Source organism: Cellulophaga sp. F20128 (genome assembly GCF_023015805.1).
Lineage (GTDB): Bacteria > Bacteroidota > Bacteroidia > Flavobacteriales > Flavobacteriaceae > Cellulophaga.
This window is the reverse complement of sequence record NZ_JALKBA010000006.1, coordinates 115343-173013: the sequence shown is the minus strand read 5'-3', so window position 1 is coordinate 173013 and position 57671 is coordinate 115343. Positions and strand designations below refer to the sequence as shown.

Below are 57671 nucleotides of genomic sequence, written 5' to 3'. Positions count from 1 at the left end.
CGCTAATGTTAAAGTGATTTTAACAGATAGCGCCAGCTCTTTTGTTTCCCCTCTTACTTTAGCTACCTTGTCTAAAAACCCGGTGGTTTCATCCTTTGTGGCTAATGATGAGGCAGGCACTTCTTGGAACAACCACGTTGAAATGGGGTTGTGGGCAGATCTTATGATTATTGCACCGGCTACAGCCAATACCTTGTCTAAAATGGCGTATGGAAGCTGTGACAACTTATTAATGGCTACCTACCTTTCTGCGAAATGTCCTGTATTTTTTGCGCCAGCAATGGATTTGGATATGTACAAGCATCCATCAACACAAACCTCCTTTGATAAATTATTGTCCTTTGGTAATTTAATGATACCTGTAGGTAGTGGAGAATTAGCAAGTGGATTACATGGTGAAGGTAGAATGGCTGAGCCAGAAGATATTGTTGCTTTTATAAAACAGTTTTTACACAATGGCTTGCCGCTGGAGGGTAAAAAAGTGCTAATTACAGCCGGACCCACCTACGAGGCCATTGATCCTGTTCGGTTTATTGGGAATCACTCTTCGGGGAAAATGGGCTTTGAGTTAGCCAAAGCAGCTGCTAATTCTGGAGCAACTGTAATTTTGATTTCTGGACCTACACATCTGCATCTGGAACATGACCATATAAAGCTTGTAAAAGTTACTTCAGCCGAAGAGATGTATACCGCTGTTCATCACTATTATGGGGCTGTGGATATAGCTATAGGTGCAGCCGCTGTTGCAGATTATAAACCCAAAACAGTAGCAGTTCAGAAAATAAAGAAAAATGATGCAGAATTTCAGATAGAATTGGTGAAAACCAAAGATATTTTGTACTCCTTAGGACAAGAAAAAAAGCATCAGTTTTTAGTGGGTTTTGCCTTAGAAACGGAAAATGAGGTTGAAAACGCTTCTAAAAAGTTGAAAAAGAAGAATTTAGACCTTATTGTATTAAATTCTTTGAATGATACAGGAGCTGGTTTTGGTAAATCGACCAATAAAATTACCATCATAGATAAGAATTTGGATATAAAAACGTTTGAACTAAAGACCAAGGCAGATGTTGCTTTAGATATCATAAACGAAATTATCTTAAAAATCAATGTATAGACTCGTACTCGCACTTTTTTGTTTGGCTATTTTCACCCCAGCGAATGCTCAAGAACTGAACTGTACGGTAACCATAAACTCAGATCAAGTTGGTCAGACAAATCAGCAAGTTTTTAAGACTTTAGAACGTTCGCTTAATGATTTCATGAATAAGACCAAATGGTCTAATCGCATCTACAAAGATCAGGAGCGCGTTAATGCAAGGATGTTTATCACGGTCTCAGAATACGAGTCAAATAGATTTACAGCAGATATTCAAATACAATCGTCTAGGCCTGTTTTTAACACCTCCTACGAAACCCCAATCTTTAATTACAAGGACAATCAGTTTAATTTCTTTTACATAGAGTTTCAGCCGGTTGTATTTAGTGAAAATACATTCGATTCTAACCTGGTAGGAGTATTGTCTTATTATGCATATGTTATGCTTGGTTTAGACGCTGATACGTTTGCCTTAGAAGGAGGAACCGAGTATTTTAAAAAAGCACAAGCTATTGTTACGCAAGCGCAGGGGAATAATTCTGCAGGATGGAGTAAATCTGCAAGTGAGCGGACTCGTTTTGAATTGGTAGATAATATTTTATCAAATACCTATCGAGAGTTTAGAGTGGCAATGTATAATTACCATAGAAAAGGTATGGATGTGTTGGCAGATAACAATAGTTCGGGTAAGCAAGTGGTTTCTGGTTCAATCCGACTTTTAGGGACTATGGCAAAGCGGAGACCGAATGCCTTTTTGTTGCAGACTTTTTTTGATGCTAAATCCGAAGAAATTGTAAATGTTTTTTCAGACGGCCCTAAAATGGATGTTGTAAAATTAAAAGAAACTTTAAATAGTGCCGCTCCATTTTATTCCAGTACTTGGAATAAAATAAAATATTAACCTGCACTTCCTTTTATATTATATTTATATTTGATGTAATCTTTAATTACGCAAATTGTTAGTATCACTTTCTATAAAAAATTACGCTTTAATAGACCATTTACATGTGTCTTTTACCAATGGTTTTACTGTTATTACAGGGGAAACTGGCGCTGGTAAATCTATTTTATTAGGTGGATTGGCATTGGTGTTAGGGAAACGTGCAGATTTGTCATCGCTCAGAGATGAAGAACAAAAGTGTGTCATTGAGGCCGACTTTTCAATTGCCAAATATGATCTTATCTCTTTTTTTAAGGAAAATGACCTAGACTATGAGGAAAACACCATTATTAGGCGCGAGATATTACCGAGTGGTAAATCGAGAGCATTTATAAACGATTCTCCTGTAAATTTATCGGTATTGTCTGCCTTAGGTGACAGTTTAATTGATGTGCATTCGCAGAATCAAACGGCACAATTGGGGGATAATGCCTATCAATTTAAAGTTATAGACGGATTAGCTGCCAATGGAGATCTATTGCGAGAATATGCCAATGATTGGGTGCTTTTAAAAAAAGAAAGCAAAGCCTTGGAAAAATTAATTCAAGCAAAACAAGAAGGAATAAAAGAGCACGACTACAATACCTTTTTGTTGCAAGAATTAGAAAATGCCCCATTAAAGGAGGGTATACTAGAAGAATTGGAAGAGCAATATGAGCAGTTAAATAATGTAGAAAACATTATGGAACAGCTGTCTAAAGGGCATCAACTATTGTCTGATGAGCAAATTGGCATATTGCATCTGTTGGTAGAATTGAAACAAGTTTCAAGTAAATTGGCAGGATATGGAAGTCAATTTTCGGCCTTAAACGACCGTGTACAGTCGGTTTATATAGAGGTCGATGATATTTTTGAAGAATTAGGGAGGTTAGAGAATAAAATAGAGGCAAGCCCTAAAGTATTGGAAGAAGTAAATACAAAGTTGCAGTTGTTGTATGATTTACAAAAGAAGCACAGTGTATTGGAGATAGCAGAATTGATCCGAATTAAGGAAGAAATAGCAGTTAAAGTAGATGCTACTGAAAACATAGATGCGACTATTAAAGAAAAGGAGCTCGTAGTAAAAGCGAAAGAAAAATCGTTAAACAATTTGTGTGCAACGATATCAAAACGCAGAAAGGGAATTATACCCGAGTTAAAACAGCAGTTAGAGACAATTTTGGGAGCCTTGGGAATGCCGAGTGCGGTTTTTAAGATTGAAATCAATGAGACCTCAAATTTTGTGTACAATGGCAAGGATGAGCTGGTGTTTCAATTTTCTGCCAATAAGGGATCTGCTTTTGGTGAATTAAGAAAAGTGGCTTCTGGCGGCGAACTTTCGCGGATCATGTTGGCTATAAAAGCAGTTTTAGCAAAGTATGAACACCTACCTACCTTGATGTTTGATGAGATCGATACTGGGGTATCTGGAGAAATATCAAACAAAATGGGAAGTATTATGCAGGAAATGAGCGAAACGATGCAAATTTTCTCGATTACACACTTGCCTCAAGTAGCATCCAAAGGGAATCATCATTTTAAAGTGTATAAAGAGGATAAGGATAACGTAACCCATACCAAAATGAAACAACTTTCTGCAGCGGATAGGGTCGTAGAATTGGCAGAGATGTTAGGAGGTAAAGATTTATCAGATTCGGCCATTGCACATGCAAAACAGTTGCTAAACTAGGGGTGTAGTTTTCGTTTTTTTTTGAATATCTTTACGGTCTTATAATTACCAAAAGAAATAGCAAATGGCATACAATTTATTAAAAGGAAAAAGAGGTATTATTTTTGGAGCATTGGATGAAAATTCAATAGCTTGGAAAACAGCAGAAAGAGTACATGCAGAAGGTGGTACTTTTGTGTTGACAAATGCGCCTATCGCAATGCGTATGGGGCAAATTAATGAATTAGCAGCGAAGACAGGTTCAGAAATTATTCCTGCAGATGCAACAAGTGAAGAAGATTTAAATAATTTGGTGGCTAAGGCTACTGAGATTTTAGGAGGTAAATTGGATTTTGTACTGCATTCTATTGGAATGTCTGTCAACGTAAGAAAAGGGCGTGCCTATACCGATGAGAAATATGATTTCACAGCCAAAGGTTGGGATGTTTCAGCACTGTCTTTTCATAAGGTTATGCAAAGTTTATACAAAGCTGATGCTATGAACCAATGGGGGAGTATTGTTGCTTTAACCTATATGGCTGCACAGCGAACCTTTCCAGATTATAATGATATGGCAGATAATAAAGCTTATTTAGAGTCTGTTGCCCGTAGTTTTGGCTATTTCTTTGGAAAAGAAAAACAAGTACGCGTAAATACAATTTCTCAGTCTCCAACGCCTACAACAGCAGGGCAAGGGGTTAAGGGGTTTGGAGGTTTTATTGAATATGCAGACAAAATGTCTCCCTTAGGAAACGCAACGGCTCAAGATTGTGCAGATTATACAGTGTCTTTGTTTTCAGATTTGACAAAAAAAGTAACGATGCAAAACTTATTCCATGACGGTGGTTTTTCTAATACTGGCGTAAGTCAAGAAGTTATTGAGCGATTTACAGAAGAATAAATGATTATAAATAGGTAAAAGCCATCCTTTTATGGGTGGCTTTTATGTTTACAGTAATAAGAAATGGATTTTTTATTTTCTTTTATAGTTCCGGTATATAATAGGCCTAATGAAATTAGGGAGTTGCTAGAAAGTCTGGAAAAACAAACCTATGCGAAGCCTTTTGAAATTGTAATAATCGAAGATGGTTCTACAATTAGTTCAGAAGAGGAGGTTGCGCGTTTTTCAGAATTGCCTATAACGTATTATAAAAAAGAAAACTCTGGTCCGGGCGATTCTAGAAATTATGGAATGGGTAAGGCCAAAGGGAATTACTTTATAGTACTAGACTCAGATTGTATTTTGCCTCCTCATTATTTGGAAACTGCAGAAAAATCCCTACAAACGGAGTATGTCGATTGTTACGGGGGCCCCGATGCAGCACATGCCTCTTTTTCTACGGTGCAAAAAGCCATTAACTACGCCATGACGTCTTTTTGGACCACCGGTGGTATTCGCGGCGGTAAAAAGTCAGTGAATAAGTTTCAGCCTCGTAGTTTTAATATGGGTATATCAAAAATAGCTTTTGAAAAAACAGGAGGTTATGGTAATATTCATCCCGGGGAAGACCCAGATCTTACGATACGGATCTGGGACAATGGGTTTGCTACCAAACTTATTCCGGAAGCTTACGTATATCACAAACGCAGAATAGATTGGAATAAGTTTTATACGCAGGTTCATAAATTTGGAATGGTGCGTCCTATCTTAAACAAATGGCATCCTGAAACTGCTAAGGTTACCTATTGGTTTCCAGCTTTATTTTGCTTTGGGTTTCTAGGGGCTTTAGTTGCTCTTTTAATAGGATTTCCTTGGTTTATGTATGCTTATGGGGTGTATTTTGGAGGTATTTTTATTGACTCTTTGTTGAAAAATAAAAAATTAGCCATAGCCTTGCTATCTGTAGTAGCGGTTGGCATACAATTTGTTGGCTATGGGTATGGATTTATTAAATCCACCCTTGTTTTAGCTGCAAGTAAAAGGACAGCCCAAGAATTATTTCCTAAGTTATTTTTTAAAGCGTGATTTTGATAAAAAAAATAAAAAATGGTCTAAATAGAAGAAAAGTAAAAATATTTTTACTCTTCGTTTTGTGCGCAACATTGGCTTGGTTTGTGAGTAATTTATCGGAGACGTATACTGCAAATACTACATTTAATCTAAACTATATTAATGTTCCTGATAGTCTTTTTTTTACAAATAATTCCTCAAAAAAAGAAGTACAGGTGATATTGCGTACCAGCGGTTTTAATTTTTTAGGTTTTAATTTTAATAGAAAAGATATCAATGTGGATTTGTCTGACATTGAAAACGAAAACAACAGTTACTTTTTACGGCAATCAGTTTTTAGAAAGCAAATAGAGAGTCAATTACCTAACTATGAGATGCTTGTGTCTGTTGATCTAAAAAAGGATTTGCTTGTGGATTTGTATAAATCCTACACTGTTGAAGTACCTATTGATGCAAACGTGACCCTAGATTTAGAACAAAACCACATGTTGGAAAACGAACTAAAAATCACACCCAATTCCATAACTATTTCAGGGCCTAAAAGTGAGATTGATACGATAAAAAGTATCCCTACTGAAACTTTAAACTTTTCTGATGTGGCTGATAGTTTTGAGGAAACGGTGGGTTTGGTGCTTCCTTCCAATTTAAAGAGTTCTAAGTTTTCTGCGAAGGCTGTAGTGGTTTCTGGAAATGTGTTTCGATTCTCAGAAAAAATGATTGAACTGGCGGTAGAAGTGGTGAACATCAAAGAAGGAATGGATATACGAACCTTTCCCAATAAAGTTGCAGTGTTGTGTAAGGCTAAGGTAGATGTGCTCAAAGGTATTGGGGCGGCAGATTTTAGTCTAGTGGCAGACTTTAATACGTATACTGAAGGAGATTTACCGGTTTTAAAACTAAAGGTGGTAAAACAGCCTAAAGGCCTATATAGCGTAAAGCTCACTGAATATGAAGTTGAATTTATATTGAATAGAAAATGATGATCGTTGGTTTAACCGGGGGAATAGGAAGCGGAAAAAGTACTGTAGCTAAAATGTTTACCGAATTGGGAATCCCTGTGTATGATTCTGATGGTGAAGCAAAGCGAGTTATGAATGCATCGAAGAAAGTAAAAAAAGCAATTATTGAGTTGCTTGGGGCAGGAGCATATACTGGTGATGAGTTAAATAGAAGGTATGTGGCCTCGAAAGTTTTTACAGATGAAACAGTCTTACAAAAATTGAATGACATCGTGCATCCAGCAGTACGAAAACATTTCCTACAATGGACAAAAAAGCAAGATGCTCCTTATGTTATCCAAGAAAGTGCTATCATTTTTGAAAATAAGAACCAAGATTTTTATGATACCATAGTTTTAATTACTGCACCCTTAGAAGACCGCATCCAAAGAATCATAAAAAGAGATCAAACTACAAGAGAAAATGTACTTTCTCGTATCGCAAATCAACTTTCTGACGATGAAAAAGAAAATTTATCAGATTTTATGTTAATAAATGAAGATATTGCAATTACAAGGTTAAAAACAAAAGAAATACACGATAAATTAATTCAAAACTCGAAATTAATTTGAAAAATTAACTTTTAATGTTAAGGTTAGGTTAAACAGGGTCATTGTTATATGTTAAAATCATAATTTTGCTGAAATGAACAGGAAGTTACTAGTCCTACTTATTGTATTGATGACCTTATCTTTAACAGGTGTAATATTTGTTCAAGCATATTGGATAAAAAAATCAATTGAGGATAAAGAGGAGCAATTTTATCAAACAGTTTCGCAAGTTTTAGATAATGTTGCCAGCAAAATAGAAAATAGGGAAGTAAATGATTATGTTGAAAAATTTATTGCACTAAAGGACAGTGTAGGTGATCCATCAGAATTCGAAATAAGCAGGTTGTTTTTTACACAAACAGATGATGATTCTAGGGAGCTAACGAAATATAGACATAGTATATTAAAAGAGGATTACAATGTTTCAAGATCGTTCTTTGACAATGATATCGTAGATGATAGTACTATAACAGTATCTAATTTTTCTAGTTTTACGAAGGAGGAAGTCTTAAAAGAAGAATTTGGTCTAGATGGTCAAAGATACAATTATACTCCAATAAAAATAATTGAGAAATTTGGAGATATGGGCCGAATTGAGAGGCTTACATTTGAAGCATCTTTTAGAGACATTGCCAATAGCAAGCCCATGCATAAAAGAGTTTCTAAAGAAGAAGTAGAAATCCTCTTAGGGCAAGAGTTTAAAGATAGAAAGATTGATATAGATTTTGAATACGGAATTTATAGTAAAGATTTACCAACGTCTGTTAGGTCTAGGAAATTTAAATACGATCCGGCTACAATTCACAGAACTCCAATTTTTAGGGATAGTGATGGCAATACAGATTTTGCATTGCTGGTTAATTTCCCAGATAAGAAAGAGTATTTGGTAGGTTCTATATTGGGAATGTCTTTGTTGACATTTTTATTTACCATAATTATATTACTGACGTATTCTGGTGCTATTTATCAATTGATTCGGCAAAAGAAAATATCTGAGATAAAAACAGATTTCATCAATAATATGACGCATGAATTTAAAACTCCTATTGCAACGATTAACCTAGCGGTGGAAGCTATTAAAAATCCCTCTGTAATAAATGACAATGAGAAGGTAGGGCGATATTTACAGATGATTAGGGATGAGAATAAAAGAATGCATGCACAAGTAGAGAATGTCTTGCGAATCTCTAAATTGGAAAAAAACCAATTGGATATTAGTAAGGAAAGGGTAGATGTGCACGACATAATAGAGGATGCAATTACTCATGTAGAGTTAATAGTGAAAGACAGAGGCGGATATATACATACACATTTAGAAGCGGCAAATACGGAGATTTTAGCCAATGAGATGCACTTTACCAATGTAGTTGTAAATGTTTTAGATAACGCAATTAAATACTCTCCAGAAGCACCAAAAATAGATGTTTATACGGAGAGTACTAAGAATAGTATTATTATAAAAATACAGGATCAAGGATTAGGAATGAGTAAAGCTGTGTTAAAAAAAGTTTTTGAAAAATTTTACAGAGAACACACAGGAGATATACATAATGTAAAAGGACATGGGTTAGGATTGGCCTATGTAAAAAAAATAATAGATGATCACCAAGGTGAGGTATATGCAGAAAGTGACAAAGGAAAAGGGAGTACTTTCTTTATAAAATTGCCTAAAATTTAAAAAAATATGGAAACAGTAAACAAAAAAATACTTTTGGTCGAGGATGATCCCAATTTTGGTATCGTACTTAAGGATTATTTAGGAATGAATAATTTTGATGTTGTATTGGCTAAAAATGGAATGGAAGGATTTGAAAAGTTCAAGAAGGACATTTATGATGTTTGTATTTTGGATGTGATGATGCCATATAAAGATGGATACACTTTAGCAAGGGAGATTAGAGAAAAAAATGAAAATGTTCCTATTGTTTTTCTAACCGCTAAGACAATGAAAGAGGATGTTCTTAAAGGATACAAGGCGGGTGCAGATGATTATTTGAACAAACCTTTTGATTCAGAAGTACTCCTGATGAAACTTAAGGCGATTCTTCAAAGAAAATCTTCAAATACAGCTGCAGATAGCAAAAAGTTTGAATTTGATATTAGTGATTTTAAACTCAACTCTAAACTACGGTTTTTAAAGTTTAAGGATGAGGAAGCAATAAAACTATCTCCAAAAGAGAATGATCTATTGCGATTATTGGCCTTGTATGAAAATGATTTAATGCCAAGAGAGTTAGCGCTGACAAAAATATGGAGGGATGATAATTATTTTACATCAAGAAGTATGGATGTATATATTGCTAAACTTAGAAAGTACCTAAAGAAGGATGAGAATGTTGAAATTCTTAATATTCACGGAGAAGGGTTTCGATTGGTGATTAAAACAGAAGAAGACAAATAGCTTAAAAATTATTTATAAAAAAAACCATCCTATTTTATAGGATGGTTTTTTTATGTCTTTTTATTTTGTTCTACGGTGTGAATGATATTCTTAATATCGTCATCAAAGGAAACCCAGAATGTTTTTTCATTCCTTTTAAACCAAGTCATTTGTCTTTTTGCAAACCTTCGGGTATTTTTCTTTATTTCGGCAATGGCAAAATCTAGGGTCCATTCCCCATTAAAATATTGAAATAACTCACGGTAACCCACCGTTTGCAATGCGTTAAGGGATTTGTAGGGGAGTAAGGCCTTGGCTTCTTCTAATAAGCCCGCTTGCATCATAAGATCTACTCTTTTATTAATTCGGTCATAAATCACTGTTCTTTCGGCAAGTATTCCTACAGTAATGACTTGAAATGGTCTTTCTGGTTTAGCTTTGTTTAAAAAAGAAGAGTAGGGTTTATTTGCGCCTATGCAAACTTCTAATGCCCTGATTAATCGGTGTGGATTATCTTTGTCTACTTTGTTGTAATATTCAGGGTCAAGGAATTCTAATTTCTCTTGCAACGCAATTATTCCATCACTTTCAAAAATAGCGTTTAATTCAATTCTAATAGTAGGGTCAATTTCCGGAAAACTATCCAAGCCTTTGGTGAGGGCATCTACATACAAACCACTACCACCAACTAAAATAACAGTGTCATTTGTAACAAAAAGAGTGTCTAACAAGGCAAGGGCGTCTTTTTCAAAATCACCAACAGAGTAGGGTTCTAATATGCTTTTGTGTTGTATAAAATGATGTGGTGCACTAGCTAGTTCGTCTGGATCTGGCGCCGCAGTTCCAATTGTCATTTCTTTATAAAACTGACGAGAGTCAGCAGAAATAATTTCAGTTTTAAAATGGTTCGCTAATGCAATTGCTGCTTTTGTTTTGCCAATTGCTGTAGGTCCAATAACAGAGATAATTGTTTTAATAGCCACTATTCTTCCTTCTGTTCTTCATTTAATTTATACCCGCATTTTCTGCAGAAATCAGCATCAGCACGTTTTATTTCTGCACTACAGTTAGGGCAAGACCTACCGTCATCCATCGTGGCATCTTTTTTAGAAGATGCGTATTCAGCCGATACAATACCTGTAGGAACGGCAATAATACCATAACCGATAATCATAATAAGGGTTGCTAAAAACTGCCCTAAAGCTGTCTGGGGTGAAATATCACCGTAGCCAACGGTTGTTAAGGTAACAATGGTCCAATACACACTATGTGGAATACTGTTAAACCCGTGTTTAGGGCCTTCAATTAAATACATAAGGGTACCTAAAAGCACAGAAATAATAAGAACAAAAAAGACAAATACAAAAATTTTAGTTCTACTCGCTTTTAATGCCTTAGAAAGCTTGTTGGATTCACCAACAAAACGGGCTAATTTTAAGATTCTAAAAACACGTAACAGGCGCAAGGCTCTAAAGGCCGATAAATATTGTGATCCGATAAAGAAAAAAGAGAGGTATTTTGGAATGGTTGAAAGAAAATCTATAATTCCAAAAAAGCTGAAAATATACTTTTTAGGACTTTTAATACAGATGATTCTCAATATATATTCTATAGAAAAAAGGATGGTGACAATCCATTCTGAGATATTTAAAAATTGATGGTGTTCCTTGTCAAAATCAGGAACACTTTCTAGCATAACTACAATGATACTATAAAGAATTACCACCAGAAGAATAATATCGAATAATTTACCGGCAGGTGTATGTGTACCGTAAATAATTTCGTGTAATTTTCCTTTCCAGCCAGTATTAGGGGTTTCGTTCTTCAATAGGATTAATCTAATTCAGTTATTTTTAACCCTTTTCGCTTTCTTAAATACGTTTCTATTAAGTGATTTGCGTTTTGAGAGCCCTTCATTTTTGTGATAATAGTTTCTAAGATATGAATATTATTTATTTGATGGTTTAAATTGTAGAATCCGTATCCTTTAAATTCCCCTTTTTGTATTAAAATAGCGGAATATTCACCAATTTCTCGGCCTTTATCTTTAATTAAGATCGATTTATGGTGAAGGCTGTATTTGTCTATTGCTGCTAAAACTCTTTCATTGTAGGTGCTTTGGTCTTCTTTTCGTAGGCAAGCTCCCAGACATTTACCATCCTCATAATTGCCACAATTGGTTTTTGCTTGGGATATTGCATTTACTTTACCACATAAATTAAATTCACTAGTGATGCTCGCCATAAAATTTTTGGCGGCAATTATACTACTAAAAGTGCTGATGGTGTTTTCAGCTGCTTTTGTTTTATCGATATAAAGCGATAAATACCCATCCTTGTTTTCCTTCTTAAATATTCCAAAGGAGAATAGTACTTTTTTAGGATGTCCATTGTATTTTGGTTTTGTCCGGACTAACTCTTCATTTTCTTTTAAAAGTGCCACCAATTCATTCCCCGTCTTTTCAAAAGTAATGCGTCGTGTTTGTTTTTGAAGTTTTCGGGCTACATTAGAAGTTCCTGTAAAATGTTTGTTCACCCTTTTTTTAATGTTAGAAGATTTGCCAATAAAAATAATTTCACCCTCTTTATCATGCATATAATAAACACCAGTTTCTGTGGGTAACTGCTCAACAAGGTCTATTTGTCTCGTAGAAAGTTCTCCCATAGTACCCTCTTTAATAACACTCTTTATTATGGTTTTATCAGAATCTTTGGCCAATAATAATTTAAAAAGTTGAAGTGTAGCAAGTGCATCGCCATTTGCTCTGTGTCTGTCGCTCACAGGGATACCTAAAGAACGAACTAATTTACCTAAACTATAAGATTCCATATCTGGAATAAGTTCTTTAGATAAATTTACGGTACATAGTGTTTTGCGTTCAAAATTATAGCCTAACCGTCTAAATTCAGTTCTCAGGATTCTATAATCAAATTGAGCGTTATGTGCTACTAATACCGCATCTTCCGTAATTTCAACAATACGCTTGGCCACCTCATGGAATTTTGGCGCTGTGCGTAACATTTTATCATTTATGCCCGTTAATTTTACAACAAAGGGTTGTATTTCTTTTTCTGGATTTATTAAACTAATGAATTTGTCAACTACTTTATGTCCGTCAAACCTATGAATAGCAATCTCTGTTATTCCTTCTTCATTGTATTTTCCTCCGGTGGTTTCTATATCTAAGATTACGTACATCAAATAAATTATCGACTGTTGTTTATGTATAATTTCTAGTGCCAAAGATACTACTTCCGATCCGGACCATAGTACTTCCTTTTTCAATTGCAACTTTATAATCACCACTCATCCCCATAGACAGTGTATTAATTTTTATATTCTTGGACGCTTTGTTTTTAAGCCTGTCAAAAATAGATTTTAATGCCGCGAACTCTTTTTTTATTTGGATTTCATCTGAGGTAAATGTAGCCATACCCATTAGGCCAACAATGGTAATATTTTCTAATGTGGCACATTCTTCAGAAGAAACAATTTCTAGCAACTCATTTTCACTTAAACCAAACTTGGTATCTTCTTCAGCGATATGTATTTGCAACAGACAGTCAATGGTACGGTTGTGTATTTTTGCTTGTTTATTTATTTCTTTCAATAGTTTAAAGCTATCAACACCATGAATCAATGAAACAAACTCAGCCATATATTTCACTTTGTTTCTTTGTACATGTCCAATCATATGCCATTGAATATCTTTGGGTAAAACCTCCCATTTCTGGGTCATTTCTTGCACTTTATTTTCTCCAAAAACACGTTGACCAGCTGTATAGGCTTCTTTAAGATCGGCGATAGGTTTTGTTTTAGAAACCGCTACAAGGGTAACTGTGTCTGGAATTTCACTTTTTATTTTCAATAAGGATTCTGTAATAGACATAATTTTAATTTGCAATTAAAATTCATAAATAGTTACTCCACTGCGCAGTTTTGGCTCTATGAAAGTGCTTTTGGGTGGCATTCTTAAACCCTCATCCGCAATGTTTTTTAATTCTTCAATATTTGCGGGAATCATATTAAAGCCAACTTGAAATGCTCCGCTATCTACCTTCGTTTTAATACTGATAATTTCTTTTTTACCACTGAGGTAATCGATACGGTTGTTGTTCCGTAAATCTGTAATATTTAAAATTGGTTTTAGCACGGTTTCATATAGTAATTGGGCGTCTAACCGATCCAATGAAGTTTTAAATTTATAACTAGATTTACGCAAATGTAAGGAATAAAACTCGCCATCCAAATACATGCTGAAATGATGTTTTTCTGTAGGTTTGTATGGAATTACACCTCTATTTTCAATGCGATATAAGGCATCTAGTTGAATTAAAAACTCCTCTTTTGATAAACCATTTAGATCCTTTACAAGTCGGTTGAACTCGTGAATTTTTAACTCAGATTCTGGGATGAGATAGGTCATAAAATAATTGTAATTCTCTGTTCCCTTATGGTTTTTATTACGCTCTTTTAGGTCAAGACTTAAGAGTTCTGATGAAGACGAACGATGGTGTCCGTCTGCAATATATAAAACAGCTATGTTTTTAAATGTTTCTATAATCGTCTCAATACTATTTTCCTCTGTTATAAGCCACAAATAGTGTGTGTCTCTATAGGTAGTGGTAAATTCATATTCGGCACGTTCTAGTTGCTTACGCTGTATAATGGCTGTAATCGTTTTGTTGTCGGGATAGGTAATAAGCACTGGCTCTGTATTAAAACCTACCGTTTTTAAATAGTCTTTAAAAATTAGTTCCCTTTTTGCAATGGTATTTTCGTGCTTTTTAATGAGGTTATTTTGATAATCCAGTACGCTAGCAGCGGCTACAATACCATTAAATACTTGCTTATTTCTATCGACTATTTTGTAGATGTAAAACAAGGGTTTTTCATCTTGTTCAAAGACACCGTCTTCCTTAAATTCTAAATATCTGTTCTTTACTAATTGATAACGTGAAATCCCTGAAATTTCTTTATCGTATTTATAACCAGGATTAACAATATGTAAAAATGAAAACGGATTGTGGTCTAATCGGGCTTCGCGTTCTGCTTGTGTATAGCTTTGATAGGAGCGTGAAGCCACCAAACTAACTTTGTCTCTGGTTGGCCGTACTGCTTTAAATGGTTTTATGTTTGCCACAATAAAATTTAGTTCAAAAATTGAGCTGCTACTTTTTCGGCTTTCCTAGATGCTGAATAATCATAAAACCCTTCGCCTGATTTTACACCCAATTTCTTGGCCATAACCATATTAACTAACAAGGGGCAGGGCGCATATTTAGGATTTTTAAATCCGTCATACATTACATTTAAGATGGATAAACAAACATCTAATCCAATAAAATCGGCTAATTGTAAGGGGCCCATAGGATGCGCCATTCCCAATTTCATAACCGTGTCGATTTCAGAAACTCCAGCTACGCCATTGTACAGTGTTTCTATGGCCTCATTTATCATAGGCATTAAGATTCTGTTGGCAACAAAACCTGGGTAATCGTTCACTTCTGTCGGTGTTTTTCCTAGATTAGTAGCGACCTTCATTATGGTTGCGGTAACCGCATCTGAGGTGTTGTAGCCCCTTATAATCTCTACCAATTGCATTATGGGTACGGGATTCATAAAGTGCATGCCTATAACCTTATCTGGTCTCTTGGTTTCTGCAGCTATTTTGGTAATAGAGATGGAGGAAGTGTTGGTAGCCAAAATGGTATCCGCGTCACACAAAGCATCTAGGTCTTTAAATATTTTCAATTTTAAATCCACATTTTCCGTGGCGGCCTCTACAACCAACTCCGTGTTTTTAACCCCTTCAGCCAAAGTGGTACATAGGGTAATGTTAGCTAAAGTATTTGTTTTGTCTGTTTCCGTAATTTTATCCTTAGCTACCATCCTATCTAAATTTTTAGTAATGGTTGCTATTCCTTTGTCTAAAGAAGCTTGTGTGATGTCTATTAAATTAACCTTATAATTGTTTTGAGCAAATACGTGAGCAATTCCATTGCCCATAGTTCCTGCCCCGATAATTGCTATATTTTTCATTCCGTTCGTTTTTTCGTCTTAAAATGATGCTATGATTTGCAAGGCAACGCGCAACGCTTGAGTTCCTTGCTCTAATGTTACAATTGGTGTTGTATTATTGGTAATGGCATCTGCAAAAGTTTCCAATTCATCTAAAATTGCATTATTGTTGTCAATTTCAGGGTTTTCAAAATAAATTTGCTTTTTTTCACCTTCCGCATTTTGCAATATCATGTCAAAATCTCCTGGCTGTTCAGGAGCATCCTTCATTCTTACTACTTCTACCTTTTTTTCTAAAAAGTCCACAGAGATATAAGCGTCTTGTTGAAAAAACCTTGACTTGCGCATATTTTTTAATGATATCCTACTAGCTGTAAGGTTTGCCACACAGCCGTTTTCAAATTCAATTCGAGCATTTGCAATGTCTGGAGATTTGCTAATAACAGATACGCCACTCGCGTTTATGCTTTTTACATTAGAGTGAACCACACTAAGGATGGCATCAATATCATGAATCATTAAATCTAACACTACAGGGACATCTGTGCCACGCGGATTAAACTCTGCCAACCTGTGGGTTTCAATGAACATAGGATTTATAATACTATCCTTGACCGCAGAAAAAGCAGGGTTAAAACGTTCTACATGACCTACTTGCCCTTTTACCTGATGTTTATTTTTGAGTGCTATTAAAGCTTCAGCCTCTTCCAATGTGTTGGTTATTGGTTTCTCAATGAAAATATGTTTTCCTTTTTCAATGGCTTTCTTGGCACAATCAAAATGTGAAAGCGTAGGTGTAACAATATCCAAAACATCCACGGCATCCATCAATTTATTGATATTGTCAAAATAGGTATAACCAAACTCCGCAGCTACTTTTTTACCGTTAATGGCATCAGGATCATAAAAACCAATTAAATTAAATTTATTTGATTCATTGAGCAAACGCAAATGGATTTTCCCCAAATGTCCTGCTCCTAAAACTCCAACGTTAAGCATAAAAATCAATTTTGAACAAAAATAGGGATAATGTTTGTTCTAAAGTTTATGTCTTTAAAAGTTTATAAGGTAATTGTTAGAAAAAGAGCAAGAACAACCTTTTTATACTAACATTTTTTGCGTAAAAGTTAGATTTTTGTTTAATAATTGTAAATTTAGCAATTGAAATTTAACTAAGAGAACTATGAAATTGAATAGTATTAAAACTGTTTTTATGGCGGTTTTGTTTTTGGCACCATTTACAACTATAAATGCCCAGGATAAACTAAAGAAAATGCCTGGTTATGAGCAATATAAAACAGTAGCTCCAAAAATAAGAAGTTCGGTGAAAATGGCACCAATGTATGTTAATTGGAATGAAGATGGTACTTCTTTTCAATATATAAAAGAGGGGCAAAACTATGTGTATACAGTTGGCAAGGGGGAAGCAAAGGATAATGAACCTATGCAGAATAGTGCTAGAAGAAGGTGGGGCAATAGACCTGCACGTGGAAGACAATACGCTTCAGCAGATTCTCCAGATGGTAAATTAAAGGCATTTACAAAGGATAGAAATATGCATGTGAGTGCTATTGATGGGAGCAATAGTATAGCCATTACAACAGATGGAAATGAGGAAAATCAAGTTAAATTCGGAATTGCTACTTGGGTATACGGGGAAGAATTAGGTCAGAATACGGCAATGTGGTGGTCACCGGATAGCAAAAAAATAGCATTTTATAGATTTGAAGAAAAAGAGGCGAAAAAATATTATGTCTTGTACCATCAAACAAAGATTCAAGATTCAGTAGAGATTGAAGCCTATCCTAAAGTAGGCGCAAAAAATTTACCAGTAGATTTATTGGTTTATGATTTAGAAACAAAAAAGACAACAATCTTGGATCTAAGAGACGGTAAACCTTATCATGATGGGGACCTAGGGACCTATATTTATGATATTAGTTGGACACCAGATGGGAAAGAATTGCTGTATCACAGTACCAATAGGAAGCAGAACATTATGGAGCTAAAAGCTGCTAATCCTAACACAGGAACTTCTAGGGTGGTTGTGCGTGAAGAGTGGTTGCCGAGTTTTACTGAGAATAGTCCAGAAATGCACATTTTGGAAAATGGTAACCAATTTATTTGGGCATCAGAAAGATCTGGTTTTACTAATTATTATTTGTATAATTTTGATGGAACATTAATAAACCCGGTCACTAGCCATGCCTATGAGGTGTCTAATCTTGTAAAGGTAGATGAGGCTAAAGGTATAGTGTATTATATGGCCAGAAGTGGGGATAATCACATGAAAATGCAATTGCATAGTGTAAAGTTAAACGGAAGTAGAAATACAAGACTTACAAACCCTGCGTATCATCATACTATTTCACTAGCACCAAACAACAACTATTTTGTCGATGTTTCAGAAACACATGCTATACCCCCTTTTACAAATTTAATGAGCATAAAAGGGAAAAAAATTGCTGAAATTGGAAAAAGTGATATGACCGAGTTTCACGCAATGGGTTTAAAAAAGGTAGAGGTATTTACCTTTACTTCGGCTGATGGAGAAACAGAATTGCACGGTATGTTACATTTTCCTTCAAACTTTGATCCTGCAAAAAAATACCCGCTTATTTTAAGTAACTATGGAGGTCCTGCAACCAATGCGTTTACCGAAAGATTTTCTCTGCCAAATGCGCTAACAGAATATGGTTTTCTCGTGGCTAATGTTGATGGAAGAAATGTACGAGGTAGAGGGAAAAGGTTGCTAGATAACCTATATGGTAATTTAGGAATTGTAGAAATGGATGATTTTGCAGCTGGGATTAAATCGCTCTACAATAGACCTTATTTTGACAAAGATAGGGTAGGTGTATATGGAACCTCCTATGGTGGAACAACAGCGGCTACTAGTTTGCTTCGTTACCCAGATGTATATCACGTTGCCGTTGCAAATTCAGCTGTTACGGATTGGCGTAATTACGATAATATTTATACGGAACGTTATATGGATTTACTAGAAGATAACCTAGAAGGGTACGAAGCGTCTAGTTTAATGAATATGGCCAAGGATTTACAAGGAGAATTAATGATCTTTTTCGGTACCAATGACAATAATGTGCACCCAGCCAATTCTTTACAACTTATTAAAGCCTTGCAGGCCGCAGGAAAAAGTTTTGAAGTTCAAATTGGTCCAGATCAAGGACATACCGCTGTGAATAGAGATAGAATGATGGAGTTTTTTATTCAACACCTTGTGTTAAAGAAGTGATATGACAAAACCTATAAAAAAAGGCTTCATTAACCCATGAAGCCTTTTTTTATAGGTCACTAAATTCCCCAATTAGTCTTTGTTGTTCTTTATGCCCTTTCTCCGTTAAATACGGTAGCATAACATCCCATATATGAAGTACCATTTCTCCTTTTTCATCAAATTTAGAACTGGTAAGGACTTCTTGTTTCGATAACCAAAAGGTAATTACTATGCGAATGGTGTGCTGCAAGCGCGTCAATTTATCACCTTTATGAAGTTGCATATACCCTTCTGTAATGAATTCATTAAAGAAAGATTGCATTTGGGTTTTTCTAATTTCTAATGTTTTTTTTAATAGTTTACTGATCTTAGGATACGAACGTGATATTTCCAAAACATCTAAATTGAAAAAGCGATATTTATTTTGGAACTCTTCGGTGTGAATAAGTAGTCTGTGAAAATGCTCCATTGGAGAGGCGTATTCATCACGTAATAAATAGGATTCAGACATTTCTTTTCGCATTCTTTTATAGATTGCCAAAATAAGGTCTTCCTTTGTTTTATAATGATAATCTAAATTTCCATGACTAATGCCTAATTCTGCTGCAATATGTCTACTGGTAATGCTTTGTACACCGTTTTCATTGAATAGTTGAATGGCACATAATACTATTTTGTCTTTCGTTTTTACTTTTTTTGTTTCCTTCATTTATGCTTTGGATTGCATGGTTTGCTACGTGATATAAATATACTGAATTTTATAGCTTTAATAAATCACTACTCATTCCTGGTTCTAGCGGAGTTTGGTATTTTCCATTTATGATCTGCACAGGGAATTTAAAATGGTCCTTAAGATGCGGAATATGCTCCAAAAGTAGGGCTGGATGACCAATAGAAATGTGATTAAATAGTACTAAATGTTGATGAATTTGTCCCATATCGCCAACATGCGGTACAACAGGGATATTGTGTTTTCTAGACAAAAGACTTATAAGAATAAACTCAGAAACGCCTCCAACTCTAACGGCATCAACTTGATTGAAGGACATACAACCGGATTGAATGAAATTTTTAAAGAGTATTTTATTGGGGACATGTTCTCCTAAAGCTAATTTTACAGAAACTGTATTGGCTAAGGTTACATGAGCTTGTACATCATCTGGATGTGTTGGTTCTTCAACCCAAAATGGATTTAAGTCTTGTAGCTTTTTGCAAATGGAAATGGCTTCATTAAGATTCCATTGTTGATTGGCATCAAACATAATGGTGGCCTTATCGCCCGCAATTTTACGCACCATTTCTGCCCTCCGAATGTCTCGCTCTGGATTTTTAGAACCAACCTTCAGTTTCATAGCAGTAAAACCATTATCCATCGCTTTCAAAATATTTTGAGCTACTTTTTCATCGCTATAATTAAACCAACCAATAGAGGTATCATACCCAGGATATCCTGCTGTTATAATTTTCTCTCGCGCTGTTCTTCCGTTTTGCTGAGATTTTAATAGTGCAATGGCATCTTCTTTTGTGAGAACATCTTCATAATATGAAAAATCCAAGGTATTGACCAGTGCTTCGGGCGATAGGTCTATCAATAGTTTCCATAAGGGGACTCCTTTAGATTTTGCCCATAAATCATAACAAGCGTTGACGATGGCTGCTAGTGCTAAATGAACAACTCCCTTATGCGGACCCAACCATCTAAAATTGGGATCGTCGGCCATAATTTTATAGGTAGTTCCAAAATCGGCCATTAATTCATTAATTTCTCTTCCTTCTATATGTTTCACCAAATAATCTATAGCCTGACAAACAATTCCGTTGCCAGTCCCTAAAGTAAATGCTAAGCCTACGCCTTCTATTTTTCGGTCTGTTTGTAAACTACAAACAGCGTAGGCGTATATTGGAGTTGTGTGCACAGCATCAGATCCAGCGCCGTCCTTTAGTTTAAACCTAGTATCTCGGGAAGTTGCTTTTTTTATAATAATGGGTGTATTCATTGGTTATACTATTTGTTGGAAATTGATATTTGAACATTAAAACTACTACCATCCGTTTTAGGATTTACATTTTCCAAAGCAGATGCGGCATACATAACTAGGGGGACTCCTTTTTTGTCGATTAATAATTGTGGCCTTTCAAGGCGATCTACGGTTACTTTAGTGCCGTTCGTTAAATGGAGCGTTCTATTTATAAATAAGGGTGTTTGTGCTACCTCCCATTGGAGTCCGTCTTGAGATAAGAGAAATGCTAAAGTTTTCTTTTCTCCTGTTAGTCGCCCTGAAAAATCTTTTACAACCGCAAAGAATTTTTTCTGGTTTTTGGCGTACCAAACATAGGGGTCTTCTGTGCTTGCTATAGAACCGTCTGGCATTCGTATGTCAAAAACAAACTCTTCTTTAGCCTTAAAGGGCCCCAAGGGTGTTTTTCCTATGGCAACACCATGCGCTCCTTTCCAACCAGGTTCATATAAATTGCCTTTAAAAAAAAGCATGTAATCTTTGGTTTTTGGATTGAAAACTACCGCCGGATTTACTACGATAATATTATCGGGTTTCGCAATAGTTCCCTTGGGAGAACCATGGAGAATATTGTTCGGTTTAACTCGTGTTCTTGCTGTTAATAGCGGTTCTTTTGGTCTTTGAAAATTTCCATTTATGAGGTCCTCAAAATTGGTAAAGGCAATGGCTCCAATACAAAGTGATTGCTGTACTCTTGACCTTTTGTCTAAATTTTCACCGGTAGAACCATTGGGCTGTTCTCCGTAGTCCTTGCCACCAATATAGTAGAGGTAGTAGGTGTCTTTAAATTTCTTTATATGCGGATTGTGTACCATTTGCGCATCCCATGCGGTCGTATCTCCACTATACCTGCTACCCTTTAAAATTATTTTTTGAAACTTAAAATCACGATCGGGAAAATCAGAAACTGCATAGCCTATTTTAGATTCTAAAACCCAGCTTTGAGCAAAGCTGCCATTAGTGGAACCACTTTCCCATAGTGAAAAGAACATGTGATATTTGCCGTCATCGCCCTGAATAACACTTCCTCCCCAAACAAAATAACCGTCAATATTAAGGGTTGAAGGCCCTTGGAGAATTTTACTTTCGCCCTTCTCTTTTACAATTGCATTTAAGGGTTGTGGTTGTATGGCAAAGGGTGTTTTACAAGCACTTCCAACAATTAAGAAAAGTATACAATACAAGTGTTTCATGGGTTTTTATACGCTTATAAGTGATGTTTAATTATTCTGTACGGCAGAAATTTCTTGTTCCATAGCGGAGGTGTTTAACTCTAATGTGATGACTGATACACTATCATCAGGTAAAACATCCGGTAGGGTGATGGCTGCACTATTTTTTCCATTTTTAAATGTTACGGGTGTATTACCATCTAAAAAATAGGCTTTTGTGATTCTAGTTTTTTTTGGAAGTGTCACTTCTATTTCTTTTTCAGGATGCTGTAATAAAAACACATAAATCTTGTTTTCCTTTCTTGTACTCACCATATAATCGGTAGGTAAATAGGGGCCTCCTCGTGTCCCATATATGGCGTCTTGGTTTATTTTAACCCAATCTCCAACTTCTTTCAATCGGTCTATTTGCCGTTGTTCAATCCTTCCATCGGCCATAGGGCCAACGTTTAATAGCAGGTTTCCGTCACCACCAATGGTACGTACTAACGTCTGAATACATTCTTTTTTTGATTTAAGTTTATCATTGGCCTTCCATGCCCATTGGGTGGCAATGGTCATGCAAGATTCCCATGCATTCTTATTGTCAAATTTTCCAATTTGTTGTTCAGGAGTGGCATAATCTCCTGCATATTTAATGCTTTTGGTTATCCCTGCCATACCTTCACGACCTTTGTCAACTCGGTTGTTTATTAGGATATCATCTTTTAATTCCCTCAAGTATTTATACATATCCATACCCATTTCGTGTGTCCATGCCCATTCCCATTCCCCATCAAACCAGATAAAAGCAGGATCATAATTGTCTATGATTTCTTTAAGTTGGTTTTTCATAAAGGTGATATAGCGTTGCATTCCTGCTTTTTCCTTGGGATCTTTTATTTCTCTATCAATACGTACATTTTCTTTGTATGGGTAAACAACTGGGTAATCTTCATGTTTCCAGTCACAAACGGTATAATAGGCACCAAAAACGATTCCTTGTTTTTTGCATTCTTCCACCAATTCTTTTATAATGCCTTTCCCGTAAGGCGTGTTTCCCATATCGTAATCTGTATGTTTGCTATCCCAAAGACAAAAGCCGTCATGGTGCCTGGTTGTTAGCGCCATATACTTCATACCTGCATCTTTGGCAGTTTTTACCCAGGTAGCTGCATTGAACAGAACGGGATTAAACTCTTTGTATAAATTGTCATAATCGTCAATAGCCACTTGTTTGCCTCTAGACCAACTTATTTCTGTTCCTCGTAAAGCCACGGGTCCCCAGTGAATAAACATTCCAAACCTCATATCTTTAAAAGATTCTAGGGCTTTGGTATTCGTTGTTAAATTTGGATTCGCCTCACCACCGCCAGACAATTGTGCATTCACCGTAAATAGGGTAAATAGGCTGAATAGAACTACAGTGTACTTGTATGTTGTTTTCATTTTATAAGTATTAATTAATTTTAATAGGGTTAAATAATGTACCACCAGTTGCGCTAGATTCGTATACAGTTTCTACCAATTGCATCGTGTCTAAGGCATCTGTAGTACTACAAAGAAGAGGAAAATTTGAATCTAGGATATGGTTTTGTAAATTTGCCATTGTTCCAATAAATGCATGTGGAAACCAAGCTCCCTCTAAACGAATTTCTTGCCAACCTTTTTTATTACCTACAATTGTATATTCCATTTTTGGGGGTCTACCATTGGGGTAATCTAATGACAAGCCAATCTTTATTTTAATTGCACCTTTAGTGCCTTCAATCTTTAGGTAGGATTCTTGGTGTTTTGTGCCATAGTGATGCCCGTGATTGGTAAGAATTCTTGCTTGGGTGTATTCATCGTAATCTAGAATGATACTGCTTCGTGTTGCCGCTAATTCTTTGGTTTTTGGATGTTTAATGGTGCTGGCGTATACTTTTTTAGGATTCCCTAAAAAACTACGGACCAAGTCCAAATAATGAATACTGTGATATACTACTTCTACTCGGGGTTTTTTGTATAGAAAGTCCCATAACTCCCAAGGGGTGTTTACACAAACCTTAAGTTCTATATCAAAAATATCGCCTATGAGTTTTTTTGAAATAATGTCTTTGGCCGCAAGACAGTAAGGTGCAAATTTTAATTGAAAATTTACGGCCGAAACCAGCTGTCTTTCTCTACATATATTAGCAATCTCTAGTGCCTGCGCCAGGGTTTCACCCATTGGTTTTTGAATAAGTACAGCGGCACCAAAAGGAAGTTGTTTTAAAATAGAACAATAATAATTTGCTGGTACGGCAAGGTCAAACACCGCATTCTGCTTGGTAGCCTCTTTAATTAACTCTGTTAATGTGGAATACGTTTCTTGTATGCAAGCAAATTTACCTTTTAAAGCAATTGCCTTGGCGCGGTCAATATCATAAACACCCATCACAGGAAATTTTGCCAAGGTATAAGCTGGTAAATGTGCATCTTTAACAATGCCACCAGCACCAATGATTGCAATTGGCAAGGGATTGTCTGGCAAAATGGGGTGTTGTTGAAACATAAGGTTATTTTTTAAAATTAGGATTGCTATACCCTTGTTCCTTGTATTGTTTTAGTTGTAAACGCAATGTTTCTACAATGTCTGGGTATTGATCATATAAATTGTTTTTTTCACCCAAATCAGTATCTAGATTGTACAACTGTCCTTTGGGTAAGCTGCTGCCTTTTTTTGCTACTGGGATCCCACTCCAGCCGCCAGACCCTATACCATCAATAAATTTCCAAGACCCCTTGCGAATAGCGAACATTCCTTTTATGGAATGATGCACTAAATCTTCCCGGATTGGCGTTTTTTCATTGGTCTGTAAAACAGTGCTAAAGTCCATACTATCTTCAAAAGGGACGGCATCTTTGCTATCATTTGTAATGGCAGAAAAGGTAGCCATGAGGTCGTTTAAACCAATAAGTTGATCAGAAACCTGCATATTGCTAATTTGCTTTGGCCAAGATACAATAAAGGGAACCCGGTGTCCGCCTTCCCATATATCGGCTTTTATACCTTTTAAGGGTCTACTAGGGTCATGTCCGTACTTCTTTACTGAGCCTGTTGCTCCACCCATATTTTGACCATCGCGTTGAGGAGAACCATTGTCCGAAGTAAAAACAACAAGGGTGTTGTCTAATTGCCCGGTACGCTTTAATGCCGCAATTATTTCACCCACCGTCCAGTCTACTTCATGAACAAAATCGCCATACAAGCCAGCCTTGCTTTTGCCTATAAAATTTTTGGTTGGCGCAATAGGTGTATGTGGGGCTGTAAGGGCAAAATATAAAAAGAAAGGTTTGTCACTTTCTGCTTGTTCTTCAATATATGCAACCGATTTAGCGGTAATTGTTGGCATAACCTCGGTTAAATCCCAACCGCTGGTCATAGGTCCTGGTCCGCCATACATTCCGGCAAGTTTAAGGGTATCTGGCGTTTTTACAAAGGTATTGTTTTCAATATAGGCATAGGGTGCAAAATTAGGAACATCATCCCCAAAATAATAATCAAATCCGGCTTCTAAGGGACCACCACCAATTGGCTTTGTGAAATCTATTTTTTTCCAAAGTTCATTTCTTCCTTTTAGACTGTAATCGCCAATTGGAATGGTATCGTTCATATAGTTATTATCCAATCCTTTCCATCTCCATCCCAAATGCCATTTGCCAATACTTGCGGTGTTGTATCCGTTGCTTTTCAGCATTTTAGGCATTGTTAGCCTATCTTTTTCTATTAAAGGCTTGTCCCACATCCAAAGCACTGCACTCTTTAAAGGTGTTCGCCATGCATATTGTCCTGTTAATATGCCATACCTAGTTGGGGTACATACACTACTGGGAGCATGGGCATTGGTAAAGCGAATACCACTTTGGGCTAATGCATTTATGTTTGGTGTTGGTATTTTAGATTCCGTATTATACACTTCTGGATCACCATACCCCAAATCGTCTGCAAGGATAATTATGATGTTGGGTTTTTGTGCATCCCTATTTTGGAGAGACTGTTTACAAGACATAAATGAGGCAAGAACAGCAAAAATAAGGATTTTTGTAGTGCTGAATAATTCTGACCGCATTGGTTTAAGAGGTATGCTCATAATTATTTTATTAATAAAATATATAGTACAATACTAACATTACTACAACTAACAGTATGCTTAAATAGTTTATGGTTTTCGAAGGTGTGCTTACTTTTAAGTAAAACTCAGATGCTATAAATTGCTCTGTTTTATCTAAAGTAGAAATGGTGACATAGATAACAGAAGAAATTATAAAATAAATATAGGTTTGTCGCAACCAATTTATACCTAAGCCTTTGGAACTCGAGATGTAGTTTTCAATGCCCCCAATATGCATGTATTTTTCAACATAAAAAACAATGGCAGCAAAGAGACTTCCAAATATAAGGGTGTAAAATGCTGCGTTAGCCGTTCCCTTTTTTGATAGTATCCCCCAAACAAACACCGCTACAATAGAGGGTGCAAAAATGGAAAACATTTGATTTATCAATGCAAAAATAGCACCTAAACTCCCTAGAAAAGGAGACCATATTACCGCCAGCACCAAAACAACTACGCCTGTAATTTTACCAATATTAATTTTAGCGGTATCAGAAAGATTCGGTTTTATTTTATCAAACACATCATAAACGATCAATGTAGAACAACTGTTTAAAGCTGCAGCAACACTACTCATAACGGCAGCCAGCAAGGCGGCAACCATAAGACCTTTAAGTCCAATTGGCATTAATTCCATAATTAAAGTAGGTAAGACGCTCTTGGTGTCACTACCAATTTGATCGTGGAAAAGGGCAAAGGCCAAAATTCCTGGTATAACCATAATAAAAACGGGTAGAATTTTTAAGAAACCGGCAAACAAGGCTCCTAGTTTAGCCTGTTTTTCAGATTTAGCTCCTAAGACTCGTTGCACAATGGTTTGATCTGTACACCAATACCAAATACCCAAGATTAAATGCCCAAAAAGCATATCCAAAAAGGTAAATCCCTTGGTGGTGGAATTAAAACTTACTGCTTTTAAGCGGTCCGGATCTACAGCAAGTTTTAGTTCACTATAACTATGTATACCTACATCGGGAAGTTGATAAATTGCAAGTATAGTTATGGTTAGGGAACCTAGAATTAATATTATTGTTTGTACCGTTTCTGTTACAACAACAGAGGTTAGTCCTCCAATGATTGTGTAAATGCCTGTAGCCACAGCAATGATAATGATTGAGGTTAAGATATTGATTCCAAAAATGGATTCAAAAACCACAGCACCCGCGTAAAAACTTACTCCTATATGCATAAATAAGGCTGCGAGGATACTAAAAATAGCAAGGACTACTCTAGAGCGCACATCATATCGTTTTTCTAGAAATTGCGGTAAGGTTGTAATTTGAGTGCGCAAATAAAAGGGAATGAACACAAATGCCAATATGATAAGTTCAAAAGCAGAAAACCACTCAAAATTACCCCAAACAATACCGTCTTCAAAACCAGATTGCGCCAGACCAACAAGATGAATTGTGGAAATATTGGAAGCAAAAAGGGAGGCTCCAATTACAGACCAGGCAAGTGATTTACCTGCTAAAAAATAGCCTTCACTAGTTTTTCTTTTTCTACGAGAATACCAAAGACCAATACCTACAATGGTAACCATGTATAAAACAATCACAAATAAATCGATACCATTGATAGATTTCATAGTTCACATAATTTTAATAAACATAAACGATTAATTGTTTGTACTGTACATCAGAGGTTTAGGGTTGTTTACTGCATAATTAAAGGGTAATAAGCAACCATTCAATATATCAGAGTTTATTCCATTTAATAGTGAAATTTAGCAAAAATGAATTTAAAGTACCTCATAAAATAATTGAAGGTTTTATTCAAATAATTCCTGCTTTTCTCCTTTCTGTAAATCTACAACCCATTCCTTATCTTTATAAAAAACGGATACTTTCCCACCACTATGTGCCCGAATTACCGCTTTGGTTATGTTTTTATTTTCCCATTCAATATCGAGCTCATAATTACCTCTTGCTTTAAGCCCTTTTACCTTTCCAGAAGACCATTCTTTGGGCAAAGCGGGTAACAGTTTAATGCTGCCGTCTTCATGTGATTGCAGTAACATTTCGGCTATTCCAGCCGTTGCACCTAGGTTGCCATCAATTTGAAATATTTTTCCAATTAAATCGAACATATTAGGGGAAAGTTGATGTCCCATCATTTGGTTGATATGCTCTAAACTTTTATCTCCTTGTAACAGTCGTGCATAAAAATTAATTACCCAAGCCCTGCTCCAGCCGGTTTGTCCGCCTCCATAAGACAAGCGTTTTTCTATGGTTTTCTCTGCCGCAGTAAAGAGTTCTTTTGTTTTCGGTGTAATTTGGTTAGAAGGGTAAAGTGCGTATAAATGAGACATATGCCGATGGCCCGGTTCTGCTTCATCATAATCAAAATACCACTCTTGAATAGTTCCATTTGCCCCGATCTTGGTTTTTGGAAGCTTTGCAAGCGCTGCCCGAACCTTATTGGTAAGTATATTTTTGCCTAATATTTTTTCAGATTCTAAGCAGGCTTTAAACAAGTCCTTAATAAGTTGTATGTCCATTGCAGCGGCTATGGTATTCCTCATTTTTTCCCCTGATTCAGGGTCTATATACGCATTTTCGGGAGAGTAAGAGGGGGTAGTGACTAGTTCCCCAGCATCATTTTCTTGTAAAAAATCTAAAACAAATTGTGTTGCTCCCTGCAATACAGGATAAGCAGTAGTGTTTAAATAGTCTTGGTCTTGGGTAAATTCATAATGCCTCCAAAGTGAAAGGGACATCCATGTACCTGCCAGTGGAAAAGAATAGCCATTGGTTAGCTGAGAGTCCTTATTAGATCCAGAAGGTGTTGTTCGGCCAAAAGGATTGGATACATGATGTGCCATCCACCCGTGGGATCCTATAAAGTTTTTTGCTGTGGTTTTGCCTTGCTCAGCTAATTTTACCATATAATTAGATAAGGGGTCAAATGTTTCAGATAGGTTGCAGAGGTCTGCTGGCCAATAATTCATTTGTAAATTAATGTTTAAATGGAAATCAGATTCCCACGGTGCCCACATATCTTTATTCCATACCCCTTGTAAGTTACTCGGCAAAGAAGCTCGGTTTGCAGAGCTTCCCATTAATAAATACCTGCCGTATTGAAAGAATAAAGTAGTTAAATGATTGTCATTGGTACCATTGCTTACATTCTTTAAACGCACATTAGTAGGTATGGTATCTAGCAAGCTGTCCGTTAATGATAATTGTACCCTATTGAACATTTTACTGTGTTCGGCAATATGTTGGGCTTTGGCTTCTGAATAGGAAACCTCCATGGCAGCTTCAAGTATTTGAGCTGTGTTTAGTTGGGTGTCTATAGTGCTGTCAAAATTTAGGGCTGCTAGATTATAATCTGTGGTGGCACTAACGACTACGGTGAAATTTGTACTATTTTCTAGGGTAAGTGTAGTATCCTTTTTGCCTAATTTACCATCTTTATATAAGACCGCTATTTGCGATGCAAATTTCATGTGCAGACCGCCTTCTCCAGAGCCTCCTGGGTTATCATCATAGCCATTGGGGTCGTCAAATATCTGACCGTTTATTTGGAGAATGTTATCTTCACTAATAGTTTGAACGATATCTTTTTTTCTAGAAAATGAAATACGACTATTAATAGCTTCGCCATCTAAACTTTTGAAGTTATGGTAGATCACATTATAGGTGTTGGATATAAAAGATTCCCGAATAAAACGTTTGCCATTAATTGAATAATTTATAGTGACGATACCATTGTTTAAATTTAATTCTCGTTTGTAGTTTTCTGCCTCGGCTTTATGATTAAAAGTGATGTCTAGGTTTCCCAAAGGCTCATACGATCTAATTGATGTTGGCGATACGGCCAGATGTTGCATACCGTAGTGAAGCGCTTCCTTATACTTGCCCTCTAGATTTAATTGCTGGAACTTTGCATAATGTACGCCAACTTTTTCTGGAAAGGGATCTTCAGGCTTCCCGGCCCAAAGGCTTTCTTCGTTGAGCTGTAGTTGCTCTTTGTTAATGGTACCATTAACCATAGCACCTAATCTTCCGTTCCCCAAAGGCAAAGCTTCTAGCCAATTTTCAGCAGGTGAAGTGTACCAAAGCGACATGGGCTGTGGTTGGATTTTGTTTTCTGAGGATGAGGTACAACTCCATATAAAAATAAATAATATGAATATTTTGATAAGATAGATTTTATTGGCCATAGGATATCGAATTAATACGGTACAACAAAATAAGTATATTTAGTGCAACTGACCTAATAATAACAATTAATTTTTGTAAATTGCACTAAAATGAACTCTAAGTAATGAACAGAAGAAAATATATTAAAACCATTGCTCTTGGAGCATTTATACCTAGTTTTTCGGCAGCTGCTTTCCCTTTAGATATACTGACTTCAGGAAGTAAATTAAAAGGTGTCAATTTTAATAGTAATTGGGAAAATTGGTCAGATATGAAATGGGTTGGACCTGAATATTGGGGCAATCGTATGCAGGACTGGAAGCTTAAAAATGGGATGGCTGTTTGTAGGCTAGCTGGTGCCAATAGAAACTTACAATTATTAACCATACAAAAACCTAAAAAAACCACAGATTTTAGTATTGGTGTTACCATAACTATGTTGGATAGGCTACCATCTTCTGAAAGTGGATGTATTGGTTTAAGAATAGGCTCAAAGGGTTTGTTTGACGATTATAGATCTGCGGCTGTTTTTGGAAAAGGCTTAGATATAGGGTATGCACTTAGCGGTAATTTCAAGGTTGGAAAAGAACGTATTGCTACTGGTTTTACCAAAATACCAACTGCTAGTAGACTGCTGGTCGATTTTAAACAGCGTGGAGACGGTTATGATTTAAAAGTATCGATTACGGACAATGAAAAAAATAACGAACTTTTTGTATCAGAAAGTATTCCAATAGATGCAGATGTCGTTGCAGGGAATTTTGGATTACTTGCGGATGTAAATACAAAGTCAAGCCTAAAATCAGATGAATTTGTTGGTTTTTCAGATTGGAAAATTACTGGTGATGACCTGTATGTGAATGAAGAACAACTCTTTGGACCTGTGTGTTTTGCCCAATATACTTTACATCAAAATAAATTAAAAATAACAGCACAACTGGCTCCAATAGAACAAATTAAAGGACATAAGGTTGTTCTGCAGTTTAAAGAAAATGGAGTTTGGGGTACCCGAGCTACCAAAACAATTGAACATATTGGGAGGGCTGTTAATTTTGCCATCGAAGATTGGAATGCAACAAAAGACACACCTTACCGCGTTTCAGTTGAGCTGCCTTTAAAAAATGAAATTCATCAATATACCTATGATGGTACCATTGCCAAAGAACCTGTAGATAAGGAGGAGGTATCCGCTGCCGTTTTTAGTTGTAACATGCATTATGGGTTTCCCGATACCGATGTGTATGATAATGTATCTAAGCTTAACCCAGATATCATACTATTTTTAGGAGATCAATTTTACGAGGGAACCGGAGGTTTTGGGGCACAACGTACAGGAGATATAGACGATCTTTGCTTGGGTTATTTAAGAAAATGGATGATGTTTGGTTGGTCTTATCGTGAGTTATTTAGGCATAAACCTTGTGCTATTATTCCTGATGATCACGATGTATATCACGGTAATGTTTGGGGTGAAGGAGGAAAAAAAGCAGATATTAGCCAAGGACATGGTATGCTAGCCCAAGATTCTGGGGGGTATAAGATGCCAGCAGAATGGGTGAATATGGTACAATATACGCAAACAAGCCACTTGCCCGATCCTTATGACCCAACGCCTGTAAAACAAGGAATTGGGGTGTATTATACCCATTGGAATTACGGAGGATTAAGTTTTGCAATTCTAGAAGATAGAAAATTTAAGTCGGCTCCCAAACATATCCTACCACCAGAGGCCGATGTGGTGAATGGATGGATACATAACAAAGATTTTGATATTAAAAAGCACAGAGATTTAGATGCTGTTCTTTTAGGAGACCGGCAACATAAATTTATAGATGATTGGTCTCAAGATTGGGGAAATAATGTAGAAATGAAAGTAGTCTTATCACAAACCAATTTTGCAACAGTGGCTACCTTGCCTAAGACCGCTTTAAATGATAATGTGGTGCCTTCATTGCCAATTCCTGAAAAAGGGGAGTATGTATTGGGAGATACCCCTACAGTAGATATGGATTCTAATGGTTGGCCAGCCAACCAAAGGGATAAAGCTGTTGAAGCGATACGTAAATGTTTTGCTTTTCATATTGCTGGGGATCAGCATTTGGGAAGTTTTATACAATATGGGGTAACCGAACACGGAGACAGTGGTTATGCCTTTGCAGGACCAGCCCTCAATAATATTTGGCCAAGGCGATTTTGGCCAGAAGTAAATAGTAAAAATCACAGTTATGATAAACCGGCATATACCGGAGATCATATTGATGGTTTTGGAAATAAGTTAACTGTATATGCTGTGGGCAATCCTTTTCATACAGGATTAGAACCAGCAATAGTGCATAACAGAGCTACTGGTTATGGTATCGTTACTTTTAATAAAAAAGAAAGAACCATTGAAACTGCTTGCTGGGCGCGCTATGCAGATCCTACAAAAGGGGCTAGTTCTCAACTTCCAGGTTGGCCAGTTACTATTAAACAAGAAGATAATTACGGCAGAAAAGCTGTAGCTTGGTTACCTACAATAGAGGATGTTGACGGTGTAAAACCATTACTTTCTGTATTTGATGAAAATGAAACATTGGTGTATTGTATAAAAATGACATCAAATGTATTTAAACCTAAGGTTTTCGCTATGGGAAAGTATATAATAGTATTAGAAAACTCTACAACTAAAGAGAAAAAAATATTCATTAAGGTTAAAGCTAAAACAGCAAATAAAAAGACTATAAAAGTTACGTTTTAAAAAGGTTATACCTTTGTCGCAGTATTTTGATGGTTACCATAAATTTATCTAAAGATCTCTCTAGTGAAATAGGTTATATGATACGGGGTAACTCTTTGTAATTCAGTTTAATGTGGATTGAAAATGTGATATCATTCTTAAAAAATTGATTTAGGAAGTAAGTAGCGCAGTTTGTTGAATAAGCAATCTGCGCTACTTATCTTTTTAATGTGGTAGTTTGTCTTTAAGAATTCCGTATAAAAAAGTACCTAAAACAGCAAAAACAATCACTATTAAAATTGGCAAATACCCAGCTCCAATGAGTGTAAACATAGGTCCAGGGCATGCTCCAGAAAGTGCCCAGCCCAATCCAAATATGATGCCGCCAATTAGGTAGTTACGTATGCCTTTGTCCTTCGGTAGGATCTGGATTTTTTCACCATAAAAAGATTTTATACCAAACCTTTTTATAAGCTGAATCATAACAATACCAATCACCAATGCAGAGCCTATTATGCCATACATATGAAAGGATTGGAATTGAAACATTTCATAGATACGAAACCATGATGCGGCTTCAGATTTAAACATTGTGATGCCAAAAAATATCCCGATACCTAAATATACTAGTGTTCTCATAGCTTAAAAAATTAAAGGAAAAATAACATGAATCATAAATAAACCTCCAATAAAAAAGCCAATTACGGCTATTAGGGAGGGTAACTGTAGGTTGCTTAGCCCTGAAATTGCATGACCCGAAGTACATCCACCAGCATATCTAGCACCAAAACCTACCAAGAGTCCGCCAATAGCTAGTAGTAAGACACTTTTCATATTACTTAAGGCGGAAATATCAAACAATTCTGTTGGCAAATAAGCTGTACCTGCACTAGCAAAGCCCAATTCCTGTAGGTCTTCAATAGTTTTAGGGGAAATAGCAACTTCCGTAGTAGTGGATAAGTAGGTAGAACCTAAAAATCCGCCAATAATGGCTCCAAGAACCACAATTAAATTCCATCGTTGTGACTTCCAATCAAACTTAAAAAAATTGCTTTTACTGCCTGCCCCACAGATGGTACAAAGTGTTCTAAGGTTGGATGACATTCCAAACCTCTTGCCTACCATAAGTAGTAAAAACATAATTAAGGCTATAAGCGGGCCAGCCACATACCAAGGCCAGGGTTCTAAAATATAATTCATAATTTCATCTTTTGAAAATCATTACAAAGAAAATGTTTTTAATTAAGATAAGCGGCAATGTCTACTTGTTAAGAGAAAGAAATTCTTATTTATTGCCTGCTTTTTAGTACAACCAATTAATTTGTTTCTTTTATTATGTAGGTTTGTAACCATAGAAACCCATTTTAGACTGGATTATAAATGAGCGTTATTTTTTTTCAATGGATTCATTAACTCAAATTGTTCTAGGTGCTGCAGTTGGTGAGGCAGTATTAGGGAAGAAGATCGGCAATAAAGCAATGTTGTATGGCGCAATAGCAGGGACCATACCAGACTTAGATACTTTTGCCTCTTATTTTACTGATACGGTAACAGCCTTAAAAATTCACCGAGGTTTTACGCATTCCCTATTTTTTTCTATTGTTTTTGCGCCAATCTTTGGCTGGTTGGTATCCACTTATGAAAGCCATAAAAGTATAAAAAATTGGACTTGGTTATTTTTCTGGGCATTTTTCACACATCCGCTTTTGGATGCACATACCACTTGGGGGACACAATTATTTTGGCCATTAGACCTTAGATTAGCCTTTAAGACCATTTTTGTAATAGACCCCTTATACACGGTGCCATTTCTGGTATTTTTGATTCTTGCAATGCGTCAAAACCGTAGTTCAAAGAAGCGACGGTTTTATAATTCAATGGGATTAATTATGAGCAGTAGTTATTTGGCGCTAACGTTTATCAGTAAAGGCATTGCATACAAACAATTTGAAGTAGCACTAAAAGAGCAGCAAATTGATTTTGTGGAGTTAGAAACCAAACCCTCTCCTTTAAATACCATATTATGGACAGCCAATGTAGCTGTTAAAGACCATTTTTTAATTGGGTATTACTCCTTTTTTGATACCCAACCCATTCAATTTCAATCCTATCCAAAAAACCATGAGTTGTTGGGTGATTTAATCAACAATAAAAAAATGAAAAAGATGATAGGGATTACTAAAGGGTGGTATACCATTACTAAAAAGGATGGTAAACTCTATTTTAACGATTTGCGATTTGGAGTGTTGAGCATACAGCCAAATGCTCAAAATTTTGTATTTCAATTTTTGATAGAGCTGGATGAAAACGGAACACTTCATTTTATAGAACAACCAAAAGACAAGACAGAAGGGAAGCAATTGCTTATTGATTTATGGCAGCGCATAAAAGGAAATTAATGTTTTTTTATTAAACAGTTGGATTTCTTTGGTTCTTTAAACGGCACTAAAATAGATAATATAGGAAGTTTAACCGCAATTATTGTCAATATAACCAATATATAAAAATACGGGTTTGGGTTGGGTTACCTTCGCTTTTATTACAAATTAAACAGGTTAGAATATTATAGGGATTTCCCAAGACCTATACTACAATTGCTATGAAAAATAAACTTAACCCAGACTACTTTTTAATTATACTTGCTGCGCTATTTTTTGGACTTTTGGTTTATTTAATTGTAGAAATTATACTTGTCCTAAGCTAGTTGCAACCTCCTTCTTTTGTGGATTAGGCTAAAAGCTTGTAGATGTTTTTTATTTCTGTAATATTAAATTCCTTTTCTTGAAACCAATCATAGGCAACTATTTTTTCATTTTCCAATTGAGCATCTCTAATAGCGTCTAGTGTTACCCTATGCCAATGAACACCTTTTTTTTGGGATACAGCATATCCAACATCGCTAATGATATATGATTTTCTCGGCTGATTTACCAATTTTACACCGTTTTTAAGAACGGCCAAAGTTTTAGTAAGGCGCACAACTTCAGAAAAGGAATAGCGTGCAAAATCGTTAAACCCATCTCTAGTAACATTAAATAATTTATCACCTTCTTTTAAATACTCCATATCAATTTCAGAAAGAGAACAAAAATAAAAGGTTCATTGTCTTTTTGGTTTGTTGAAGCATACTACTTATTAACAAAATCGATATTTTATTTTTGATGTACTAATACTGGGCTGCTTTCCCGTTAGTTAGACCTTTTTGGAGGGATGATTTCAATAAAAATCAGTTGTAATTATGTAACATATTCTAAGAAATAAATTACTATTTGTTGAAACGAAGAGAAACGTCATAAATTTTTCTATTTTTATAAAAGCAGAGCATTGTTTCATTCATGGAAGGGAATACAGCTTGAATGTTTAGAATAAGATAAAAAAATAACAGTATGAAAAGAAGAAAATTTGTAAGCACAAGTGCCTCTGCTATGGCAGGTGTGGCAGGTCTCTCCATTATACCATCGTCAGTATTGGGAAAAACCTTTGGTAGTATAGCACCGAGTGACAAGGTAAATTTGGCTTGTTGCGGTATTGGAAATAGGGGAGGCGATATAACCAAAGCCTTATACAATACCGGGTTGGCAAATATTGTGGCATTGTGCGACACAGATATGGGAGCACCGCACACCTTAGAGGTTCTTAAAATGTTTCCAGACGTTCCTAGATTTAAAGATTTTAGAGAAATGTTTGAAAAGATGGGGGATAAGATAGATGCTGTAAGTGTTGGTACTCCAGATTTCTCACATTTCCCAATTACAATGCTGGCCATGTCTTTTGGTATTCACGTTTATGTTGAAAAGCCAATGGCTAGAACTTTCAATGAGGTTGAGTTGATGATGAAATGTGCCGAGAAGCACAATGTCGTTACTCAGATGGGGAATCAAGGGCATTCAGGGGCCAATTATTTTCAATTTAAAGCATGGAAGGAAGCAGGGATAATTAAAGATGTGACCGCCATAACAGCACATATGAATAGTCGTCGTCGTTGGCATGGATTTGATCCTAACATGACAAGCTATCCTAAAAAAGAGGCTATGCCAGATACTTTAGATTGGGATGCTTGGCTATCAACAGCTAGTGAACATGATTACAATAAGGATTTTATCAATGGACAATGGCGTTGTTGGTACGACTTTGGAATGGGAGCTTTAGGTGATTGGGGCGCACATATTATGGATACAGCTCACGAGTTCCTAGATCTTGGATTGCCCTATGAAGTAGACCCTATTAAATTAGACGGTCACAATCCGTTTTTCTTCCCCATGTCTTCAACACTTGTTTTTAAATTTCCAGAACGAGGAACAATGCCTGCCTTAGATATTACCTGGTATGATGGTTTAGATAATAAACCTCCGCTTCCTAAAGGATATGGCGTTTCTAAAACAGATCCAAACATACCACCACCAAGTAATGGAAAAATAGCTACTACAAAATTAAACCCGGGTAAAATAATATATGGAAAAGACCTCACTTTTAAAGGAGGTTCTCATAGTAGCACACTATCAATTATTCCTTCTAAAAATTCAAAAGATATTGAAAGATACTTACCTATAGTACCGGAAAGTCCATCGGATCACTTTCAAAACTTCTTATTAGCATGTAAAGGAGAAGAACAAACACGTTCCCCTTTTAGTGTAGGAGGACCATTGAGTCAGGTATTTACCTTAGGGGTGTTAGCACAACGATTAAATACCAAGTTAGTCTTTGACCGAGAAACAAAACAGATTACCAATAATCCATTGGCAAATTTGATGCTTACGGGTGCAGTTCCTCGTAAAGGGTGGGAGGAGTTTTATACCTTGTAATACTCAAATTAATAGGACTTATGCCAGTATAAAAAGATCATAACTTTCTTTCTATACTGGCATTCTTTTTTATTTAATACAATTTTTATTGCCTCTAGGCCTCACTTCTCTTTCTTTGTGTTCCTTTAAATGTACTCTTAGTACCTATTAAAAAACAGTGTGGAGCTTCACCTGTAATTTCCCCATTATTTCAGAGGCCTTAAATACCTACACTTTAAAATTAAAAATGTAAGTACTGTAGGGCATTTTGTTTTCAAATAACAAACTACTTCATAGATTATCGGCCTCATTTTTTAGATTAAAAAAACTTGGGTAAACTCACTGTTTACAATGCCTGATCGATTTAATGCACTTTAACGGTAAAAATAAGTAGTAGGTGTGTTTATTGCATAAAAAACATTTTATACAGGGTAATTTTGCACTCGCAAAAATAAAAAATGTTAAAAGCAATGAAAAATTTTAAAATTTTTACTCTAGTAATATTATCTTATATCATAACAATGACTTCATGTTCTACTGCCGAAACAGAGGATGACGTTTTATATAAAGAATTAAGCACTTCCAATAATTCTACTATGGAAAGTAATGTTCTGGGGTTGGTAAATGAATATAGAGCATCTAACGGGCTTATCTCTTTAAAATTTGCCAATGTTGCTTACAGTTTTGCAAAAGAGCACAATGAGTATATGATTGCAGAAGGGCGTATTAGTCATGATAATTTTGATCTAAGAGCTTCTAATTTGGCTGTAAAGGCCAAAGCTGATTTTGTTGCTGAAAACCTTGCAATGGATTTTACTACCGCTGAGGGTGTTGTGCATGCGTGGATCAATAGTCCTATACACAAAAAGGTTATGGAAGGTGATTATACACATTCAGCAATTCATATTAAAGCCAATGCAGAAGGGAAACTTTTTTTCACGCAAATGTTTTACAAATAATATAACGTTAGTCACTATGCTTTAGGGGGCGTTTTATAGAATAAAACTCAGATTTACGTTAAAGTCTATTATCTAATTGAAAGATAATAGACTTTTTTATGACGTAAAATTTAGATCATAAATACGTAGGAAAAATACTTGTTTTCCTGCTTAACCGTAAGATAATCATTTGGTTTAGGTCTTGTTTCCGTGCTTTTTATCCTATTTTGTTGCTTTTTACCGGGTATTATACACATAATCGATAAAATCAGTCATTTTATCGATTGTTGTGGTCGTTTCATCGAGTTTATGTGTTTCGTACAAAATAACGTTATTTTTATTGCGTTAAATGTAAGTTAAAACTTATTAAACATAATTAAACTTACGTGTATGAGTAAATATTTACTTCAATTTAAAAAAGTTGTTTTTGTAGTACTGCCTTTATTTTTGTCCATAGCGACAACTATAAATGCCCAAACAAAAATTTATGCAACTTCAGTAACAGATGAATATCAAACTGATAATGCAAGTCTTGCTCACGATGAAGACCTAACTACCAATGCCGCAATTAATGCTAGTTCTGGGCTTGTATTGGGTGCTGGTGCATATTCAGGTTATCTGGAACTTCAATTTCCTACCGTTGTACCTCAGAATACAACATCCTATGTAAAAATAGAAACGGAAGATGATTTACTTCCAAGTTTATTGGGAGGAAGTTTAGGAGGTCTTTTATCAGAGATAGTAGGTACCTTACTCATTGGAAATCAAGAAATTTTAGTTGAAGCCAAAAATAATGCCGCTACAATTCTACAAAGGGAATCAAATAATACGACCCATTTTGGCACAGATGAGCTACGTGTTGTTGTAAATAGCAATAATGATTATTTTTTAGCGATTACCCCAGACGTTGATTACAATAGGATTCGTTTGCAAAATAGAATGGGTTCTTTATTAGGGTTTTTCAACACTAAAACATTAGGACTCTATGAAGCGTTTTATACCAATGGTACTGGTGGAGGTTGTGGTCTTCCTAATTATACTGCTTATAATGGGTCTGGTTTAACTTTAGACTTATTGAACCTTGGAGGCGCAGGAGTTACAAATCCAAATTTTATTTTAGATGGGAACTCTAGTACATTTTCTGAACTTAGTTTAGGTATTTTAGGCGTCGCCGCACAAATAGAACAAACCGTTTTTTATGATAACGTTTCGCATGCTGATGATAATTTCTATATCAGATTAGCTGTAGACCCATCGTTATTGGCGGTAGGATTAGCGAATAATGTTGAAATCATTGCTCAAAATGGTACTCAAAATATTTATTCTGAGAATTTATCAAACCTATTAACTTTAGATCTTTTAGGTTTATTACAAGGAGGAGGAAGTGCCATGATTGGATTTGATCCTGGTGCATCCATAGATAGAGTTACTGTACGTTTATCTTCACTTTTAAGTGTAGCTTTAAGTCAGGAAATAAAAATTTTTGATATTTATAAAGCTCCTGCACAGCCAGTAATGACATCCCCAGTGGGTGATATAAATATCTGTGCTGGTTCTTCTGTTGATCTTTTAGCAGAAGCAGATGGTGCTAGTAATGTAGAGTTACGATGGTATGATGCCTTAATTGGTGGTAATTTGTTGGCAACAGTGAATTCTGGTACAGCCTATACAACACCCATATTAAATTCTGACGCCACCTATTACGTATCATCTGCAAAGATAGGATGTACAGAAGAATCCCCAAGGGTTACCGTAGCCGTAAACGTTGTAGATATTCCAACCGCTGCGGATATTACAGTGATTGGAAACCAAGACCCTATTTGTTCCATAACTGATGCTGTATTGGTGCCTTCTAGTACAATAGCAGGAACTTTTTCATGGTATTTTGATGCAGCCGGAAGTAGTGAAATTACGGATGGCCTAGTTGTAGGTAGTGTTACTTATTCGATAGATGGTAATGGAGTACTTAATATAACTGGCTTAAATGAAACAAGTGGACCTTATACGTATTACGTAAGTATTAGCGAAGATTTAGCCGGTTGTAAAAATGCCCCAGGCGATTTAAAAGAAGTAGTATTAGATGTAATAGATTCTAGTAATGCAGCTACTGTAACATTAGATTCTAGTATAACACTAGCCAATCTAATTAGTATTTTTCAAGGCAACCCTAGTACAAATGTAACAGGTGTAGTTTCTGGTAATGTTGCTCCTGGAGATGCTATTACACTATCTATAAATGGTACAACATATAATGGCGCATTAGATTCTAATTTAGAATTTGATATTACTGTAGATGGAATTGATCTTACAACCGATATAGACAATATACTTGAAGTTTTTATAGACGGGGGGTTGTGTAGTATTACAGCTGAGGTTATCGTAGATATACCAGAATTGGAAGTTGATGATCTCATACAAGAATTCTGTGCTTCAGATGCCCCTACTTTGGCAGATTTGGTAGTAGATAGTGATATTTCATTTTTTGGTAGCCTGTTAGGCGATGTTTTACTGGATATAAATACACCATTGGTAGACGGACAAGTTTATTTTGCTGGTGTAGAAGGTATTTTGGCCTCTATATTACCACGTGTTGCGATTACTGTAAATTTAACAGATTTGTTACCACCCACTACAATTAACATAAGTCAAACATTTTGTATGGGAGATGTCGTAACACTAGCCGATATTCAAATAAATGAGTCTGGAGCTGTCTTTTATGATAGTTTATTAAGTGGCTTGTTATTAGATATTACGACACCTTTGGTAGACGGCGGTGTATATTTTGCTGCAAATGTAGGTTCTGGTTGTGAGAGCACTACAAGATTAGCGATTACAGTTAGTTTTATTGATACTCCTCCTGCAACTACTTTGAATAGCACACAATCTTTTTGTGGCGAAGAGAATGCAGTTGTTTCAGATATTCAAGTAAATGAACCAAATGTTGTTTTCTATGACAGGGCAACAGAAGGTACTATGTTAGATCCTTCAGATGCATTAGTAGACGGTGGTATTTACTATGTCGCGAATGTGGAATCTGGTTGTGAGAGCGCAACAAGGCTAGCAATTACAGCAAATATTACAGAGACTCCGTCAGCAACTACTTCAAATACAACACAAACGTTTTGTGAAAGTGAGGATCCAATTATTGCCGATATTCAAATAAATGAATCGGACGTTGTTTTTTATGATAGCGAGACGGGAGGGACTATGTTAGACCCCTCAGCTGCACTTGTAGATGGTGGTATTTACTATGTTGCCAATGTAGCATCGGGTTGTGAAAGTTCTACAAGACAAATAATCAATGTTATTGTTACAGCAGAAGAAACGGTTACTATAATTGGAGAATTTGATGAAGTTTGTATATCAGAACGCACATATACGTATGAAACCGAAAGCAACAAACTAAATTATGTTTGGACCATAGTAGGAGGAAGCATAACAGAAGGGGGTACGAGTACTGATAATTCAGTAACGGTAACTTGGAATGAATTGCAAGATACTACTATTAAAGTTTCGTACGATAGCGATTTTGGTTGTAGCTCTGAGATTGAAACAGTTGATGTCTCAACGATGTCTTGTGGCGTTGTTTTAGGGGAAGAGTTTTGTCTCTTTGTATTCAATGAATTTACACCCAACAACGACGGCTATAACGACTTTTTTGAAGTAAATTGTATAGAAACATATGCTTCTACATTACAGGTTTTTAACAGAAATGGAAACCTTGTTTATAAAACTGTTAATTATCAAAATAATTGGAACGGAATTGCTAATGTCAATGGAGTTTTAAAGAAAGGGGATCACTTACCCTCTGGAACGTATTATTACATAATAAATATTCCAGAATTAAACAGGAATCTAACCGGATGGATTCAATTAGCAAGATAAACCCATAGTTAACCAAAATCATTTCAAATCAAAACCTTATGAATTTAATTAATAATAAAGGCGGGATATTGCTGCTTACTTTAATACTAAATGTAGGCATCCTATCCGCGCAACAAGCCCCTCAGTATACACAATATATGTATAACACAATGGTACTAAATTCCGGATATACCGGTACAAGTGGAACCTTAGAAGCAACTATACTTCATAGATCACAATGGGTAGGTCTAGACGGCTCTCCAAATAATCAGTCATTTTCAATTCAAGGAAAGGCTGGAAGAAAGGTTGGATTAGGGCTTACGGCTATAAATGATAAGCTAGGTGCTTCTAATAATATACAAGTGAATGGTAATTTTGCTTATGAATTACCAATAGGATATTACACTAAGTTATCCTTAGGAATTAATGCAGGCCTGGATGTGTTGAATATAGATTGGTCTAAAGGCAGTTATGCAGATGATATGGATCCTGTTTTTAGTGATAATGCTAAAACTGTTAGACCAATACTTGGTGCAGGTGCATTTCTATATAGTAACAATTGGTATTTTGGTTTATCTACAAATAATTTGTTTAACTCTCAACTTTATGATAAAGACGATGAGGTTGTGACCGATAGAAAAAGTCAATTTTATTTGATGGGCGGTTATGTTTTTGATCTGTCAAGAACCTTGAAATTTAAACCTGCTTTTTTAACGAAACATGTTGCGGGAGCACCAATGACAGTTGATGTATCAGGTAATTTTTTACTCAATGAAAAATTGAGTTTAGGAGTGGCCTACCGATATAATGATGCTGTTAGTGCCCTTGCAGGGTTTTATATTGTTCGCGAGTTGTTTGTTGGCTATGCATATGATTATTCTTTAACTGATTTAGGGGATTATAATAACGGGTCTCATGAAATTATTTTAAAGTATAACGTATTTGGAACAAAGAGAAGAGCACTATCACCAAGATTCTTTTAATAAGCAGTACTATGAAAAAAAACTTACTATATATAGTTATACTTTCAGTTACATTTTCAGTAGCTCAAAGCAAAGAAGAACGAGCAGAACTTTTCTATTCTGATTTTAAATTTGAAGAAGCCATTAATCTTTATGAAGATTTGGCATCAGAAAAACGGAGACCTTCCTTACAGATTATTCAACGTTTAGCAGATAGTTATTTTAATATTAATGAGTACCAGAGTGCAAAAGATTGGTATAGTAAATTATATGCTATTCAGGGTAAAGAAATAGAAGAGGGAAACCTTATTAAGCTGGTCCAATGTCTAAAAGCAAGTATGGAAATTAGTAAGGCAGATGAGCTTTTAAAAGAGTACTACAAAGATCCAATGAAATTAAAAATGATCTTGGCTCAAAAAGCTCATTTAGACAGTATATCTACTGAAAACCCAATGTATAAATTAACCAATTTAGAGTTTAACAGCGGAAAGTCTGATTTTGCACCAGCATTGTATAAAACAGGCTTGGTGTTTGCATCAACTAGAGATACATTAAAGTCAAATAAATTATATCCATGGAATAATCAGCCCTATTTAGATTTGTATTTTACAAACCCCAAGGTTACGGACTATGTCCCTGAAAAATTCCTTGAGAATATGGAGTCTTCTTTTCATGATGCTACCATTGCTTTTTCACACAATTCAAGAACTGTTTATTTTACACGTAATTATATCAAAAAGAACAAACTAAATGCAAATGCAGATGGACTGTCTAATATGGAAATTTTAAAAGGAACCATTTTAGATAATAAATTAATAAATGTTTCTTCTTTAAGCTTTAATAGTAAAGACTATTCCTGCGGGCACCCAACTTTAAGTCGCGATGGAATGTCCTTGTATTTTACCTCTGATATGCCAGGAGGTTATGGAGAAAGTGATATCTATGTAGTTGCGCTAACAAATACCGGTGATGCTGCTGGTTCTCCAGAAAACTTGGGCCCAGTGATTAACACAAGGGGAAGAGAAATGTTTCCTTTTGTAGGCAATGATATTTTATATTTTTCTTCAGATGGTCATTATGGACTAGGTGGATTGGATGTTTTTGCATCTGCGATACTTCCAAAGTTTGAATTTTCGTTACCCTTAAATAGAGGAGAACCTATTAATAGTAATATGGACGATTTTTCTTATATACGAGAAATGGCTTCCAATGATGGTTATATTGCTTCTAACCGTTTTGGAGGAAAGGGAGATGATGATATCTATTATTTTGAAGGAATTAAGCCAACAGATTGTCTTGAATATGCCGGTTATGTCCTGGATGAAAAAACAAAAGAACCAATAATAGAAGCTATTGTTGAGTTATTCGATTCGGAAGACGGTTTGGTATTAGCAACAAAAACGGATATTTATGGATTTTATAATTTTATACTTCCATGTGATAAAACAAATAAATTAGTGTTTTCAAAAAGGAAGTATTCTAAAAAATCCATTGTGGTAACAACAACAGATATAATTAATGAACCTTCTTTAAATAATAAGGTTTATTTAACGCCTTTTGAGAGCCTTGTAGTTAAGGATGGAGATGATATTAAAATTAATGTTGAACCTATTTATTTTGATTATGATAAGTCAGACATCACTGCAAGAGCCGAAATAGAATTAGAAAAAGTACTGTTCGCTATGCGTGAGTTTCCAGAAATAAAGATTAAAATTGAGTCACATACAGACTCAAGAGGAAAGGATGGTTATAATCTTAATTTATCTGACGCAAGGGCAAAATCTACTAGAAGTTATTTAATAGCCAATGGAATAGCGGATACCCGAATAGAGAGTGCCAACGGTTACGGAGAGAGTCAACTTAAAAATGAATGTAGCAATGGTGTAAAATGTACAGAACAAAAACATCTTGTTAACAGACGATCAGATTTTATAATTGTTCCTAAATAAATTTTCGCTTTAGCTAATAAAAAAAGAGCATTGCTATCTATAGCAGTGCTCTTTTTTTATACCTATATATGTTAATATTTCTATAAAAATAGGTGCCATCTTTTCATTTCTTTTCACTTCTTATTATTTTAGAATTTGTAATCTTGAAGACTAATTTTATGAAGACAATAATTTTTGTACTATCCTTTTTCTGTATTTCAATTGCTGTAAATGCACAAACTTCTACCAACGTAGATGCTATTAAAATTGGTGATGTTTTAATGATAGGTGAATCAACTGCAAATTCATACCAACACATTTACTTTCCCAAAAAGAACTTTATTATTAAAAAAGGAGGAATTGTTGATTATAAACGTATCCCTAAAAGCAAAGTTGTTATTACGGCTATTTCAGATAGTCCAGATGGCAAGGTTGAGGTTTCTTTTAAACTAAAAAACGGTAAGCAGTTTTTTAATAGTCATCGTATAATTAAAGCAGACCTTCTCAAAGCAATTCATTCTAAGGAACTTATGTTGTTGTAATGCCTTATAAACCCTAACAGGGGTTTTTAATAAATTGTTGTGCTCTAATTTCTATTCTAATAATAGAATAGATAAACATATATCAGTATTTTTACACAACCAACCAACAAAATCATAACCAATGAAAGTTAAACTTGTCTATATCGTTATATGTATGCTTCTCTGCGCTTGTAAATCAACCGTAAAAGAAGCTGGATCTGAAGAAAATGTAGTTTCACTTTTTAATGGAAAAAACCTTGATAAATGGACAGGGGATTCTCGTATTTGGTCTGTAGAAGATGGCAGTATTGTAGGACGTACAACCGATGAAAATAAAATTGAAAAGAATACTTTTTTAATTTATGAGGATTCTTTTGCTGATTTTGAACTTAGCTTCTCCTATAAAATTATAGGCGGTAATAGCGGGGTGCAATACCGATCTAAAGTAATAGACAACGATTTGTTTGTGGTTGGTGGATACCAGGCAGATATGGAAGCTGGCATTAATTATTCTGGCATATTATACGAGGAAAAGGGCAGGGGGATTATCGCTAAAAGAGGAGAGAAAATCACCATAGCAGAAGATGGAAAAAAGGCAATTGAACAATTTGTAAAGAGTGAAGAAATTCAGGCCATTATTAAGCAAGAACAATGGAATACTTATAAAATTGTAGCGAAAGGCAATCAGTTACAGCACTTTATTAATGGACATAAAACTATTGATGTAACAGACAACCAATTAGACAAAAAATCGGATGCTGGTATACTGGCGTTACAAGTGCATGCAGGGCCAAATATGGTTGTTTACTATACAAATATTGAGCTTAAACCTATCCTAAAGTAAATTTTTTATGTACCGTTGACTAAATCCAAATTAAGCGCTGTTTGCTTGGGCTTATATTATATTTGGTATATGAGTCAATCCTCTTCCTTCTTATTGAATAACACATCCTTGTGCTTTTCCACAATTATTGTTTTTTGCGTGCCAATTGCTCCTAAACTGTTGTTTTTCAGTGTTATTTGTTCAGTTTTATGCAATATCAAATTATTAGGTCATAAAAAAGTACTAAATTGTAGTCAAAAGGGTAGTTGAGAAGTGTATTGAAAATATTTTATTTAAAGTCTTCTATATGCGTTTAAACAAGGGTACCTAAGAGAAAACAAATCCAAACAGACCACTTATTCCTTAGTGTAAATGAAGAAAAACAATTGGTCATTTCCTGTTTTGCCTGCAACTAAAATGCACTTTATTTTTTTGTGCCTTTTATTTGCCAACACTGTTTTTTCGCAACTAGATAGTACCCGGATTAAATATTTAACTCTAGAGGATGGTCTTTCACAAGTTTCTACCAATGATTTACTTCTAGACAAGTTGGGGTTTGTATGGATAGCCACTCAAGACGGTTTAAATAAATTTGACGGTAGCACCTTTAAACACTATAAGTACAATGAAAATGATTCTACCACTATTTCTGGTAACCTTATCAATAAATTATTAGAAGATAAGAACGGGAATATTTGGATAGGAACCATTGCTAACGGACTTAACCTTTACAATCCAGTTAAGGATGTCTTTAAAAGGATTCGCTTAAAAAACTCAGGGGGTAATGAAATTATTTCGGACCTTGAAATAGACCCCGATGGGGCAGTATGGGTAGCTTCTCGTATTTCTGGTTTATATAGGTTTACTGCAAAGGATGACAATCTAAGTCAATCACATTTCTTAAAAAATAAACCACTAGGGGCATTGCTACACGATAAATCGGGTGATTTATGGGTTGGCGGATTTGAGGGTGAGGTGTACAGATTGAATACAAAGGATGAGCAATCATTCTTAAAAATACCAGAGTTTAAAGTTAATGGTAATGTACAATCCATTTATAGGGCCGGAAAGTATTTGCTCTTAGGGAGTGATTTTGGTTTTTATCGGTATGATATTCAAGCCAAAAAACTGGAACTTATAGAATTGGAAGAAACTGGTAATTTTAAAACCAAACATGTGTCTTCATTTTTAGAAGAAAAGGAAACACAGGTATGGATAGGTACAGGAAATGGAGTTTATTTGTTCGATTGGTTGCAGAAGAAAGTTATAAAAAAAATTCAGTATGGAACGGTTAATGGATTAAGCAACAATACCACTGAGGCATTATTGCGACTTAGCAAACAAAAAATTCTTATAGGTACCGCCAATTATCTAAATCTGATAGATTTTAGTCAGCCCTATTTTAGTAATATCTCTAAAGATAAACTAGGAGAACATTTATTAAATGACAATGTCATATTTTCTATTTTTAAGGATGGAACCGATTTATGGGTGGGTACCCCTGATGGTGGATTAAATTTGATTAGGGATGGTAAGGCGTATTATTTAACCCAGAACAATAGTAAGGAAAATGGTATTTCTGGGGCTGTAGTGAGGGCTATTGTAAAAGATGAAATAAACAAAAGAATGTGGTTGGGTACAACAAGGGGGCTGGCCATGATAGATTTAACCACATTTGACCCCAATAATCCAGAATTTCTGGTGTTTCACTCAGATCCCAATAATCCAAATTCAATTAATGGAGATTTTTTAAAGGATATTACCTTAGATAAGAATAACAATATTTGGGGGGCCACTTTTGGACACGGTATTTTTCGATTAGAAATGTCACCAGACAAAAAGGTTAAAATATTCCGCTATAGCAATGAAATTAATAATGTAAACTCGCTTAAAAATGACTTTACAGACTGTATTTTAGCGGATAAGGACAATACTATTTTGGTGGGTACTCAAGGAGGATTAACCAAGATTCAATTTGCCGATAAGAAGTATTCAGATCCCACGTTTTTTAACTATTATAAAAGTGCGAACTCAAAAAAACCATTGTCACATAATTCTGTTTATGATATTCTAATTGACAAACAAGAAAGAATATGGGTTGGTACTAGGTATGGGTTAAATTTGTTTTTAGGCGATAATGAATTTGAATCCTGGACAGAGCAAGACCAATTTCCAAATGCCGTTGTCTATATTGTTCAAAATGATAATGATGGTAACCTGTGGTTGGGTACTAATGACGGACTTATTAAGTTTATTCCAGAGAACGAAAGTTTCTCACAATACAATGTGGTTGACGGTATACAGAGTAACGAGTTTGATATTCATGCAAAATTTAAAGATAAGGATGGTACATTATATATGGGTGGAATAGGAGGTATTACCTACTTTAATCCTAAGAATTTAAAGAATATAGACACCCCCAAACCGCTTTATTTGTCTCAATTGAGAATAAAAGATCAAATAATGAGACCGTCTAACGTTTCGGGAATATTAAAAAATGCTGTTTTTCATACCAATGAAATTGAATTTAAACAAAATCAATTCCCTTTTTATTTAGAGTTTTCTACCATTGATTACAGTTTTAATAACAATATGAAATATGGGTATAAGCTATTACCAGATAATACGGAATGGAATATGCTTACAGATCCTAAAATTCAGTTTTTAAATCTACCATCAGGCAGCCACACCTTGCAAGTTAATGGTTTTGCAAGGGGCAAAGAATGGAATCAGGCTCCTTTAGAAATAAAATTAAACATACGCCCTCATTGGTATAAAACATGGTGGGCCTATCTGCTGTATGTTGGTCTTTTTATTGCCTTGGCTTTTAAATTATACCGGTTTCAGCTCTCTAGAAAACTTGCCCTAGCAGAAAGTGTACGTTTAAAAGATTTAGATCATTTAAAAAGTAATTTGTATACCAATATTACACACGAATTTAGAACACCCCTGACCGTAATTCTAGGGATGGCAAGTAATTTAAAGGCGAACCTTAGAAAAAAGGAGTTAGATTCAGCAGAAAATTCTTTAGAAATGATAGAGCGCAACGGGAGTAATTTGTTGCGATTGGTGAATGAACTTTTGGATTTAGCGAAGTTGGAAAACGAAAAAATGGATATAAATTTTATCAAAGGCGATATCATTCCTTTTATAAAATACCTTAGTGAAAGTTTTAGTACCATGGCAGATGAAGCACATATTAAGCTAATGGTATATGCCGAAATTGAATCCCTTGTGATGGACTATGACGTTGAAAAGGTATCTGCCATTATCTATAACCTTATTTCAAATGCCATTAAGTTTAATAATAAAGCTAGTGGAAAAATTATAGTACATATTAACCGTATCATTGAAAATAATAAGGAACAGCTGGTCCTTAAAGTGAAAGACAATGGAATGGGGATCTCAAAAGAAAATATACCCCATGTTTTTAATAGATTTTACCAAGTAAATACAAGTAAATCTAGGGCAACAGAAGGAACCGGAATTGGCTTGGCATTAACAAATGAAATGGTAAACCTACTCCAAGGATCTATTGAAGTTAAAAGTGAGATTAATAAGGGAAGTGAATTTATTGTATTGCTACCTATAACGCGAAATGCGGCGTACGCAGAAGACTATCATTTTGAACATAAACCAGAGCCTGTTGCCTTTAACCCACAGCGCCCTAGGGAGGTAGCCTTTCCAATTGATGAAGACTCAACATTACCCTTGAGTTTAATAATAGAAGACAATCATGATGTAGCCCATTATTTAGAAACCTGTTTAAAAGGAAAATATCAAACCTTACATGCTGTTGATGGTATTCAAGGGATTGAAATGGCTAAAGAAAGAGTGCCAGACATTATTATTTGCGATGTTATGATGCCTGGTAAAGACGGTTATGAGGTATGTGAGTTATTAAAAACAGATGAGCGTACTGACCATATTCCAATAATTATCCTTACCGCCAAGGTAGCTATGAAAGACAGGCTTAAGGGACTTTCACATGGGGCTGATGCATATTTAACGAAACCCTTTGTTAAGGAAGAACTATTTACAAGGTTAAATCAGCTTATTAGTCTGCGCAAAAAAATGTTGCTAAAAATGGAAAAGGATAGTTTTACCTCCTTTTTAGATAAAAAAGCAGAAAATCCTGAGGCTAAATTCCTTAAGAAAGTAATAAAGTTAATTCATGGGGAGATTGAAAACTCGAGCTTTGGTTCCGCCAGCCTGGCAATTGAATTAAGTTTAAGTGAATCTCAAATTTATAGAAAGTTAAAAGCAATTACCAATAAATCTACGGCAGTTTTTATCCGTTCAGTTCGTTTGCAACGCGCTAAGGAGTTACTTCAATCTAGCTCAAAAACGGTATCTGAAATTGCCTATGAGACCGGTTTTAACGATCCATCTTGGTTCAGTAGGGCATTTAAAGAGGAGTTTGGTGTTGCGCCTAGTGAATTTATTAAATAATTGAATATCAGATTTTTATCATCTTGTATTGCATCATTATGCAAGAATAGCACCTGTTTTTAAATTACAATGCAGAATTACTTCTACAGATTAAAATAATAGTTTATCCCTTAAAAACCATTGAGAGATACCTTGGTCCTACATAAAAAACGTGGGATATGGGAACTATTAAATTAAATTGGAAAAGCACTTGTAAAATCAATCTGTTTATTTGTTGTCTTATGTTATTTGCAGCAACTGGCTGTAATAAAGATGATGGGCCAGAGCCACAAATTGAACCGAAAAGCAGTGAGAAGCAAATTACAAGTTTTGTGTTTTTAATTACCAACAACGCTATAAGCACCAATATAGTGGCTACAATAGATGAAGAAAACAAGACCATTACTGCTACAATGCCTCCCAATACTAATATTACAGGCCTTTTACCGGAAGTGAAAATATCGGCATTAGCCTCCATAAGCCATGATACTGCACAAAACTTTACCAATCCAATAGTTTATACGGTAACTGCCGAAGATGGCAGTACCACTGTGTATACCGTTACCATTACCGCGCTTTTAACCCAGCGGCAAATATTACAAGCTATTTTGGATGCCAATCCCGAAAACACCCTTAGTTGGGATCTTGATGCAACAGCAGATTTGGGTGATTTAGATCGAGTTACCTTAAATACGGAAGATGAAATTATTGAATTAAGTATGACTGGTAGAACTATTTCTGCGCTTCCTAAAAAAATAGGTGAATTAGTCGCTTTAGAAAGGTTGGATTTGGGTATAAACCAAATTAATTCTTTGCCTCCAGAGATTGGACAATTAAAATCCTTAACAAATTTAAATTTAAGTTATAACAACTTTACTTCTCTTCCTCCAGGGATTGAACAGTTGGTAAATTTGAAAAGTTTAGGTTTAAATCGTAATCAGCTTTCAAACTTACCTTCTGAAATTTTTCTGTTAACAAAATTAGAATCTTTAAACATAGGACATAATCAGATAACCCAAATTCCAACAGGAATTAGCCAGTTAAGTAGTTTAAAAATTTTGAATATAAGTAGTAATGAGCTGACCTCAATTCCTTCAGAAATTGGGCAGTTAAGTAAATTAGAATTTACGGATTTACGTAGTAATAAGCTTACCTCAATTCCTTCAGAAATTGGCCAGTTATTTAATTTAATAAACATTATGTTACAAAACAATAAACTTACTTCCTTACCTCCAGAGATTGGCCAATTAGGTTATTTAACAGAATTGTTGCTAAATGAGAACCAACTTACTACCCTACCTGAAGAAATAGGACAATTAACCAGTTTAAAATATTTAGGAATAAGTGATAATCAAATCACTATTTTACCTCCAGAAATTGGATTTCTTAACAATTTACTTAGTGTACAAATGAAGGGCAACAACCTAATGTCAATTCCAATATCTATTTGTTTTTTAGTAGATTTTAATGGCCTGTCCTTAGTAAAAGATGATGGCATTAGTTGTTCTACCTCCTCACTAAAAGATGCCCTCATTCAAATATACAGTGCGAATCCAGGAAATACTTTAGGATGGGGTGTAGACAATTACCCAGGCGTTAAATTCAATGATATCTCTAATCCAACGGAAATGACAATGAATAATAAAAACCTTACTAGAATACCTGAAGACATTAATGTTTTTGGAGATTTAGAAGTATTAAACATAAATAGTAATGACATTTCAAGTTTTCCAGAGGTGTCTACTAATTTACGCAAGCTTACCACGATAACCGCGGCTTCTAACAACTTAACGACTGTTCCCGACAGTTTTCAACTATTAACCAATTTAACATTATTAAGTATCACCAATAATCCTATTAGTAGTATTCCAGCAGAAGTTTGCGAACTGCAAATATCCAATGGGGGTATCCTTACGATACTGGCAGATGCTGGTGAAGGTTGTAATTAAAGCTAGTTTAATAGTAAACATAAAATTATGAAAACACTGAATATTATAAATAAACAAATCATTTTAGTATGGCTACTGCTCTTGGTTTTTTCTTGTAGCAAAGATGATTCTGAGGATAAGAACCCACTATTTGGGGCTCATAAGACAGCCGTTTATGCGGTAGGGGCAATTCTAAAACCTGGAGATGTAATAGGGGCAACGCTATGGAAAAACGGAGAAGAATTACCAATAACCTCGGGTATCCCAGAGGCTGAGGCAAATGCTTTATTCGTAGAAGGTAAAGATGTGTACGTAGTTGGGTTTGAAAACAGTGGTGCTAATAAAATGGCTGTTGTATGGAAAAATGGGATAGGAACTCCATTGACAGATGGCAATTATAATGCGATAGCTACTTCCGTTTTTGTAGTTGGTAGTACGGTGTATGCAGGAGGGTTTGAGTCTAATGGCACCAAGAATGTGGCTAAAATTTGGAAAAATGGGGTGGAGATTGTTCTTAGCGATGGAAACAATGATGCTTATGTGAACGCTTTAGTTGTAGAAGGTGATGATGTATATGCCGCAGGATATTTTGTGGCAGTTAAAAGCCAAGCTACATTGTGGAAAAATGGCATAGAACTGACCCTAGAGAATAGTGAAACTGGTATCTCGCAAGTGAACTCGGTTTATATAGAAAATAATGCTGTTTATGCGGGGGGAATAGAATTTGTAGGAGGGAAGTTTATAGCTAAAACATGGAAAAATGGGGTAGAAACTTTTTTAACCAATGGGGATGAGGTTTCCAAAGTCAATCAAATCTTTGTTAAAGATGGTAAGCTGTACGCTGCCGGTAGGGAATATAGAGACGGTAAGGGTGTTGCTATGGTCTGGGAAAATGGGGCAGCCACAGCTTTAACAGATGGCAGCATCTCATCAGAAGCCAACGCTGTATTTGTTTTTAATAAGGATGTCTACGTAGTGGGGTCAGAGGGACCTATTGCGAAACTCTGGAAAAATGGGGAGCCAACAATCTTGTCTAATAATGCTTTTGCCACTGGCGTTTTTGTAGTCCGAGAATAGCAACCAGATAACCACAATAAAAACATTAGAGTCGCAACCGCCGCCTTGCCTACTACGGGCTATGGTGTCATTAGAAACGCAGGCCAGCTGCGGATGACCCTAAGCTGCTAAGGAAAATTTGAATCTAAAATAGTGTAATCATTAAGTATTGAATTATGAAAAGAACAGCAAAATTAAAACGCAATAGAAATATGATGTGTATGGTTTTTGTACTTGTTATAGGTATTTACCTGTCTCCTATACAATCTCAAGTTGTACGTGATCACAGAACTAAAAAAGTAGAAGACCCTTTTACAAGACTAAAGAAAGTGGCTCAAAATTCGACAGTTCAAAAATCTAAAATGAGCCCCGTTGAAGTCACTACAAACAACTCACATTATAAATTAACACGAAAACCTGAAATAAAGTTTGTTCCCTTTACCCTAGTAGATAGCAAAGGAAATGCAATAGCACCTAACCAAAGGGTGACCCTAAAAAACGGCAAGGCTACAACAGCCCAGACCTATATTAGTGAACTCAATGCCATAGAGAAAAAACTGAATGCCCAAGGGTATAGTTTACGGAATAAGGACGCCAATATAGTTTCTAAAATGGTAACGGATACCAAGTATTTGGATGGAAGAAGAGCCTTAGCTCCAAAATCTATAGGAAGCTTTAAAAAAGAAGCCGATGTTAAAAAATTTATGAGTGAAGAACAGCGGGTAAAAGTCGCGGGCACATCGTCTAATGGCAGGTTAACAATGGTTACCTTAAAACCCTATAGCCGTTATTCTAAAACCGAAATTGACAATCTAAATAAATACAGTTATACCAATAGATCCGGTACCGTAATGGCTCAAAAAAAACCGCTTCAAAAGAGAAATTTTAAAGACCATAGACCCAAAAGAATAGGGAATCTATCAAAACTTTATGAACTTGATAAAACGGATGATAAAAATTGGAATTTTGGAGATCCAGATATCTTTCAGGCAACGATAGAAGGTTCTATTACCCGTTTTGCAAAAATTTATCCTTTTGATGTAGAAAATAAAGACAGTAATAAATCAGAGTTTCGGGTAAAAGCAAATAGTAAAGCTACCGGCTCCCTTTTGGGTAAATCTGTAGATGTACTAAGCTTAAGTAGTGACCTTTATGCTCCTTCTAATGTGTCTATAAACATGAGTGCGAAAATCCTGGTGCAAGCAATGGAACAAAATGTTTTTAGTATAAATGAAACATACCCACAAAAAAAATCCTTTACACAAACCTATGCTAAAACTTATGATAAATCTTTTCCATTGAGAATACCCTTATTACCAGGCTTAGATTTTAAAGGACTTATAGGTGTTAAAGGTTTGGTGAGTTTTGAATTTGAAGCAACTATAGAACGCACTATAGCTTCCGTACATGCAAAGCCAGTAATAGATTTAAAAGTGTATGGCGAAGGTGGTCTTAGTCTTGTTGGTGTTGTTGGTGGTGGTGTGGAAGCAGAATTAACCTTTGTTAAGGGCGAATTAGATTTAAATGCATACACCGGTATATTTGTTCAAAATATGGAGGAAATTGTAGTTGGCGTAAATTACTATTTTGGTTATAATATAGAGGTATTAAGCGGTTATATCAATGCTTATGGTGAGATCTGTTCTCCAATAGATATTCCATTTGTTGATGATTGTTACCGCAAAACACACCAACTTTTTAGTTGGAATGGTTTTAAAGATTCTGGTACCATAGCACAAGGTGGTTTTACACCCATTACCTTAGCAAATATAGCAAGGTATGAGGATGATCCAGTTTTTTCACAAGATTAAGAAACAATGAAAACAATAAGAGTTATATGTGCTATACTTCTTTTGCAGCTATGGTTAATGGGCTGTAAAGGGAGTAGGAGTACTACGGTTATAAATCAGTTTGCCTATTCATACAACGCAGAAAATTTTGGATATAGCGATATACAAAAACTATACAGTGCTGATACTTTAACCAAAAACCAACCCTTTTTTAGCAGTGAATCTTTACAACATTTAGAAATGACCATGGCGGCTGATCTTAGCATAACAATACTAACACAAACCAAGGATAGCCTACTACTTTGTTATCAATTGGTAAGCCCTAAAGTAGATATAAAGACAGAAGGCGTTTCTATTCAATTAGAGACCATCCTACAAGACTTACTAAAACCGGTATTTGTACGTGCCCATACCTCTGGAAAAATAGGCATGCTTAAATTTGAGGCTGAAGTATCTGAAACAGCGGTAGGACTGTATAAAGATATAATCGCTAGAATGCAATTTATAAAACCCAAAAAGAATACAAAAGAATGGCAAACTTCAGAAGAAAATACGCAAGGCACTTATAGGGCGGTCTACAAACTACAACCTAAGGATGGTCGCCATAAAAAATATACTAAAAATGTACTGGATTATCTGACCTATAGCTCAAAAAGTGACAATCAGGAATTAAATATAGAACAGTATAGCACCATTGAGGCAGATGCCTTGGGAACTTTAAAAAGAATACATACTTCTGAGGTGCAAACATTGCTACAAAATAAGGATACGCTCAGTGTGTTAGGTGCCAAAGTATTGGTTCTTATAAAGGATAAGAAACAAGTGCAACAAAGTGTTATTTCTGACCTTTTAGGTGTAGAGAAATCGGAAAAATATAGCCATAAAACCAGCTTAAGTGAAGGGGTTTCAGATGAGGATATTAGAAAAATGGCCTATCAAGAAACCTTAGGAGCGGACAGTTGGGAGACATTAATGTCACAATTATCAGCATTGAAGGATTTAAATCAGGGGTTCAACCAAAATTTAGATTTAAAGTTTAGAGCCCTTTTTTATCTGCAACCAGCATATTGCAATACCGCTGTTTCCTACCTCAATAACCATTTGGAGCATACCATAGCGTTTAAGGTCCTAAGCACCGCTTTAGCCATGACAGAAACCCCTAGTGCAACCAATGCAATTGCGATGCTACTAGAGAAAAACAAAGGAAATGAAGACTTTTTGCGGATATTAATTCCTGTACTCAGCACCACAGAATATCCTACGCCTATGGCTATAAAGGTCCTTAAGTCTATTGCTTTTGGTCCTGAAGAATCGCAAGGATATTTTATAAAATCAACCGCTCAATTGGCCTTAGGGGGTATGGCGTATCACTTGAGGCAATCTAACCCATTGCAGGCTAAAAAATTAACCCGTTACTTATTGGAAGAAAAGAAATTTAAAAATGATACCATTCAGCAACTATTGGTATTGGGGAATACAGGTTCGCCCTTAGTTTTTCCATTCATCACCTCCTTGGTTGGGCATGCACAGGCTTCTGAACAAGTAAAAGTTGAAGCCATTTCAGCCTTAAAACGCATCAAAGACCGACAAGTATTCGCCTATTTAAAAAAAATGTCACAACATAATAACGCAGCTATTCGGCAAAAAGCGGTTGAGG

42 protein-coding genes (2 of these 42 running past the window's edge) are annotated in these 57671 nt (G+C 35.6%); 24 read left to right on the top strand and 18 right to left on the bottom strand.

Going from position 1 to position 57671, the window contains the following annotated elements; translation table 11 throughout:
- The 9 genes from coaBC to MWU65_RS08310 form a co-directional block, all read left to right on the top strand.
- On the top strand, positions 1–1114 hold the 3' portion of the coding sequence (gene coaBC / locus MWU65_RS08350) for a bifunctional phosphopantothenoylcysteine decarboxylase/phosphopantothenate--cysteine ligase CoaBC (protein ID WP_247076918.1). It extends 92 nt beyond the left edge of the window; only the last 1114 of its 1206 coding nucleotides appear in the window; its start codon lies off the left edge, out of view; it ends in the stop codon at positions 1112–1114.
- Positions 1107–1997 (top strand): DUF4835 family protein, encoded by an 891-nt coding sequence (locus MWU65_RS08345; RefSeq protein ID WP_247076916.1) that lies wholly within the window; start codon positions 1107–1109, stop codon positions 1995–1997. The genes coaBC and MWU65_RS08345 overlap by 8 nt, the downstream gene beginning before the upstream one ends.
- A gap of 55 nt (positions 1998–2052) precedes the next feature.
- Positions 2053–3705 (top strand): DNA repair protein RecN, encoded by a 1653-nt coding sequence (recN, locus tag MWU65_RS08340; RefSeq protein ID WP_247076914.1) that lies wholly within the window; start codon positions 2053–2055, stop codon positions 3703–3705.
- Between the two features lie 64 nt (positions 3706–3769).
- Positions 3770–4585, top strand: a complete 816-nt coding sequence (locus MWU65_RS08335) for an SDR family oxidoreductase (RefSeq protein WP_247076912.1) — start codon at positions 3770–3772, stop codon at positions 4583–4585.
- Between the two features lie 63 nt (positions 4586–4648).
- On the top strand, positions 4649–5650 hold the full coding sequence (locus MWU65_RS08330) for a glycosyltransferase (protein ID WP_247076910.1): 1002 nt from the start codon (positions 4649–4651) through the stop codon (positions 5648–5650).
- A 2-nt stretch (positions 5651–5652) separates the two neighbouring features.
- Positions 5653–6615, top strand: a complete 963-nt coding sequence (locus MWU65_RS08325; protein WP_247076909.1) for a YbbR-like domain-containing protein — start codon at positions 5653–5655, stop codon at positions 6613–6615.
- Entirely contained in the window at positions 6612–7205 is a 594-nt protein-coding gene (gene coaE / locus MWU65_RS08320; RefSeq protein ID WP_247076907.1) for a dephospho-CoA kinase, read from the top strand. Before MWU65_RS08325 ends, coaE begins: the two co-directional genes overlap by 4 nt.
- Before the next feature lie 73 nt (positions 7206–7278).
- Entirely contained in the window at positions 7279–8862 is a 1584-nt protein-coding gene (locus MWU65_RS08315; RefSeq protein ID WP_247076905.1) for a HAMP domain-containing sensor histidine kinase, read from the top strand.
- A gap of 6 nt (positions 8863–8868) precedes the next feature.
- Complete coding sequence (locus MWU65_RS08310) at positions 8869–9585, top strand: response regulator transcription factor (protein WP_247076903.1); 717 nt, start codon at positions 8869–8871, stop codon at positions 9583–9585.
- A gap of 50 nt (positions 9586–9635) precedes the next feature.
- On the opposite strand, the gene miaA is transcribed toward MWU65_RS08310, so the two are convergent.
- Genes miaA through MWU65_RS08275 form a run of 7 tightly spaced genes read right to left on the bottom strand, consistent with a single transcriptional unit; the run spans position 9636 to position 16584 of the window.
- Positions 9636–10547: a tRNA (adenosine(37)-N6)-dimethylallyltransferase MiaA gene (gene miaA, locus MWU65_RS08305; RefSeq protein ID WP_247076901.1), complete on the bottom strand. Its 912-nt coding sequence runs from the start codon at positions 10545–10547 to the stop codon at positions 9636–9638.
- Positions 10547–11392: an ion transporter gene (locus tag MWU65_RS08300; RefSeq protein ID WP_247076899.1), complete on the bottom strand. Its 846-nt coding sequence runs from the start codon at positions 11390–11392 to the stop codon at positions 10547–10549. Before MWU65_RS08300 ends, miaA begins: the two co-directional genes overlap by 1 nt.
- Before the next feature lie 5 nt (positions 11393–11397).
- Positions 11398–12762, bottom strand: coding sequence for an exonuclease domain-containing protein (locus MWU65_RS08295; RefSeq protein ID WP_247076897.1), 1365 nt, complete (start codon positions 12760–12762; stop codon positions 11398–11400).
- A gap of 22 nt (positions 12763–12784) precedes the next feature.
- A complete protein-coding gene (locus MWU65_RS08290) occupies positions 12785–13453 on the bottom strand; it encodes a YggS family pyridoxal phosphate-dependent enzyme (RefSeq protein WP_247076895.1) in 669 nt (222 codons plus the stop codon).
- A gap of 15 nt (positions 13454–13468) precedes the next feature.
- Positions 13469–14707, bottom strand: coding sequence for a DUF1015 domain-containing protein (locus MWU65_RS08285; protein WP_247076893.1), 1239 nt, complete (start codon positions 14705–14707; stop codon positions 13469–13471).
- 8 nt (positions 14708–14715) lie between these two features.
- Positions 14716–15606, bottom strand: coding sequence for a 3-hydroxybutyryl-CoA dehydrogenase (locus MWU65_RS08280; RefSeq protein ID WP_247076891.1), 891 nt, complete (start codon positions 15604–15606; stop codon positions 14716–14718).
- A gap of 18 nt (positions 15607–15624) precedes the next feature.
- The gene (locus MWU65_RS08275; protein WP_247076889.1) at positions 15625–16584 is read right to left on the bottom strand and encodes a Gfo/Idh/MocA family oxidoreductase; all 960 of its coding nucleotides are present in this window, start codon (positions 16582–16584) and stop codon (positions 15625–15627) included.
- 184 nt (positions 16585–16768) lie between these two features.
- Between MWU65_RS08275 and MWU65_RS08270 the strand changes: the two genes are divergently transcribed.
- Positions 16769–18841, top strand: a complete 2073-nt coding sequence (locus MWU65_RS08270; RefSeq protein WP_247076888.1) for a DPP IV N-terminal domain-containing protein — start codon at positions 16769–16771, stop codon at positions 18839–18841.
- Positions 18842–18890: 49 nt separating this feature from the next.
- Here MWU65_RS08270 and MWU65_RS08265 read toward each other — a convergent pair whose 3' ends face one another.
- The 8 genes from MWU65_RS08265 to MWU65_RS08230 form a co-directional block, all read right to left on the bottom strand.
- The gene (locus MWU65_RS08265; RefSeq protein ID WP_247076886.1) at positions 18891–19532 is read right to left on the bottom strand and encodes a TetR/AcrR family transcriptional regulator; all 642 of its coding nucleotides are present in this window, start codon (positions 19530–19532) and stop codon (positions 18891–18893) included.
- A gap of 49 nt (positions 19533–19581) precedes the next feature.
- Positions 19582–20820, bottom strand: a complete 1239-nt coding sequence (locus MWU65_RS08260; RefSeq protein ID WP_247076884.1) for an enolase C-terminal domain-like protein — start codon at positions 20818–20820, stop codon at positions 19582–19584.
- Between the two features lie 8 nt (positions 20821–20828).
- The gene (locus MWU65_RS08255; protein ID WP_247076882.1) at positions 20829–22034 is read right to left on the bottom strand and encodes a glycoside hydrolase family protein; all 1206 of its coding nucleotides are present in this window, start codon (positions 22032–22034) and stop codon (positions 20829–20831) included.
- A gap of 27 nt (positions 22035–22061) precedes the next feature.
- Positions 22062–23441 (bottom strand): alpha-L-fucosidase, encoded by a 1380-nt coding sequence (locus MWU65_RS08250; protein WP_247076880.1) that lies wholly within the window; start codon positions 23439–23441, stop codon positions 22062–22064.
- Positions 23442–23451: 10 nt separating this feature from the next.
- The gene (locus tag MWU65_RS08245) at positions 23452–24528 is read right to left on the bottom strand and encodes a Gfo/Idh/MocA family oxidoreductase (protein ID WP_247076877.1); all 1077 of its coding nucleotides are present in this window, start codon (positions 24526–24528) and stop codon (positions 23452–23454) included.
- A gap of 4 nt (positions 24529–24532) precedes the next feature.
- Complete coding sequence (locus MWU65_RS08240) at positions 24533–26107, bottom strand: arylsulfatase (protein ID WP_247076875.1); 1575 nt, start codon at positions 26105–26107, stop codon at positions 24533–24535.
- A 10-nt stretch (positions 26108–26117) separates the two neighbouring features.
- Positions 26118–27716: a sodium/solute symporter gene (locus tag MWU65_RS08235; protein WP_247076873.1), complete on the bottom strand. Its 1599-nt coding sequence runs from the start codon at positions 27714–27716 to the stop codon at positions 26118–26120.
- A gap of 183 nt (positions 27717–27899) precedes the next feature.
- Complete coding sequence (locus MWU65_RS08230) at positions 27900–30296, bottom strand: glycoside hydrolase family 95 protein (RefSeq protein WP_247076871.1); 2397 nt, start codon at positions 30294–30296, stop codon at positions 27900–27902.
- A 104-nt stretch (positions 30297–30400) separates the two neighbouring features.
- Between MWU65_RS08230 and MWU65_RS08225 the strand changes: the two genes are divergently transcribed.
- Positions 30401–33013 carry an alkaline phosphatase D family protein gene (locus MWU65_RS08225; RefSeq protein ID WP_247076869.1) on the top strand — a complete coding sequence of 871 codons (2613 nt, stop codon included), beginning with the start codon at positions 30401–30403 and terminating at the stop codon, positions 33011–33013.
- 204 nt (positions 33014–33217) lie between these two features.
- Here the strand turns inward: MWU65_RS08225 and MWU65_RS08220 are convergent, their stop codons facing one another.
- Together MWU65_RS08220 and MWU65_RS08215 are read right to left on the bottom strand one after the other, a co-directional pair.
- Entirely contained in the window at positions 33218–33631 is a 414-nt protein-coding gene (locus MWU65_RS08220; RefSeq protein WP_247076867.1) for a DUF6691 family protein, read from the bottom strand.
- A gap of 3 nt (positions 33632–33634) precedes the next feature.
- Positions 33635–34192, bottom strand: coding sequence for a YeeE/YedE thiosulfate transporter family protein (locus MWU65_RS08215; protein WP_247076865.1), 558 nt, complete (start codon positions 34190–34192; stop codon positions 33635–33637).
- Between the two features lie 200 nt (positions 34193–34392).
- Here MWU65_RS08215 and MWU65_RS08210 point away from each other — a divergent pair, with 200 nt between their 5' ends.
- On the top strand, positions 34393–35391 hold the full coding sequence (locus MWU65_RS08210) for a metal-dependent hydrolase (RefSeq protein WP_247076863.1): 999 nt from the start codon (positions 34393–34395) through the stop codon (positions 35389–35391).
- Between the two features lie 328 nt (positions 35392–35719).
- Here MWU65_RS08210 and MWU65_RS08205 read toward each other — a convergent pair whose 3' ends face one another.
- The gene (locus MWU65_RS08205) at positions 35720–36058 is read right to left on the bottom strand and encodes a pyruvate kinase (RefSeq protein WP_247076861.1); all 339 of its coding nucleotides are present in this window, start codon (positions 36056–36058) and stop codon (positions 35720–35722) included.
- A gap of 320 nt (positions 36059–36378) precedes the next feature.
- Between MWU65_RS08205 and MWU65_RS08200 the strand changes: the two genes are divergently transcribed.
- From MWU65_RS08200 to MWU65_RS08145, 12 genes are all read left to right on the top strand, one after another.
- Positions 36379–37794 carry a Gfo/Idh/MocA family oxidoreductase gene (locus MWU65_RS08200; protein WP_247076860.1) on the top strand — a complete coding sequence of 472 codons (1416 nt, stop codon included), beginning with the start codon at positions 36379–36381 and terminating at the stop codon, positions 37792–37794.
- A 449-nt stretch (positions 37795–38243) separates the two neighbouring features.
- Positions 38244–38732, top strand: a complete 489-nt coding sequence (locus MWU65_RS08195; RefSeq protein WP_247076859.1) for a CAP domain-containing protein — start codon at positions 38244–38246, stop codon at positions 38730–38732.
- A 369-nt stretch (positions 38733–39101) separates the two neighbouring features.
- Entirely contained in the window at positions 39102–42596 is a 3495-nt protein-coding gene (locus MWU65_RS08190; protein ID WP_247076858.1) for a gliding motility-associated C-terminal domain-containing protein, read from the top strand.
- A gap of 38 nt (positions 42597–42634) precedes the next feature.
- Complete coding sequence (locus MWU65_RS08185) at positions 42635–43558, top strand: type IX secretion system membrane protein PorP/SprF (RefSeq protein WP_247076857.1); 924 nt, start codon at positions 42635–42637, stop codon at positions 43556–43558.
- A gap of 11 nt (positions 43559–43569) precedes the next feature.
- Positions 43570–45486, top strand: a complete 1917-nt coding sequence (locus MWU65_RS08180) for an OmpA family protein (protein WP_247076856.1) — start codon at positions 43570–43572, stop codon at positions 45484–45486.
- A 158-nt stretch (positions 45487–45644) separates the two neighbouring features.
- On the top strand, positions 45645–46007 hold the full coding sequence (locus MWU65_RS08175; protein ID WP_247076855.1) for a hypothetical protein: 363 nt from the start codon (positions 45645–45647) through the stop codon (positions 46005–46007).
- A gap of 121 nt (positions 46008–46128) precedes the next feature.
- Positions 46129–46830 carry a DUF1080 domain-containing protein gene (locus tag MWU65_RS08170; protein ID WP_247076853.1) on the top strand — a complete coding sequence of 234 codons (702 nt, stop codon included), beginning with the start codon at positions 46129–46131 and terminating at the stop codon, positions 46828–46830.
- Positions 46831–47181: 351 nt separating this feature from the next.
- The gene (locus MWU65_RS08165) at positions 47182–51261 is read left to right on the top strand and encodes a hybrid sensor histidine kinase/response regulator transcription factor (RefSeq protein ID WP_247076852.1); all 4080 of its coding nucleotides are present in this window, start codon (positions 47182–47184) and stop codon (positions 51259–51261) included.
- A gap of 158 nt (positions 51262–51419) precedes the next feature.
- Positions 51420–53189, top strand: coding sequence for a leucine-rich repeat domain-containing protein (locus MWU65_RS08160; protein WP_247076851.1), 1770 nt, complete (start codon positions 51420–51422; stop codon positions 53187–53189).
- 27 nt (positions 53190–53216) lie between these two features.
- Positions 53217–54245, top strand: coding sequence for a hypothetical protein (locus MWU65_RS08155; RefSeq protein WP_247076850.1), 1029 nt, complete (start codon positions 53217–53219; stop codon positions 54243–54245).
- 155 nt (positions 54246–54400) lie between these two features.
- Positions 54401–56035: a hypothetical protein gene (locus MWU65_RS08150; protein ID WP_247076849.1), complete on the top strand. Its 1635-nt coding sequence runs from the start codon at positions 54401–54403 to the stop codon at positions 56033–56035.
- Between the two features lie 6 nt (positions 56036–56041).
- Positions 56042–57671: the 5' portion of a hypothetical protein gene (locus tag MWU65_RS08145; RefSeq protein WP_247076848.1), read on the top strand. The gene runs 35 nt beyond the window's last position; 1630 of the gene's 1665 nt are visible here — the first part of the coding sequence; its start codon is at positions 56042–56044; its stop codon lies beyond the right edge, outside the window.

Excerpts from the sequence above, each read along its gene's own strand:
- MWU65_RS08345 (WP_247076916.1), top strand. The coding sequence starts at position 1,107 with ATGTATAGACTCGTACTCGCACTTTTTTGTTTGGCTATTTTCACCCCA.
- MWU65_RS08335 (WP_247076912.1), top strand. The coding sequence starts at position 3,770 with ATGGCATACAATTTATTAAAAGGAAAAAGAGGTATTATTTTTGGAGCA.
- MWU65_RS08330 (WP_247076910.1), top strand. The coding sequence starts at position 4,649 with ATGGATTTTTTATTTTCTTTTATAGTTCCGGTATATAATAGGCCTAAT.
- coaE (WP_247076907.1), top strand. The coding sequence starts at position 6,612 with ATGATGATCGTTGGTTTAACCGGGGGAATAGGAAGCGGAAAAAGTACT.
- MWU65_RS08315 (WP_247076905.1), top strand. The coding sequence starts at position 7,279 with ATGAACAGGAAGTTACTAGTCCTACTTATTGTATTGATGACCTTATCT.
- MWU65_RS08310 (WP_247076903.1), top strand. The coding sequence starts at position 8,869 with ATGGAAACAGTAAACAAAAAAATACTTTTGGTCGAGGATGATCCCAAT.
- MWU65_RS08295 (WP_247076897.1), bottom strand. The coding sequence starts at position 12,762 with ATGTACGTAATCTTAGATATAGAAACCACCGGAGGAAAATACAATGAA.
- MWU65_RS08290 (WP_247076895.1), bottom strand. The coding sequence starts at position 13,453 with ATGTCTATTACAGAATCCTTATTGAAAATAAAAAGTGAAATTCCAGAC.
- MWU65_RS08280 (WP_247076891.1), bottom strand. The coding sequence starts at position 15,606 with ATGAAAAATATAGCAATTATCGGGGCAGGAACTATGGGCAATGGAATT.
- MWU65_RS08275 (WP_247076889.1), bottom strand. The coding sequence starts at position 16,584 with ATGCTTAACGTTGGAGTTTTAGGAGCAGGACATTTGGGGAAAATCCAT.
- MWU65_RS08270 (WP_247076888.1), top strand. The coding sequence starts at position 16,769 with ATGAAATTGAATAGTATTAAAACTGTTTTTATGGCGGTTTTGTTTTTG.
- MWU65_RS08265 (WP_247076886.1), bottom strand. The coding sequence starts at position 19,532 with ATGAAGGAAACAAAAAAAGTAAAAACGAAAGACAAAATAGTATTATGT.
- MWU65_RS08260 (WP_247076884.1), bottom strand. The coding sequence starts at position 20,820 with ATGAATACACCCATTATTATAAAAAAAGCAACTTCCCGAGATACTAGG.
- MWU65_RS08255 (WP_247076882.1), bottom strand. The coding sequence starts at position 22,034 with ATGAAACACTTGTATTGTATACTTTTCTTAATTGTTGGAAGTGCTTGT.
- MWU65_RS08250 (WP_247076880.1), bottom strand. The coding sequence starts at position 23,441 with ATGAAAACAACATACAAGTACACTGTAGTTCTATTCAGCCTATTTACC.
- MWU65_RS08245 (WP_247076877.1), bottom strand. The coding sequence starts at position 24,528 with ATGTTTCAACAACACCCCATTTTGCCAGACAATCCCTTGCCAATTGCA.
- MWU65_RS08240 (WP_247076875.1), bottom strand. The coding sequence starts at position 26,107 with ATGAGCATACCTCTTAAACCAATGCGGTCAGAATTATTCAGCACTACA.
- MWU65_RS08235 (WP_247076873.1), bottom strand. The coding sequence starts at position 27,716 with ATGAAATCTATCAATGGTATCGATTTATTTGTGATTGTTTTATACATG.
- MWU65_RS08230 (WP_247076871.1), bottom strand. The coding sequence starts at position 30,296 with ATGGCCAATAAAATCTATCTTATCAAAATATTCATATTATTTATTTTT.
- MWU65_RS08225 (WP_247076869.1), top strand. The coding sequence starts at position 30,401 with ATGAACAGAAGAAAATATATTAAAACCATTGCTCTTGGAGCATTTATA.
- MWU65_RS08220 (WP_247076867.1), bottom strand. The coding sequence starts at position 33,631 with ATGAGAACACTAGTATATTTAGGTATCGGGATATTTTTTGGCATCACA.
- MWU65_RS08215 (WP_247076865.1), bottom strand. The coding sequence starts at position 34,192 with ATGAATTATATTTTAGAACCCTGGCCTTGGTATGTGGCTGGCCCGCTT.
- MWU65_RS08210 (WP_247076863.1), top strand. The coding sequence starts at position 34,393 with ATGGATTCATTAACTCAAATTGTTCTAGGTGCTGCAGTTGGTGAGGCA.
- MWU65_RS08205 (WP_247076861.1), bottom strand. The coding sequence starts at position 36,058 with ATGGAGTATTTAAAAGAAGGTGATAAATTATTTAATGTTACTAGAGAT.
- MWU65_RS08200 (WP_247076860.1), top strand. The coding sequence starts at position 36,379 with ATGAAAAGAAGAAAATTTGTAAGCACAAGTGCCTCTGCTATGGCAGGT.
- MWU65_RS08195 (WP_247076859.1), top strand. The coding sequence starts at position 38,244 with ATGAAAAATTTTAAAATTTTTACTCTAGTAATATTATCTTATATCATA.
- MWU65_RS08190 (WP_247076858.1), top strand. The coding sequence starts at position 39,102 with ATGAGTAAATATTTACTTCAATTTAAAAAAGTTGTTTTTGTAGTACTG.
- MWU65_RS08185 (WP_247076857.1), top strand. The coding sequence starts at position 42,635 with ATGAATTTAATTAATAATAAAGGCGGGATATTGCTGCTTACTTTAATA.
- MWU65_RS08180 (WP_247076856.1), top strand. The coding sequence starts at position 43,570 with ATGAAAAAAAACTTACTATATATAGTTATACTTTCAGTTACATTTTCA.
- MWU65_RS08175 (WP_247076855.1), top strand. The coding sequence starts at position 45,645 with ATGAAGACAATAATTTTTGTACTATCCTTTTTCTGTATTTCAATTGCT.
- MWU65_RS08170 (WP_247076853.1), top strand. The coding sequence starts at position 46,129 with ATGAAAGTTAAACTTGTCTATATCGTTATATGTATGCTTCTCTGCGCT.
- MWU65_RS08165 (WP_247076852.1), top strand. The coding sequence starts at position 47,182 with ATGAAGAAAAACAATTGGTCATTTCCTGTTTTGCCTGCAACTAAAATG.
- MWU65_RS08160 (WP_247076851.1), top strand. The coding sequence starts at position 51,420 with ATGGGAACTATTAAATTAAATTGGAAAAGCACTTGTAAAATCAATCTG.
- MWU65_RS08155 (WP_247076850.1), top strand. The coding sequence starts at position 53,217 with ATGAAAACACTGAATATTATAAATAAACAAATCATTTTAGTATGGCTA.
- MWU65_RS08150 (WP_247076849.1), top strand. The coding sequence starts at position 54,401 with ATGAAAAGAACAGCAAAATTAAAACGCAATAGAAATATGATGTGTATG.